This window comes from Christiangramia crocea, from assembly GCF_022410465.1.
GTDB classification, from domain to species: Bacteria; Bacteroidota; Bacteroidia; order Flavobacteriales; family Flavobacteriaceae; genus Christiangramia; species Christiangramia crocea.
On sequence record NZ_JAJSON010000019.1, the window covers coordinates 115,344 to 165,204 of the forward strand.

General features: G+C 39.5%; 43 protein-coding genes and 1 other RNA gene (1 of these 44 running past the window's edge). 28 read left to right on the top strand and 16 right to left on the bottom strand.

What is annotated here, in order from left to right; translation table 11 throughout:
* From capB to LU635_RS08920, 3 genes are all read right to left on the bottom strand, one after another.
* A protein-coding gene (capB, locus tag LU635_RS08910) for a cysteate-C-fatty acyltransferase (protein WP_240098304.1) crosses the window boundary here: on the bottom strand, nt 1-1,035 show its 5' portion. It extends 228 nt beyond the left edge of the window; 1,035 of the gene's 1,263 nt are visible here — the first part of the coding sequence; it begins with the start codon at nt 1,033-1,035; its stop codon lies beyond the left edge, outside the window.
* 142 nt (nt 1,036-1,177) lie between these two features.
* Entirely contained in the window at nt 1,178-2,218 is a 1,041-nt protein-coding gene (gene capA, locus LU635_RS08915; RefSeq protein ID WP_240098306.1) for a cysteate synthase, read from the bottom strand.
* 75 nt (nt 2,219-2,293) lie between these two features.
* Nucleotides 2,294-4,423 (bottom strand): S9 family peptidase, encoded by a 2,130-nt coding sequence (locus LU635_RS08920; RefSeq protein WP_240098308.1) that lies wholly within the window; start codon nt 4,421-4,423, stop codon nt 2,294-2,296.
* 63 nt (nt 4,424-4,486) lie between these two features.
* On the opposite strand from LU635_RS08920, the gene LU635_RS08925 reads away from it, so the two are divergent.
* Entirely contained in the window at nt 4,487-4,813 is a 327-nt protein-coding gene (locus tag LU635_RS08925; RefSeq protein ID WP_240098384.1) for a YbaB/EbfC family nucleoid-associated protein, read from the top strand.
* Between the two features lie 125 nt (nt 4,814-4,938).
* Here the strand turns inward: LU635_RS08925 and LU635_RS08930 are convergent, their stop codons facing one another.
* Entirely contained in the window at nt 4,939-5,454 is a 516-nt protein-coding gene (locus tag LU635_RS08930) for a redoxin domain-containing protein (RefSeq protein ID WP_240098310.1), read from the bottom strand.
* Nucleotides 5,455-5,540: 86 nt separating this feature from the next.
* Nucleotides 5,541-6,569, bottom strand: coding sequence for a threonine aldolase family protein (locus tag LU635_RS08935; RefSeq protein WP_240098312.1), 1,029 nt, complete (start codon nt 6,567-6,569; stop codon nt 5,541-5,543).
* Between the two features lie 200 nt (nt 6,570-6,769).
* On the opposite strand from LU635_RS08935, the gene LU635_RS08940 reads away from it, so the two are divergent.
* From LU635_RS08940 to LU635_RS08950, 3 genes are read left to right on the top strand one after another with little or no spacing between them, the layout of a single operon-like run.
* Entirely contained in the window at nt 6,770-8,239 is a 1,470-nt protein-coding gene (locus LU635_RS08940; protein ID WP_240098313.1) for a circularly permuted type 2 ATP-grasp protein, read from the top strand.
* A 3-nt stretch (nt 8,240-8,242) separates the two neighbouring features.
* Nucleotides 8,243-9,187 carry an alpha-E domain-containing protein gene (locus LU635_RS08945; RefSeq protein ID WP_240098315.1) on the top strand — a complete coding sequence of 315 codons (945 nt, stop codon included), beginning with the start codon at nt 8,243-8,245 and terminating at the stop codon, nt 9,185-9,187.
* Between the two features lie 42 nt (nt 9,188-9,229).
* Nucleotides 9,230-10,078, top strand: a complete 849-nt coding sequence (locus LU635_RS08950; protein ID WP_240098317.1) for a transglutaminase-like domain-containing protein — start codon at nt 9,230-9,232, stop codon at nt 10,076-10,078.
* Nucleotides 10,079-10,137: 59 nt separating this feature from the next.
* On the opposite strand, the gene LU635_RS08955 is transcribed toward LU635_RS08950, so the two are convergent.
* Nucleotides 10,138-12,528, bottom strand: coding sequence for a zinc-dependent metalloprotease (locus LU635_RS08955; protein ID WP_240098319.1), 2,391 nt, complete (start codon nt 12,526-12,528; stop codon nt 10,138-10,140).
* 97 nt (nt 12,529-12,625) lie between these two features.
* Here LU635_RS08955 and prfB point away from each other — a divergent pair.
* From prfB to LU635_RS08975, 4 genes are all read left to right on the top strand, one after another.
* A protein-coding gene (prfB, locus tag LU635_RS08960) for a peptide chain release factor 2 (protein ID WP_240098321.1) occupies nt 12,626-13,724 on the top strand; the annotation gives its coding sequence in 2 pieces (ribosomal slippage) (nt 12,626-12,688 and nt 12,690-13,724; 1,098 coding nt in all).
* A 67-nt stretch (nt 13,725-13,791) separates the two neighbouring features.
* Nucleotides 13,792-14,133 carry an arsenate reductase (glutaredoxin) gene (gene arsC / locus LU635_RS08965; RefSeq protein WP_240098323.1) on the top strand — a complete coding sequence of 114 codons (342 nt, stop codon included), beginning with the start codon at nt 13,792-13,794 and terminating at the stop codon, nt 14,131-14,133.
* Between the two features lie 14 nt (nt 14,134-14,147).
* Entirely contained in the window at nt 14,148-14,516 is a 369-nt protein-coding gene (locus tag LU635_RS08970) for a hypothetical protein (protein WP_240098325.1), read from the top strand.
* Between the two features lie 112 nt (nt 14,517-14,628).
* A complete protein-coding gene (locus tag LU635_RS08975) occupies nt 14,629-17,133 on the top strand; it encodes a TonB-dependent receptor (RefSeq protein WP_423738488.1) in 2,505 nt (834 codons plus the stop codon).
* Nucleotides 17,134-17,176: 43 nt separating this feature from the next.
* Here the strand turns inward: LU635_RS08975 and LU635_RS08980 are convergent, their stop codons facing one another.
* Entirely contained in the window at nt 17,177-17,353 is a 177-nt protein-coding gene (locus LU635_RS08980; RefSeq protein ID WP_240098329.1) for a hypothetical protein, read from the bottom strand.
* A 792-nt stretch (nt 17,354-18,145) separates the two neighbouring features.
* Between LU635_RS08980 and fumC the strand changes: the two genes are divergently transcribed.
* Nucleotides 18,146-19,543: a class II fumarate hydratase gene (fumC, locus tag LU635_RS08985; RefSeq protein ID WP_240098331.1), complete on the top strand. Its 1,398-nt coding sequence runs from the start codon at nt 18,146-18,148 to the stop codon at nt 19,541-19,543.
* A gap of 106 nt (nt 19,544-19,649) precedes the next feature.
* Here the strand turns inward: fumC and LU635_RS08990 are convergent, their stop codons facing one another.
* Nucleotides 19,650-22,814 carry a cytochrome c biogenesis protein gene (locus LU635_RS08990; protein WP_240098333.1) on the bottom strand — a complete coding sequence of 1,055 codons (3,165 nt, stop codon included), beginning with the start codon at nt 22,812-22,814 and terminating at the stop codon, nt 19,650-19,652.
* Between the two features lie 129 nt (nt 22,815-22,943).
* Here LU635_RS08990 and LU635_RS08995 point away from each other — a divergent pair, with 129 nt between their 5' ends.
* The 9 genes from LU635_RS08995 to LU635_RS09035 all read left to right on the top strand — a co-directional run bounded on the left by LU635_RS08995 (nt 22,944) and on the right by LU635_RS09035 (nt 32,505).
* The gene (locus LU635_RS08995; RefSeq protein WP_240098335.1) at nt 22,944-23,705 is read left to right on the top strand and encodes a Rossmann-like and DUF2520 domain-containing protein; all 762 of its coding nucleotides are present in this window, start codon (nt 22,944-22,946) and stop codon (nt 23,703-23,705) included.
* The gene (locus tag LU635_RS09000) at nt 23,689-24,201 is read left to right on the top strand and encodes a KdsC family phosphatase (protein WP_240098337.1); all 513 of its coding nucleotides are present in this window, start codon (nt 23,689-23,691) and stop codon (nt 24,199-24,201) included. Before LU635_RS08995 ends, LU635_RS09000 begins: the two co-directional genes overlap by 17 nt.
* A gap of 3 nt (nt 24,202-24,204) precedes the next feature.
* Nucleotides 24,205-25,119: a geranylgeranylglycerol-phosphate geranylgeranyltransferase gene (locus LU635_RS09005; RefSeq protein ID WP_240098339.1), complete on the top strand. Its 915-nt coding sequence runs from the start codon at nt 24,205-24,207 to the stop codon at nt 25,117-25,119.
* Nucleotides 25,120-25,121: 2 nt separating this feature from the next.
* A complete protein-coding gene (locus LU635_RS09010; RefSeq protein WP_240098341.1) occupies nt 25,122-25,712 on the top strand; it encodes a Maf family nucleotide pyrophosphatase in 591 nt (196 codons plus the stop codon).
* Between the two features lie 24 nt (nt 25,713-25,736).
* A complete protein-coding gene (locus LU635_RS09015) occupies nt 25,737-26,624 on the top strand; it encodes a septum formation inhibitor Maf (protein ID WP_240098343.1) in 888 nt (295 codons plus the stop codon).
* The gene (locus LU635_RS09020) at nt 26,624-27,163 is read left to right on the top strand and encodes a mechanosensitive ion channel domain-containing protein (RefSeq protein ID WP_240098345.1); all 540 of its coding nucleotides are present in this window, start codon (nt 26,624-26,626) and stop codon (nt 27,161-27,163) included. Before LU635_RS09015 ends, LU635_RS09020 begins: the two co-directional genes overlap by 1 nt.
* A gap of 72 nt (nt 27,164-27,235) precedes the next feature.
* Entirely contained in the window at nt 27,236-29,725 is a 2,490-nt protein-coding gene (locus LU635_RS09025) for a PIG-L family deacetylase (RefSeq protein WP_240098347.1), read from the top strand.
* Nucleotides 29,726-29,833: 108 nt separating this feature from the next.
* Nucleotides 29,834-31,537, top strand: a complete 1,704-nt coding sequence (locus LU635_RS09030; RefSeq protein ID WP_240098349.1) for a sodium:solute symporter family protein — start codon at nt 29,834-29,836, stop codon at nt 31,535-31,537.
* Nucleotides 31,534-32,505 (top strand): Gfo/Idh/MocA family protein, encoded by a 972-nt coding sequence (locus LU635_RS09035; protein WP_240098351.1) that lies wholly within the window; start codon nt 31,534-31,536, stop codon nt 32,503-32,505. Before LU635_RS09030 ends, LU635_RS09035 begins: the two co-directional genes overlap by 4 nt.
* Before the next feature lie 119 nt (nt 32,506-32,624).
* Here LU635_RS09035 and LU635_RS09040 read toward each other — a convergent pair whose 3' ends face one another.
* Nucleotides 32,625-33,470: a DUF2911 domain-containing protein gene (locus LU635_RS09040; RefSeq protein WP_240098353.1), complete on the bottom strand. Its 846-nt coding sequence runs from the start codon at nt 33,468-33,470 to the stop codon at nt 32,625-32,627.
* Between the two features lie 148 nt (nt 33,471-33,618).
* Here LU635_RS09040 and LU635_RS09045 point away from each other — a divergent pair, with 148 nt between their 5' ends.
* Genes LU635_RS09045 through LU635_RS09055 form a run of 3 tightly spaced genes read left to right on the top strand, consistent with a single transcriptional unit; the run spans nt 33,619 to nt 36,144 of the window.
* Nucleotides 33,619-34,128: an SRPBCC family protein gene (locus LU635_RS09045; RefSeq protein ID WP_240098355.1), complete on the top strand. Its 510-nt coding sequence runs from the start codon at nt 33,619-33,621 to the stop codon at nt 34,126-34,128.
* Nucleotides 34,129-34,133: 5 nt separating this feature from the next.
* Entirely contained in the window at nt 34,134-34,832 is a 699-nt protein-coding gene (locus tag LU635_RS09050; RefSeq protein WP_240098357.1) for an SDR family NAD(P)-dependent oxidoreductase, read from the top strand.
* Between the two features lies 1 nt (nt 34,833).
* Nucleotides 34,834-36,144, top strand: coding sequence for a cryptochrome/photolyase family protein (locus LU635_RS09055; RefSeq protein WP_240098359.1), 1,311 nt, complete (start codon nt 34,834-34,836; stop codon nt 36,142-36,144).
* Here LU635_RS09055 and kdsB read toward each other — a convergent pair.
* Nucleotides 36,141-36,887, bottom strand: coding sequence for a 3-deoxy-manno-octulosonate cytidylyltransferase (gene kdsB, locus LU635_RS09060; RefSeq protein WP_240098361.1), 747 nt, complete (start codon nt 36,885-36,887; stop codon nt 36,141-36,143). The two genes, LU635_RS09055 and kdsB, sit on opposite strands and share 4 nt — an antisense overlap.
* A 24-nt stretch (nt 36,888-36,911) precedes the next feature.
* Complete coding sequence (locus tag LU635_RS09065) at nt 36,912-38,348, bottom strand: ATP-dependent DNA helicase (RefSeq protein WP_240098386.1); 1,437 nt, start codon at nt 38,346-38,348, stop codon at nt 36,912-36,914.
* 123 nt (nt 38,349-38,471) lie between these two features.
* Here LU635_RS09065 and LU635_RS09070 point away from each other — a divergent pair, with 123 nt between their 5' ends.
* Genes LU635_RS09070 through LU635_RS09085 form a run of 4 tightly spaced genes read left to right on the top strand, consistent with a single transcriptional unit; the run spans nt 38,472 to nt 40,844 of the window.
* Entirely contained in the window at nt 38,472-39,125 is a 654-nt protein-coding gene (locus LU635_RS09070) for a hypothetical protein (protein WP_240098363.1), read from the top strand.
* Nucleotides 39,109-39,927 (top strand): DUF3822 family protein, encoded by an 819-nt coding sequence (locus tag LU635_RS09075; protein ID WP_240098365.1) that lies wholly within the window; start codon nt 39,109-39,111, stop codon nt 39,925-39,927. The genes LU635_RS09070 and LU635_RS09075 overlap by 17 nt, the downstream gene beginning before the upstream one ends.
* Entirely contained in the window at nt 39,927-40,460 is a 534-nt protein-coding gene (locus LU635_RS09080; protein ID WP_240098367.1) for an RsmD family RNA methyltransferase, read from the top strand. The genes LU635_RS09075 and LU635_RS09080 overlap by 1 nt, the downstream gene beginning before the upstream one ends.
* Nucleotides 40,461-40,472: 12 nt before the next feature.
* Nucleotides 40,473-40,844, top strand: coding sequence for a hypothetical protein (locus tag LU635_RS09085; protein ID WP_240098369.1), 372 nt, complete (start codon nt 40,473-40,475; stop codon nt 40,842-40,844).
* 224 nt (nt 40,845-41,068) lie between these two features.
* Here LU635_RS09085 and rnpB read toward each other — a convergent pair.
* Nucleotides 41,069-41,402, bottom strand: an RNA gene (gene rnpB, locus LU635_RS09090) — RNase P RNA component class A.
* A gap of 113 nt (nt 41,403-41,515) precedes the next feature.
* Between rnpB and LU635_RS09095 the strand changes: the two genes are divergently transcribed.
* On the top strand, nt 41,516-43,387 hold the full coding sequence (locus LU635_RS09095; RefSeq protein ID WP_240098371.1) for a DNA polymerase III subunit gamma/tau: 1,872 nt from the start codon (nt 41,516-41,518) through the stop codon (nt 43,385-43,387).
* A gap of 2 nt (nt 43,388-43,389) precedes the next feature.
* On the top strand, nt 43,390-43,971 hold the full coding sequence (locus LU635_RS09100; protein ID WP_240098373.1) for a MiaE family protein: 582 nt from the start codon (nt 43,390-43,392) through the stop codon (nt 43,969-43,971).
* Here the strand turns inward: LU635_RS09100 and LU635_RS09105 are convergent.
* Genes LU635_RS09105 through pdxH form a run of 4 tightly spaced genes read right to left on the bottom strand, consistent with a single transcriptional unit; the run spans nt 43,968 to nt 48,112 of the window.
* Nucleotides 43,968-44,870, bottom strand: coding sequence for a Ppx/GppA phosphatase family protein (locus tag LU635_RS09105; protein WP_240098375.1), 903 nt, complete (start codon nt 44,868-44,870; stop codon nt 43,968-43,970). The genes LU635_RS09100 and LU635_RS09105 overlap by 4 nt on opposite strands.
* A complete protein-coding gene (ppk1, locus tag LU635_RS09110; protein ID WP_240098377.1) occupies nt 44,870-46,972 on the bottom strand; it encodes a polyphosphate kinase 1 in 2,103 nt (700 codons plus the stop codon). Before ppk1 ends, LU635_RS09105 begins: the two co-directional genes overlap by 1 nt.
* 6 nt (nt 46,973-46,978) lie before the next feature.
* The gene (locus LU635_RS09115; protein WP_240098378.1) at nt 46,979-47,464 is read right to left on the bottom strand and encodes a SixA phosphatase family protein; all 486 of its coding nucleotides are present in this window, start codon (nt 47,462-47,464) and stop codon (nt 46,979-46,981) included.
* 3 nt (nt 47,465-47,467) lie between these two features.
* On the bottom strand, nt 47,468-48,112 hold the full coding sequence (gene pdxH, locus LU635_RS09120) for a pyridoxamine 5'-phosphate oxidase (RefSeq protein WP_240098380.1): 645 nt from the start codon (nt 48,110-48,112) through the stop codon (nt 47,468-47,470).
* A gap of 612 nt (nt 48,113-48,724) precedes the next feature.
* Here pdxH and LU635_RS09125 point away from each other — a divergent pair.
* On the top strand, nt 48,725-49,861 hold a 1,137-nt coding region (locus tag LU635_RS09125), incomplete at its 3' end, for a PKD domain-containing protein (RefSeq protein WP_240098382.1).

Here is a 49,861-nt window from a genome sequence, read left to right on the forward strand (position 1 = left end):
CATAGCCTCAGGAATACTTCCTTTCAGGTAAACCGGAGTCACACAACTCTGAGTGGTTCCTATGTCAAATCCGCGATCCTTCAGACCGTTTTGAAGAGCATTTACATTTTCCCAAAGCTTTTCTTTAAGCTCCGGCATTGTCCTTAACATTTCCAGACGTTTCAATGCTCCCACAACCAACTGCATTTGAAGTGATTTGGCGAACATTTGTGAACGAAGATTATACTTAAGGTAATCTATAATTTCTTTATCACTGGCAATAAAAGCCCCCGTACTCGCAAGAGATTTAGCAAAAGTTGCAAAATAAACGTCTATTTCATCCTGTACTCCCTGCTCTTCTCCTGCACCGGCACCTGTTTTACCAAGGGTTCCAAAACCATGAGCATCATCTACAAACAGTCTGAAATTATATTTTTTCTTCAGCTCAACGATCTCCTTTAGCTTTCCCTGTTCTCCACGCATTCCGAAAACTCCTTCTGAAATAAGCAAAATTCCTCCACCTGTCTGCTCAGCGATCTTGGTTGCTCTCTGAAGGTTCTTCTCGATACTTTCCATATCGTTATGCTTATAGGTAAACCTTTGCCCCAAGTGGAGTCTTACTCCATCTATAATACATGCGTGCGCATCTACATCATAAACTATAACATCCTGCTTGGACACAAGGGCATCAATAGTAGAAACCATTCCCTGATATCCGAAATTAAGGAGATATGCTGACTGTTTATTAACGAAAGAAGCAAGTTCATCCTGAAGTTTTTCGTGAAGATCTGTATGACCACTCATCATTCTCGCTCCCATGGGATATGCAGATCCATATTCTGCAGCTGCCTCAGCATCTACTTTACGAACTTCGGGGTGGTTAGCCAGGCCAAGATAATCGTTGATACTCCATGTAATAACTTCCTTACCACGGAATTTCATTCTATTTGAGATGGGTCCTTCCAGTTTAGGAAAAACGAAGTATCCTTCTGCCTGTTCTGCCCATTTACCTAGCGGTCCTTTGTCTTTGTAAATTTTATCAAATAAATCCTTCATCGGTCATTTTTTAGACGAGCCGCAAAAATACTGAAATTTGGCCCAATTCTACAAAGTAAATTTTAAACATTGAAAGCTAAGAAAAACAAAAGCATCCTACAAAAAATAGGATGCTTTTGTTAATAAATGTTAATAATACCTTTTACTTGATGATTTCTATGGTTTGAGAGGACACTTCGTTCTTTGTATCGAAGAATCCCTGTTCGCTCATCCAGTCATCACTATAAATCTTGCTCATATAACGTGAACCATGATCTGGAAAGATCATGACCACTTTAGAGTTCTTATCAAATTCCCCTTCTTCATAAAACTGTTTTAATCCCTGCATTGCAGCACCACTTGTATAACCTACAAACAGTCCTTCTTTTCTTGCCAGTTCACGGGCCGTATGCGCTGCATCTTCATCACTTACTTTTATGAATTTATCTATACTATCAAAATCTGTAGCGGTAGGAATTAAGTTCTTTCCTAAACCTTCGATCCTGTATGGATAGATCTCTTCTTCATCAAATTCCCTGGTTTCATGATACTTCTTCAAAACAGATCCAAATGCATCAATACCAAGAATCCTGATATCTGGATTCTGTTCCTTCAAATATCTTGCAGTGCCCGAAATAGTTCCTCCGGTTCCGCTGCATGCTACCAAATGTGTTATTTCACCTTCAGTTTGCTTCCAGATCTCAGGACCAGTTGAATTAAAGTGGGCATCTATATTAAGTTCGTTGAAGTACTGATTTATGTAAACCGAACCTTTGATCTCCTGATGAAGTCTTTTTGCTACCTGATAATAAGAGCGAGAATCATCGGCTGCTACATTCGCAGGACACACATACACTTTGGCCCCCATCGTTTTGAGCATATCTATCTTATCTTTGGAAGATTTTGAGCTCACCGCCAGGATACAGTCATAACCTTTTATGATACTCACCATCGCAATACTGAATCCAGTGTTTCCGGAGGTAGTTTCAATAATGGTGTTTCCAGGTTTCAGGATACCATTTCTTTCGGCTTCTTCTATGATGTAAAGGGCTATTCTGTCTTTTGTGGAATGCCCAGGATTAAAGGCTTCTACTTTAGCGAAATATTTTCCTTTATAATCACTGGTTATTTTGTTAAGGTGAATTAACGGCGTATTACCTATGAGTTGCAATACATTGTCATAAACCTGCAAGTCTTCTCTCATAAATCGAAGTTTCTATTTACAAAAGGTTCCTAACAAATTCTTAAGAACCGGTCAAATTTAAGGCAAATTTTTTAATTATTCCTTTATTCTTTCCAAATCCAGTAAAAAAGCATACTCTTCAGCCACTTCTCTTAAAGCTTCAAAACGACCTGAAGCTCCGCCATGACCAGCGTCCATATTGGTATGGAGCAGCAGAATATTATCATCGGTTTTATACTCTCTAAGTTTAGCCACCCATTTAGCAGGTTCCCAGTATTGCACCTGAGAATCATGCAATCCAGTGGTGACCAGCATGTTTGGATAATTCTGCTTTTCCACATTGTCATAAGGTGAATAAGACATCATATAGTCATAATATTCCTTATTATTAGGATTCCCCCATTCATCATACTCTCCAGTAGTAAGGGGAATACTATCATCTAACATTGTAGTTACCACATCCACAAAAGGTACGGCGGCGATTACTCCGTTATAAAGATGTGGAGCCATATTTACCACTGCTCCCATCAGCAACCCCCCTGCAGAGCCACCCATTGCATAAAGATGTTCAGAAGATGTGAACTTTTCTTCGATAAGGAATTCAGAGACATCTATAAAATCAGTAAAAGTATTCTTCTTTGTAAAAAGCTTCCCATCCTCATACCATTCACGGCCAAGGTATTCTCCTCCCCGAATATGAGCAATGGCATAAATAAAGCCTCTATCAAGTAAACTCAATCTAACAGAAGAGAAATATGGATCTATGGTAGAACCATAGGAACCATAGGCATATTGCAGTAAAGGATTACTACCGTCCAATTTCAGACCTTTCCGGTAAACCAGAGAAACAGGTATTTTGGTTCCATCCTTTGCCGTAGCCCAAAGTCTTTGGGAAGTGTAATTATCCTTATCAAAATTGCCGCCAAGCACTTCCTGTTCTTTCAGGACCTTTCGTTCGCCGGTTTTCATGTTATATTCTATAACCGAGGTTGGCGTGGTCATACTGTTATAGTTGAACCTCAGCACATCGGTCTCAAAATCGGGATTAATAGCGGTATAGGCAGTATAGGTCTCATTATCGAAAGGGATATAATATTCTTCATCGGTATCCCACCGCAAGACCTTTATTTTATTGAGCCCGTTATTCCTTTCACTCACCACCAGGTAATCCTTGAATATATCAATATCCTCAAGCAAATAATCCTTACGATGAGGAATAACATCTTCCCAGTTCGTCATCCCTGTATTATCTACAGGGGTCTTCATAAGTTTAAAATTGGTAGCACCGTCCTTATTGGTCACCACATAAAAATATCCATCAAAATGGGATATACTGTATTCCATCCCACGGATTCGCGGCTGGAAGATCCTGAATTCCTTTTCAGGAGTATTCGCCTCCAAAAAGCGATACTCGGTAGTTAAGGTACTATGAGAACCTATAATAATATATTCCCTGGATTTAGATTTATATACATAGGTATTAAAAGTATCATCAGCTTCTTCATACACCAGTTGATCGTCGGCAGGATCTGTTCCCAAAATATGTTTATAGACCTGGAAAGATCTGAGTGTCTGCGGATCTTTTTTAGTATAATAAAGAGTTTTGTTATCGTTAGCCCAGGTAGAGCCTCCGGTAGTGTTCTTGATCTCTTCATCGTAGATCTCCCCGGTTTCCAGATTCTTGATCCTTATGATATATTTTCTTCGGCTAAGAGTATCGGTTCCAAAAGCCACAAGTTTATTATCAGGACTTACATTAAGGCCTCCTAAACTATAATAATCATAGCCTTCAGCCATTTCATTCACATTGAACATGATCTCCTCTGCGGCTTCAAGCGTTCCTTTCTTTCTGGAGTATACCGGATAGTCAAAACCTTTTTCAAATCTTGTAATATACCAGTAGCCATTCAGCTTATAAGGCACCGATTCGTCATCTTCTTTTATCCTGGCCTTCATTTCTTCGAATAACTTATCCTGAAAATCCCTGGTATGAGCAGTCATTTGCTCATTATAGGAGTTTTCAGCTTCAAGATAAGCTGTCACCTCGGGATCTTCCCGCTGGTTCATCCAGAAATAATTATCGATCCGCACATCTCCATGCTTCTCGAGTTGTTTTGCAATTTTCTTTGCCCGGGGGGCTTGAATATCTTTTTTCAAATCGATCTTATTATTTTGGGCGGTTGCAAATGTAATGCATCCTAATAGAATACCTAATAGTCTTTTCATTTGGACTGATTTAATCCCCGTAATTTAGTAAATTTGAGATCATAAAATTTAAATTTGAAAAATATGTTTGGAGATATGATGGGCATGATGAACAAACTGAAGGAAGCCCAGGAAAAAGTTGAAGCGACCAAGAAAAGAATGGACAGTGTTCTTGTTGATGAGCAATCTAATGACGGCTTGCTTAATGTAACAATTACCGCCAACAGAACGATAAAGAATATATCGGTTGATGATGATTTACTAAAAGATAAAGAGCAATTAGAAGATTATCTGGTTTTGACACTGAATAAAGCCATAGAAAAGGCGACTAAAATCAATGAGGCTGAAGTTGCCGCTGCTGCCAAAGATGGGATGCCGGATATTCCCGGGATGAATGATATGCTGAAATAAGAAATGAGAAGTTAGACTTTATATCACTTTTTATTTCGTGTTATAATTTAAGTAAGAAAAAGCATGAGGTTTCTCATGCTTTTTTATTGTTTTATTTAACCTTCTTATCTCTCCCTTCTAATACTTTATGCCTCTCCCCTGGCAGGATAATCATCTTTTATAATAAAGCTTATAGTTTTTAAAAGTTCATCGAATTTTGGCCTGGCAAAAGGCATGGACTGGATACTTGCCGAATAAAGGGTGTTATCCGGTCGAACCAGAAATAAGGCCGGTTCCAGAAAAACCTGAGGTTCTGATTCCTTTATAGCTTCTGAGACAAACAATCCCCATTTTCTGCCATCTTCAACACTAAAGTCACAACCAATATGAAGTTTATCTATTTCCCATTCGTCAACCGTCTTCTCTGCGAGAACCTGTGAATTTGAACTTATACAAATAACGTTCACCCCTCTATCCCTAAAATCACTAATTTTCTCATTTAGTTCTTCCAGATATTTTTTACAAATTGGACAATGTATACCACGATAGAAAACGATCATGGTGAATGTTCCAGGATCGCTGTCTTTAATATTCCACTTCAATCCTTCGGTAGTGTTCACGATAAGCTCGGGAACTTTTTGCCCGGGTTTAAGATTTTTCATGATATAATTTTCCGAAAATTAATTCATTAACAATTTTAGGCTTATTAAACTCCTGCCAATATTTAGTTAAGGTTTTTTAATAAACTCTAGATAATAATCTTTCGAAGTGTTTCTAAAAACCTCTGATGCATTTCTTCGGTATAATCCAGATGTGTTACAATCCTTAATTTACCCTGACCCATATTACTTATACGAATATTACTGTCTGCCAGATGTTTCATAAATTCATCTTCCATCGATTCATTTTGAAGGTAGAAGATCACAATATTAGTTTCAACCGGTTCCACCTTTCCAACATAATTCTGCTCTTCTAATACTTCTGCGATCTCAGTTGCTCTTTCATGGTCCTTTGCAAGCCTTTCTACATGATGATCCAGCGCATAAACTCCCGCAGCTGCCATAAAACCTACCTGGCGCATTCCGCCACCCAGTACTTTACGTATGCGAATAGCATTTTTCATAATCCTGCTGTCACCAATTAGAACAGAACCCATAGGAGTTCCCAAACCTTTAGAAAGACATACTGAAATGGTATCGAATATTTTACCGTAGTCTTTCGGACTTTCTCCTTTCTTCACCAAAGCATTAAACAGCCTGGCACCGTCCAGATGCAATCCCAGCTCGTGCTTATTACAAACCTCTCTGATCCTTTTCATTTCCTCCAGATCGTAACAGGCCCCACCACCTTTATTGGTAGTATTTTCAAGACAGACTAATGTTGTTAGCGGACTATGATAAAAATCCGGCGGATTGATGCTCTCTTCTACCTGTTCTGCTGTTATCATCCCACGATCACCATCAACAAGTTTACAGGAAACGCCGCTATTAAATGAGACTCCTCCTCCTTCATAATTATAAACATGAGCCCATTTATCACAGATGAGCTGTTCCCCGGGTTGGGTATGAAGTTTTATTGCTGCCTGATTGGTCATGCTTCCGGTAGGAAAAAACAGGGCTTCATCTTTTCCGAACATATCAGCCAGTTTTCTCTCTAATTCATTAACCGTAGGATCTTCTTTATATACATCATCGCCAACTTCAGCAGTCATAATAGCCTGAAGCATTTCTTTTGTTGGGCGGGTGACCGTATCACTCCTTAGATCTATTTCTTTCATGTTTGAATTTTCAAAATCTGAAGCTAAAGTAGGATTTCAACAGGCTATTTCCAATAATAAAATATTGAGTAGCCCCTGTCCAAAATTCTCATTAATGAATATTTTTCAATGTTTTTATTCATTATCCACATAAACCACAAGTATTAGGTAATTTTTATAATTTTTTGATTGAAATATTCGTATTTTAAGAAAAAACATTAATGAAAGAGCATTCAAAACCCACTTTTGAATCCTATAATCGGGACCCAAAACTTTATGATGAGATCTTTGACGAGAATGACAATGTCAGGAATATCTACTCAACTCTTTTTGAGCTCTACAGTGAACATTCGGCAAAGGATTTCGCAAGGTTAAACAATAAGGCAAAGGCCTCCTTCTTTAACCAGGGTATTACCTTTCAGGTTTATGGAGATCATGAAGTTAAGGAAAAGATATTTCCATTCGATCTCTTTCCCAGGATAATCGATCCTGGGGAATGGGAAGTAATAGAAAATGGTGTTTTACAAAGAAGTAAAGCTCTTAATCATTTCCTGTGGGACCTTTATCACGACAAGAATATTATTAAGGATGGTATAGTACCTCTCGAACTTATCAGCTCTTCAGCCAACTATCTTGACCAGATGAATGGATTTGATCCACCTGGCGGGATATACAATCATATTTCGGGAACCGATCTTATCAAACATTCAGACGGCCAATATTATGTGCTGGAGGATAATATTCGATGCCCTTCAGGGGTAAGCTATGTGATTTGTAATCGTACAGCCCTGAAGAGAGCTCTTTTCGGTGTTTTCAACCATTATAAGACCCATACTGTAACCAATTACGCTGAGAATCTTTTGGATATTCTCGAAACTGTAAAACCCAAAGGAGTTGATATTCCCAATTGTGTGGTAATAACGCCCGGCATATATAATTCAGCCTATTATGAGCATTCTTACCTGGCCAAAGCAATGGGTGTTGAACTGGTTGAAGGTAGGGATCTTTTTGTAGAGAATGACTTTGTTTACATGAAGACCATTAACGGTCCGGAAAAAGTAGATGTTATCTACAGAAGGATCGATGATCAGTTCCTGGATCCTTTGGAATTCAAACCGGATTCAGCCCTTGGGGTTCCCGGACTTATGGCGGCCTATAAGCAGGGGAATGTTTGTCTTGTGAATGCTCCCGGAACCGGAGTTGCAGATGATAAGGCCGTTTATACCTATATGCCCGAGATCATAAGATATTATCTTGATGAAGAACCTATACTGAATAATGTCCCTACGTATCATTGCAGCCGTCCCGATGAACTGAAATACGTTCTGGAGAACATCAGTCAACTTGTGATCAAACCTGTTGATGAAGCCGGAGGCTATGGTATTTCAATAGGAAACCGACTTACAAAAGAAGAAATTGAAGAGGTAAAAGAAACTGTAAAAGCGAGCCCACGTAAATATATTGCCCAACCTATAATGTCCCTTTCGGTGCACCCCACCTATATAGAGGAAAATGAATCTTTTGAACCAAGACATGTAGACCTCAGAACCTTTACGCTGCTTGGTGACAATAAAGAATTCGTGCTCAAAGGCGGATTGACCCGGGTAGCATTAAGTAAAGGAAATCTAATCGTGAATTCATCTCAGGGTGGCGGTTCAAAAGACACCTGGGTATTAAAAAACAATCTATAATTTATGTTAGCAAGAGTAGCCAACAATCTATTTTGGATGGGCAGATATATAGAGAGAGCTGAACATTTAGCCAGATATCTGAATGTAAATTATTTCTCCTCTCTGGACGCACCCAATGAGCTTTCACAAACCCGTCAGTTCGTATTGCAGTCTATGCTATTTATGGCAGATGATTTCAGCAGGACTGAAAATGAACTCGATGAGCAGGAAGTATTATATGATATTGGATTGAATCCGGATAAAGCTTATTCCATAATCAATTATGTAAAACTTGCCCGGGAAAACGCCAATAGTGCACGAGACCTTATCTCAACCGAACTATATGAGTCCATTAATAAATTCTACCATTTTGTACTGAACTATTCAGTTGATAATTTTACCCAGAGAGGCTTATATGACTTCACAGTTCAGGTAACCGAAAATGTTTCGGTATTACGTGGAAAGATCAGAGGAACTCTCCTGCACGATGAGGTTTACGCGATCATAATGCTTGGGATTAACATCGAACGGGCCACCCAGATCATACGTATTATTAACTCAAAATACAAGGACGCGGTTTTAGCTCAGGGAAGTTACGGAGATACATTAAAGAACAGTTATGAATGGACGACCTTGCTGAAGTGTGCAGAATCTTACGACATGATGCGAAGGTTTTACAGAAAAACGCCTACCAGCTTCACTACTCTTGAATTCCTTATCCTCAACCCGGATTGTCCGCGCTCGGTAATTAACAGCCTCAACCAGGTATGTGAACATATTAAAGTTTTAAGCCATGAGAAATATCCTTCCAAGACATCTTCTGAGTTTCTTATAGGAAAGATAAGAGCGAAATATCAGTTTAAAATCATTGAAGAAATCGAGAGTGATCTGCAAACCTTCATTCAGAATATTCTGGACGATCTCAATAATATAGGGGTGAAATTAGAAAATGAATATTTTCATTATTAATTCACCAAAATCATCTTAATTTGCCTTTCTTAAATTTGAAATATGGACCTTGATTATCATATAAGGTATTCCGCTACAAACAAGTACGAAAACCAGGCTGACGGTGGGTTATGGCAATTTCTCATAATTCCTGAGAACAATGAATCACAGGAATTGATCACAGCTAGTTTTACAAATTCGCTCAAGATAAAGGTAGAAAATTCAATTAACGGATATAATTTCAAGACCTATCGCATTCGACCTACTCAGAGCTTCGAGATAGTTGAATTTAATGCTGACTTCCACCTTGTAAAAAAGGCTGAAAATATTTTTGAAAAGGTAGCCAATGTCTATGATAAAGAATATGAAGTCCTTAGATCCATAAGCTTCAAAGCTGAAAATGATATCTTCCTTAGAAACACTTTACTGACCACCTTGCAAAACCCGGTAGATTTCCAATTTGATGAATCAATATCAATTTTTGATAACCTTCAAAAACTGAATGCCTGGATACATAATGAATTCACCTTTAAAACCGATGTGACCGATATTGATACCGATCTAAACCATATTCTTGAAATTAAACAGGGAGTTTGTCAGGATTTTGCGCATCTGTTTATCGCGATCGCAAAGAACTTTGGAATTCCAACCCGTTATGTTTCTGGCTATCTACACCAGGGCAATGGTTACTTTGGGGATTCCCAGATGCATGCCTGGGTGGAATGCAATATTCCCGGTGCAGGCTGGATAGGTTTTGATCCTACCAACAACCTCCTTGCTGTTGAAAATCATATCAAGGTTGCCCACGGTAAGGATTATTCCGATTGCCCGCCAATTAAAGGAGTTGTTTATTCCTCAGGAAAGAACGAAACCGAATATACCGTACAGGTTCTGGCCCATCAACAGCAGTAATTTTTCCCTGTTACAATCCTCTGAGTGAGAACGAACAAAATGTGCTCAAAAAAGGCTAATTAATAGCTTCCAATTGGTGAACCGTCCGGAATCTTTGGAACATTAATGTCAAGCTTGAATTCTTCGGGTTCTTCTCTGAATCGCTTGATATGCCTATACATTTCTGCTGAAACCGCATCCTTTCGTGTTCTGAGCCAGTTTGCCAGTTCATCGATCTTCTGATTGGCTACAGACCTTACCAGCGGAGTGGATTTATCATTAACAGCCAGGTTCAGCAAATGTTTGAACACTACAAAATTGATGGTGTTCTGAACACTTTTCAGGTATTCATCTTTTTTATCATTTTTAATGGTCTGTGATATGGTCTCATCAAGCACATAATCCAGCCCGGGAAGTTTCCTGTCTAAAGCATGCTGCTGTACCAGCCTTTCTGCTCTTGCCGGATGAAACAATAAAGCAAGGGTCATATCGCCAGCAGTTGCAGGTGCGCCAAGCGCATCAAAGGCAACATCAGTATTACTTTTAAAAGATTCTCGGTCTCTTGAATATCCAAAGGCTCGTGGTGGAAATAACTTCAGTTTGTCTACTGGAATTGCCAGTTCTTCAGCCGATAATGTTTTCAGGATGCTTTCAAGTGCTTTTTTCTGAAGCTTCTCATCCAGGTGCTCTACTATATTCTCCCCTCCTCCTTTTACCGCATAATTGTATTCAAGCCCCCCAATCATTTTAACAGCAGCTTCGGTTTGATAGCGATGAAAGAAATACAGAGGGACAAATACATCTTCCAGGACAGAATAAGGCTCATTAGTCCTGATATTATCTTCAGAAAAATTCTCTGTCGCTTTTTTCCTGATTTTTAAAACTCTTTCAAGTTCATCGGCTGCATCCCTTCCATTATCCCAAAGATGGGCAAAAGCATGGGCTCCTCCGGTTGCTCTGGCATCGGAATCTGTAATAAATTTAAGGCCTTCTAGCTGCGCATCCTCAAGAACCGAATTAAGGTATTCTCTTTCCTCCATTCCTTCAGGCACATCACTATAACTGTATTTCACGGTCACCTTATCCCACTCTCCTATACCTGTGTCATAGGCATTCGCAAATTCAATTTCGCTATTATTAAGTTCGAATTGAGGATGCGGATAATCCATCACAGAAGCTCTGTCATTAGTACTGGCTGCGAAATTATGAGTAAAGCCAATTGTATGACCTACTTCGTGAGCAGAAAGCTGGCGGATCCTGGCCAGGGCCAGCTCCATCATGGGATCGTGGTTATCATCGCTGTTTCCGAAAGGTTTGTTCATCATCGCCTGGGCGATCATAAAATCCTGTCTTATCCTTAAACTCCCCAGGCTTACATGGCCCTTAATGATCTCTCCTGTTCTTGGGTCAACCACACTGGCACCATAGCTCCAACCCCGGGTAGATCTGTGTACCCATTGTATCACATTGTATCTTACGTCCAGTGGATCAGCACCTTCAGGCAGCATTTTCACCTGAAAAGCATCTTTGTATCCAATCTCCTCATAGGCCTCATTCCACCATCTGGCTCCTTCCAAAAGGGCTGAGCGTACCGGCTCAGGTGTTCCCGGATCAAGGTAATAGATAATCGGCTCCACAGCTTCGCTTATTTCAGCATCAGGATCCTTCTTCTCAAGCCGGTGCCTAATAGCGTAACGCTTTTTGATAGGCTCGTAGACCGGAGATGCGTAATCCATATATGAAATGAAAATTGCCCCGCTCCTGGGGTCAAAAATTCTCTTTTTATAATTATCATCAGGAAGCTTTACAAAGGAATGATGCTGAACCACACTAATATTTTTTGCATCCGGCACCACTGAATTAACCGTCCGGCTTTTCGGTTCTCCTTCAAAAGTAAGTAAGGCCTCGAATTCCACGTTTTCGGGAAAGGCCTTAGTTCTTTCTAACGACAGCGCACTTTTTGATTTGTCAAGTTTATAGTTCCCGTAATCGCCTTTTTTCAGTTTATCGGTCACCCCATGGGTGTCCTGCATTAAAAAAGGAGTAAAATCAATGATATACTTACCATCCTTTTCTTCCTTGATCTCAAAACCAAAAATGACAGATTTAGCAAAGGCTTCAGCCACACTTTGCTTTTCGGCTTCATTATCAGTAATAGCCCTGTAATTCTGATTCGGCTGAACCAGTAATAATTTATTCCCGGCTTTCTGAAATTTAACTACTCTTTCGCCACCCAGCTGGCCACGGTCCAGGCCAATATCATTGGAGCCCACACCAGAAGTGAGAAAATGAGTATAAAGGAATTCGGTATTCAGGGTATCCACTTCAAGATATATCTCATCTTCTTTCTCGTTATAGTGGAAATTGAAGTATCCTTCATAAGTTTTTAGATTTTCTTTTTTCTCGAGGAATTGAGCCTTCATAGCGAATGAAATACTGAAGGCCAGAACAATACAGGTAATTCTATACATTAGAGGTTTTTTTAAAGCTCTCTAAAACTATAAAATTATCGTTAAATACTTTTCGGAAACTTCCCTAAATTCTATTTTTACCATAAATCAATCATGAATGATAACTACAGAAAACATTAAAGATCTTAAGGAGCGCCTGGTTGCGTTAAGGAGGTATCTTTGACATTGATGCCAAAAAGATCAAAATAACCAATATGGAAGAAAAGACCTTTGCACCAGACTTCTGGGACGATCCCAAAAAAGCTGAACAGATCATGCGGGAGGTCAATTCTGAAAAAAGCTGGGTGGAAGACTATGAAAAAGCTGAAACCCTTGTAGATGACCTTGATGTTATCTATGAATTTTATAAAGAGGAAGAAGCATCAGCTCAGGATGTTGAAGAGCGACATGAAAAAGCTGTGGATCTTATAGAAGATCTTGAGTTCAAGAACATGCTTTCTGAAGAAGGGGACAATATGAGTGCCGTGCTTCAGATAACAGCTGGTGCGGGAGGGACTGAAAGCTGTGACTGGGCAGAAATGCTTATGCGTATGTACCTTATGTGGGCTGAAAAACGAAAATACAAGATACGTGAACTCAATTACCAGGGAGGTGATGTGGCAGGTATAAAAACAGTGACCCTGGAAATTGAAGGCGAGTATGCATTCGGCTGGCTAAAAGGTGAGAACGGCGTACACAGACTGGTGCGAATTTCACCTTTCGATTCCAATGCAAAACGGCATACTTCATTTGCCTCGGTATATGTGTATCCGTTGGTGGATGAGAGTATTGAAATAGACATCAACCCGGTCGAGATAAGCTGGGAGACCATGAGGGCATCGGGAGCAGGTGGCCAGAATGTGAATAAAGTAGAGACGGCAGTTAGGCTGCGTCACGCACCTACCGGAATAGTTATAGAAAATTCTGAAACCCGTTCTCAGCTTGAAAATAAAAATAAGGCCATGCAGCTTTTAAAGAGTCAGTTGTTTGAAATAGAACTTCAGAAGAGACAGGCTCAACGCAGGGAGATTGAAGATTCTAAAATGAAGATAGAATGGGGATCACAGATAAGAAATTATGTAATGCACCCTTATAAACTGGTAAAAGATGTAAGGACTGGTGAAGAAACAGGAAATGTGGATGATGTAATGGATGGTGAAATTGATAGTTTTCTCAAATCATTTCTTATGATGATGGGCCAGAAAAATGAAGATTGATAAGAATCTTGAATAACTTTTAAAATTTGAATTAATTGATTATTTTAAAAAGGAAAATTTCAAAAAAATGCTAAAGATCTATCATAACGCAAGATGTAAAAAATCCAGAGAAGGTCTGGAAATTCTGAAGAATTCTGATAAAGAATTTGAAATAAAGGAATATCTTAAAGAACCATTAAGTGAAGAGGAGCTCGAGTCCCTTATCAATAAGCTTGATATCGCGCCAATCCAACTGGTTCGAAAAAATGAAAAGATCTGGAAAGAAGAATATAAGGACAAAGATCTTAGTGACAGGGAACTTATCACCGTGATGACCAAGCATCCTAAACTAATTGAAAGACCTATAGTAGAAGATGATAAAAAAGCGGTTATTGGAAGACCGCCGTCTGAAATAGAGAAACTTCTGTAAAAAAAGAATTGAAAATGAAACTTCAGCACCGCATAGCCTTAATTAGTGTAGCAGCCGCAGCAGTGGCCGGTTTCGTTTATTCTCAGATCTACATTCATGAAAGAAACCGGAGAGAGATCAAGGAAATAGCTGCTGAACTGGCCTTAACCTGGAAAGACCAGCTAAACCTCACCGAAGAACAAACCCTTCTGCTGGAGGACTCCATAATTGAGTATACTATTAAAAAGAATGAAATTATCAATTCAAGCCTAAGCACCAATTATCAAATTGATAAGTTAAAGGCAATTCAGAAGAATGAACATAAGAACCTGAAGAAATTCCTCGAAGAAGATCAGTTTGAAAATTATATTTTTTTGAACAAACAGCTTACCAGAAAATCCTGATTAGTAAAATATTAGATACTGTTGCAAGATTTTTTATTTTGGTTTAACAAAATATTAACCGATATGAATTAAACCAAAGCGCTTTTGAATGGTCATAAAAGAAAAATTGACAATGACCAACAAAAGGATTTTCTTCCTAGGCCTAATTATTAGCCTTTTCAACATTTTTTTATTTCAAAGTTTTGCTCAGGGACCATCAGCCGATCCAAGGCAGTTTACCATTACAGGTAAAGTAATAGATAATGAGCTTGAAGTACCACTTGAATATGCTACCATCTCTATAGTCAATGTAAGTGACCCAAAAGATCTAACCGGAGGGGTCACCAATGCAAACGGGGAATTCTCCATAGACGTAAAGAAGGGTACTTACAATATTATAGTGGAATTCATCTCTTATGAAAGCAAAACCTATAACAACAGGGTCATTGACAGCGATTTGGACCTGGGTACCATCAAGCTTGGCTTAGGATCAGAAAATCTTGATGAGGTAGTGGTTCGCGCCGAAACCACACAGGTGGATGTTCGCCTTGATAAAAAAATATACAATATAGGTAAGGACCTTACAACTGCCGGCGGAACCGTTAGCGACGCGCTTAATAATGTTCCATCGGTCACGGTAGATATAGATGGTGGCATTAGCCTTAGAGGGAACGAGAATGTAAGAATACTTATAAACGGGAAGCCTTCAGCCATGGCAGGATTTGGAGATACAAACGTTCTTAACCAGTTACCTGCTGATGCTATTGAAAGGGTTGAAGTTATAACCTCCCCTTCCGCGCGGTATGATGCCGAAGGAACGGCAGGGATCCTTAATATTATTCTCAGGCAAAAGGAAACCCTTGGCTTTAACGGTTCATTGAACTTAAATGCAGGAACTCCGGCAAATGCAGGTGTTACTGCCAACCTGAATTACCGTACTGAGAATTTCAATCTGTTTACTACTACGGGCGTACGCTATTTTGATGCTCCAGGGGGAGGTTATTTCGATACAAGATATTTTGAAGATAGTGAGACCAATTATTCCAGGATCTATGAAGACAGGGATATAGAGCGGCTCAACAGGAATTTCAACAGCAACTTCGGAATGGAATATTTCATCAATCAAAAGTCTTCCATTACCGGTTCTATTTTTTACCGTGGCGGTGAAGATGTGGATATTACCACGAATAATTCCGACTATTTCATGAGAGATGAAGGCCTTGCACTTGAAACCACCCGTAGGGAAAGACAAAGTGAGAATGATAAAAGCTGGCAGTTTTCACTTAATTACATCAATAACTTTAATAATGAAGGACATAAATTAACTGCAGATTTTCAATATGAAAACGATAGTGAAACCCAGTTTACTACTATTGGGGAAAACATCCTTTCCAATCCAGGAGAAATAGATTTTGCCCTTCGTGATGAAAATATAAATACCACGGAAGATCAGAAGGAATATCTTTTACAGGCAGATTATGTATTGCCATTCAATGAGGATTCCCAGTTTGAAGCCGGTTATCGTGGAAATTTCGAAAATGAGATCACCAATTACACTCTCTTTCAAGAAGATGAACAAACAGGAGAACTGGTTTTCAATGATACCCTATCCAATAATTTTGATTATACCGAAAATGTCAATGCCCTGTATACTCAATATGGAACAAAGCTCGGCAACCTCTCTTTCCTTTTAGGACTCCGACTTGAAAACACTCAGCTGAAAGGAAAAATAGAAAGTGAACTCTCTGATGATGAGCTGGAAGAAGCCTTCGGGATCCCAATAGACACCGATTTTGACAATAATTACCTTGGGCTCTTCCCAACCGTTAACCTTATATACGAAATTGCTGAGGAAGAAAATATAACCTTAGGTTACAACAGGCGAATTAACCGCCCCAGAGGATGGTTTATTAATCCATTTCCTTCCAGGAGCAGTACGAACAATGTGTTTCAGGGGAATCCAAACCTGAGACCTGCATTTTCAAACGCCTTTGATCTTGGATATTTGAAAAGATGGGAAAAACTTACACTTACTTCTTCGGTTTATTATCAGCATGAGACAGATAGTTTTGAAAGAATTGAAGATAATATCGCTGGTACAAACGTAGTCAGGACGATTCCAGTGAACCTTTCAAGCAATGATCGTACTGGTGCAGAACTGGGTATTCTATATAATCCAGCGGACTGGCTTAGACTGAACAGTAGCTTCAACTTCTTCAAATTTAAAACTGAAGGCGAATACAACGGAAGAAATTACGATGCTGAAAATACGAGCTGGTTTGCCCGTTTCAGCTCCAAGGTAAGTTTGCCTGCAAAGATAGATTGGCAGACAAATGCTTTTTACCGGGGCGCCTCAGAAGAAGTTCAGGGAACCAGGGATGGCTTCCTTTCAATCGACCTTGCATTTAGTAAGGATATTTTCAATGATAATGCCACCCTATCACTGAACGTTCGTGATCTTTTGAATTCCAGAAAAAGACAGTCTTATACTATTACAGATACTTACGAAAGAGAAAGTGAATTCCAGTGGAGACAGGGACAAAATTTCACAGTATCTCTAATTTACAGGTTTAATCAACAAAAGAGACGCCAGGAAAGAAGAGGTAGTGAAGATGATTTTGAAGAAGGAGAATTCTAAATACTAACCTAATAAAAAAAGGGACTTTTTCAAGTCCCTTTTTTTATGCTTTTTCCGCTTTAGCTTTTTTACGTGCTTCGCGTTTTTCCTTGATTAGCTCTCCCACAGAACCTCCAATCCAGTAAGGAACAAAGGCCATTAAGAAGATCATAAGCCAGAAACCCATCGTAAGAATCACCAAAAATGCTAAGAAACCAAGATATTGATCGAATTCGAACATAACAGTTAGGTTTGATTTGAATCTGGTCAAAGATATGAAGTCTGGCCGGGTTATCACAAGAAATACTTAATTTTTTAATCAGGTTTCGGCACGCACCTTTATTCCCTTTATGCACGCACGCGCTCCTTTGGCCATATATCTTTGACTTTTTCGGTTTAACTATAAGTAACCAGATTTAACTTTCCACTGCTTAAAATATTGGAAATCCGCAAATTGGGAAGAATGTTAACCACAAGAAGTTTAAATTTTTTCAGTAAGTATCGGGTAATAAGTTAAATTTTAATTTAATTTTGTTTAACAATATATAGTTCTATATTTTTATGAAATCTTAAACTTTCTATTAGGTCATAGATTTCCCCCAAAATTTTTGATCTCATAGAAATTTATCAAATTTCAATATTACAGTCATACTTAGACTGAGTTGGAGAAAAGGAATTTTAACGCTGTTAAAATTCCTTTTCTATTGCGATCTGTTTAATTGCAACAGATCATCAAAAAGGCTCCATTTCTACACCAAATTGTCGCAATTCATATTTTCCCATCCTAATATTTGAGATCGTTTACTTTAAACAGTTGTTAAAATAAAATGATCTCATAGTTCCGATATTCTTAGTCGACCTATCAACCGGAAAAAACCAATCCAAAATCCTATCCCCTGGCCTATCCAATGATTTGACATTATCAATAAAAACCTGTACTTCTAAACAAAATTTAATGATCTAATTTTAAAGCTTTTTTTGAGTTTAAAAATCTTCGAAACATTAACTTTGCTAAACAACCAATTTTAACATTATGGATTATAGAATAGAGAAAGATACCATGGGGGAAGTTAAAGTTCCCTCCGATAAATTATGGGGTGCTCAGACTGAGCGTTCAAGGAATAATTTTAAGATCGGCCCTGCAGCTTCTATGCCCCTGGATATTATATACGGATTTGCCTATCTGAAAAAGGCTGCTGCTTATACCAATTGTGAATTGGGAGTACTCCCCGTGGATAAAAGAGACCTTATCGCAAAGGTTTGTGATGAGATCCTTGAAGGAAAGCACGACGATCAGTTTCCGCTGGTGATCTGGCAAACCGGTAGCGGTACCCAAAGCAATATGAATGTGAATGAAGTAATCGCAAACCGTGCACATCAGCTTGCCGGAAACAAAATTGGGGAAGGTGAAAAGACACTTCAACCCAATGACGATGTAAACAAATCACAATCTTCAAATGATACTTTTCCCACAGGAATGCATATTGCCGCCTACCAAAAGGTGACCAAAGTGACTTTGCCCGGACTTAAAAAATTAAGGGATACTCTTAAGAAAAAATCGGAGGAGTTCAGGAATACTGTAAAAATAGGACGTACACATTTTATGGATGCCACTCCCCTAACTCTTGGCCAGGAATTCAGCGGATATGTTGCACAGCTTGATCATGGCATCAGAGCCCTTGAAAATACACTCCCTCACCTGGCAGAACTTGCACTTGGAGGTACCGCTGTGGGAACAGGATTGAATACCCCAAAGGGTTACTCTAAAAGAGTAGCCGAATTTATTGCAAAATTCACTGAAATGCCTTTTGTTTCTGCCGGAAACAAGTTTGAAGCTCTTGCTGCTCATGATGCTTTTGTTGAAACTCATGGAGCATTGAAGCAACTGGCTGTTTCCCTTAATAAAATAGGAAACGATATAAGAATGCTTGCTTCCGGTCCAAGAAGCGGGATTGGGGAGATCAATATCCCTGCAAATGAACCTGGTTCTTCGATCATGCCAGGTAAAGTAAATCCTACCCAGTGTGAGGCACTTACAATGGTTTGCGCCCAGGTTATCGGAAATGACACTACCATGAGTGTTGGAGGAATGCAGGGGCAGTTTGAACTGAACGTTTTCAAACCTGTTATGGCGAATGCATTGCTTCAAAGCGCACAATTACTTGGAGATGCCTGTGTATCTTTTGAGGAACACTGTGCAAATGGTATCGAAGCCAATACACAACGAATCAAAGAACATTTGAATAATTCCTTAATGCTGGTGACCGCTCTGAACACCAAAATTGGTTATTACAAAGCCGCAGAGATCGCAAACACAGCACATAAAAATGGTACCACCCTGAAGGAAGAAGCTGTAAAACTCGGTTATGTTACCGAAGAGCAATTTGATGAATGGGTAGACCCTAAAGACATGGTAGGGAATATGAAATAAGTATTCCTGAACTAATAATTATTAAAGTCATTATGTGCAAAACGAAGCAGTCTTTAAGATTACTTCGTTTTGCTCGTAGTGACTTTTCTTATTAAGAAAAACTATATTATTTCTTCGAAAAATGCTTACGGAATTTCCAGTAAGAGACTGCCCCAAGTACTGCTACCGCAGCGACTGAATAATAAACAAAACTTGGTGTGATCACTTTATCTCCACTAGCATAGGAATGAAGTCCCGCAAGATAAAAGTTTACACCAAAATAGGTCATCATAATACTTGCGAACGCTATCACAGCCATAAGATTAAAGAACCAGCGGCTTCTAAGCCCAGGCACCAGCCTCATATGGATCACAAAGGCATAGACCATGATACTAATCAGAGCCCAGGTCTCTTTTGGATCCCAGCCCCAGTACCTTCCCCAGCTTTCATTGGCCCATTGTCCTCCAAGGAAATTTCCAATGGTAAGCATTACCAGTCCAACAGTAAGAGCCATCTCTGTGATCACCGTGATCTCATGGATATTAATCTCCATTTTTTTCTTATTCTTCTCAGTAGTCAGGATCATTAAGATCAAAGCTACCACTCCCAGGATCATTCCAAGGGTAAAGGGACCATAACTTCCCACAATTACCGAAACATGTATCATTAACCAGTAAGAATTCAATACTGGCTGTAGATTGGCGATCGCAGGGTCCATCCAGTTCCAGTGAGCGATCATTAAGATCATCGCTGTAACAAAGGCAGTAGATGCTATTGTAAGATTTGATTTTCTTCCGAAGGCAAGACCAAAGAACATGGTAGCCCAGGCAACATAGATCATTGATTCATATGCATCACTCCAGGGAGCATGTCCTGAAATATACCATCTGGCGGCAAGACCGGCAGTATGCAACACGAACAGAAGGATTATTGTCCCGACACTTACATAAATAAGCCCTCTAATTAATTTACTGTCATTAAATATCCGGACGATCACAAATAATAACATTAACGATCCTGCCAGCATATACATCCAGAAAAGACTTCTGAAAACATCATATTCGTTATAAAGCAATTCTGCTTTCACCTTCTCTTTGGAAGGCATTACTTCACCACCAAATTTCTGCTGGTAGCTGTGTATGCTTTCCAGGTATTGATCGGCTTTTTCATAATCACCGGTCTTACGGGCAGTTCGCAGGGCATTCATATATAATGGAAGGATCTGTTTGGTATAGACCGAATCCATTCCCTTAAGGTTTGCCTCATCCACTTCAGGATAAGACACCCATTCATTGTTCTCATCACCTGGTACTGGGAATATTTTCAAAACTTTTCCCTGCAAGGCCTGATAAAGCAGGTTCACCTTCTTATCGGTCTCAATGAAATCTTTCTCAAATTTATTAGGTACTGCAGCCCGGTAGGCCTCTTCCAGATAAGGAGAGAGTTTATAGGCACCGGTCTCATCAAAGAAATCGGTGAGTGATAAATATTTTTTACCTTCCTGTACCCCAAGAATATGGTGTAAACTGTCATTTTTCTTCTGCACAAAAATAAGCGGTGCCTGATACCAGAACACAGGGTTTTCGGTCATGGAAACCAGAACCTGATCTGAATTCAATCCGGCATATTCATCACTTTTGCTAAGTTTTCTAAGCAGTTCTGATGAATAGGTATTGGCTGGTTTCATTCTCCCTCCAGCATCCTGAATGATAAGTCTCCCGAATTTTTCGGCATGTTCCGGTTTAACAGCATTTTCTTGTATAATACTGTCTATCTCAATGGTACTGGTTTCCGTATGATCGTGAGCTTCCTCCTGGGCATTCATCCCAAAAGAGCAGCTTACCAAAATAAGCAGACTGGCCAATGTTTTTTTCTTTTCCTTAATCTTGTCCAGCATCTTTTCAAGATGTCCAAATCTTGAATTTTTATCAAAGAGTATCCACATCAGTCCGAAATAGAGAAGGAAATAACCAATATAAGTGATCCAGGTTCCCCAGAAATCATGGTTTACCGAAAGTATAGTACCCTTTTCATCCGGGTGGAAACTCGATTGGAAAAAGCGGAAGCCTTTATGATCCAGTACATGATTCATATAGATATCGTATGGTTTTGCTGGTTTCCCTTCTTCTATGATCTCTACTTTACTTTTGAATGAAGCATAGCCTGGTGTTTCCCTGTCGGCTGTTCCGGGATACTTTTCAGCAATAAAGTCATTGAGCTTTAATGCAAAAGGAAGTTCCTTTTGAATAGACCCGTAATTCAGGAATATCTCTAGCCCTGCCAGATTTATCCGGGTAGGATCGGCTACTGTTCCCTGTCCACCTAAAAGAGTTAAGGTTTTGGATTCATCTTCAGATGAAATTTTCAAACTCACTGCGTCAAGGTCCTGGTCGGTCTTCGGGTTGGTGGGAACTACATCATACTCGCCCTTAATGGCCGGCTCGGGTATCACGAATTGCATGTTTCCTATATTGTAAAGAGACCTTAACATCAGGGTCTGAGTTGAATCCTGAACCAGGTCTCCCTGCTGTTGATCGGCCATCCTCATATAGGTGCCCTCAAAAGGAGAGTCTATCAGATATTTCCCGTCTTCAGTCAGTTCTATATTAATTGCCCCTTCCTGCGGATTGTTCAATGTAAAAAGTACATTATGGATATTGCTTACCTCCCCTTCTTTCAAATAGTGATCATGCCTCTGGCCATCACCTGCTTCAACTATCTTGAGGTAAGTTTCCCCGTCTTCAGTAGGAACAAGGGTTTCTTCAGCTCCGTGAATGAAGTTGGTCACCTCAAAACTTACCGGCTGACCATTAAAATCAGTATTCAGAACATAATCATTATCTACTTCTGGCCCAAAAAGAACTTCTTCCTGAAGAACCCGGCGTCTTGGTTCACCATCGATCTCCCCATCAATAAAAAAAGTAAGATAGGTCTCATGGGTAAGGATTTTACTGGTTGTTTCTCCTTCCCTTATCGGCATTATGCCTTCATAACTGATATAGCGTGTTACAAAAGCACCTATAAGGATTAAGATAAAGGAAAGGTGAAGCACAAGGGCGCTCCATTTTTCCTTTTTATATAACTGATAACGACCAATATTTCCCAGGAAATTTATTAAAAGGAAAACCATTATTCCTTCAAACCACCAGGTATTGTAAATCAATATACGGGCGGTTTCTATACTGTACCAACTTTCTATGAATGTGCCCATGGCCATGGCAATTGCAAAAACGATAAATAAGACGGCCATTATTCGGGTAGAAAAAAGGATAGAGGCTATTTTTTTCTGCATGGAAGAACTGTCAATTTTAACGGCTGCAAATTTAACGATTTATTGTGAGTTTTTAAGCCTAATACCAATTCAATATCAACTCGACGAGTGTTAATTTCCCCTGCATGAAAATTTTGGTATTTTAGCCGCATGATAAAAGTGATTATTATTGGAGCAGGAAATGTGGCAACTCACCTCTACCAGACCTTTTTAAAAGAAAAGGAACTGGAGGTGATCCAGGTATATAATCGTAATGAAAAGCATCTGCATTTTGTAAAGGATCCGGATTTGAGGACCTCAAATATTAAAAATCTTAAAAAGGCCGATCTCTATCTTCTGGCAGTACGGGATGAAGTGATTGGTGAGATGGCTGAAAAAATAAAGGATAATAAGGCAGTTTTTGTACACTGTTCCGGAAGTGAACCCATGGATCGGCTTTCGAAATTTGAGAATCACGGGGTATTTTATCCATTACAGACTTTTTCCAAGGACAAGCCCGTCAATTTTAAGGAAGTTCCTTTATGCCTTGAAGCAAATTCGGCCGAAACCCTGAAGCATTTGAGAGAGATCGCCTCCATGCTCAGCGATAATATTTTTGAGGTGAACTCTGAGCAACGCAGGGCCTTGCATCTTTGCGCTGTTTTTGTAAATAATTTTACCAATCATTTATACACACTGGCTGCTGAATATTGCAAAAGGAACGAATTGCCTTTTAAGATTCTGCAACCACTTATAAAGGAAACAGCCGCGAAGATAGAAACCTTGCCGCCGTATTCGGCCCAAACGGGGCCAGCCCTTCGCAATGATCAGAATACCATTACTGCACACCTCAAAATGCTTGATGAAGACCAAAAGAAGATATATACTATTTTAACCGACTCTATTCAGAAATTGCATGGAAAAAAGCTATAAAGAACACCTCAACCAGATCAATACCTTCGTTTTTGATGTAGACGGAGTCCTTACTGATGGAACCATCCAGATTTCCACAAAAGGGGACTTGTTAAGAACGATGAACACAAAAGATGGTTATGCCATGAAAATGGCTCAAAAGGCCGGATTCACTGTTTGCATTATTAGTGGAGGAAAAAATGAAGGGGTGAGAAAGCGTCTTCGCGACCTGGGAATTACAGACATCTATCTTGGGATAGATGATAAGGTGGAACAGATGGATGAATTCTTTGATATATACCAGATAAAACCAGATGAAGTTCTTTATATGGGAGACGATATTCCAGACTATTACCCCATGAAACTCGTTGGTTTACCTTGCTGCCCTCAGGATGCCGCACCGGAAGTTAAAGAAATCTCTTTATACGTTTCCCATAAAAAAGGAGGTGAAGGCTGTGTGCGCGATGTGATAGAACAGGTAATGAAGGTTCAGGGTAAATGGATTGAAAAACCTTAACTCATGCTGAGTTTCCTGAAACTTATTAGGGCCGGTAATCTGGTTTTTATCGCGCTAACGATGTACCTTATCAAATATGGTCTTTTTGAACCGTTTGGTGTGGCAGTGACCCTGAATTTACTGGGTTTTTCATTACTGGTGCTTGCAGTGGAGTGCATAGCTGCTTCAGGCTATGTAATCAATGATATTTTTGATATCAAAGCCGATCTGAAGAATAAACCGGAACGTACAATCATCAACAGTAAAATTTCAGAAAAAACGGCCTATCGCCTGTTCTTTATCCTGAACATCGTTGGCGTAGGGCTCGGATTTTACCTTTCTAACATGATAGGCAGGCCTGGGTTTTCAGCATTTTTCATATTTGGTTCAGCCATATTATACCTTTATAACTCACAGTTCCAGCAGACTATTCTCGTCGGTAATATCCTTGTAAGTATCATAGTAGGACTAATTCCTGTTGGCGTTGGCCTTTACGATCTTTTACCTGCAATAACAGATCAGAATCAGCAAACCCAGTCGGTAATATTTTCTATCCTTATCGATTATTCGGTATTCGCTTTTCTGATAAACCTGTTAAGGGAGATCGTAAAAGATCAGGAAGATATTGACGGGGATTATAATGCAGGATATAAAACACTGCCTATTGTACTTGGTAAAAAAAGGACCAATCGCGTGTTGTTTGCTATAGGCCTTATCCCTTTAGGCTTTCTGATATTTTATATCTATAAATATCTATTTGATAATATTCAGGCAGTAATTTATACTTTACTCTTATTAGTAGGACCACTCCTTTTTTTCCTGATCAACATATGGACAGCTGAAAAGAAATCTGAATATTCCAGGCTAAGTCTGGTTCTTAAAGCCATCCTATTCTTCGGACTGATATCCATCGGATTGTTACAATTTATATTAATTTGACCATGCTAAAAGATTTGCTTATAGATCATGAAATAATTCTTGCTTCGGGTTCTCCAAGACGGCAGAAATTCTTTGAAGAACTTGAAATACCCGTGACCATCGCGGTAAGACCGGTGGAAGAGGTATACCCGGAAAACCTTAAAGAAGAAGAGATCACCGATTATCTTGCTGCTCTCAAGGCTGAAGCATTTAAAAATGACCTGAAGCAAAATCAAATTTTAATCACTAGTGATACTATCGTTTACAATAATGAAACTGCACTCGGTAAACCGGCAGATCATGAGGAAGCAGTACAAATGATCAGCTCTCTTTCGGGGAAAGAGCATGATGTAATTACTTCGGTTTGCTTTACGAGCACAAGTTCCCGGAAAATCCTTAATCATAAAACCCGGGTCTTTTTTTCTGAATTGAGTCAGGATGAGATCGAATATTATGTAAGCAACTATAAGCCTTTTGACAAGGCTGGCGGTTATGCCATACAGGAATGGATTGGCCTGATTGGTATTGAAAAGATCGAAGGAAGTTATTTTAATGTGGTAGGCCTGCCAACCTATGAAGTATATAAGACCCTGAAAGAAATGCTGAAAGTCTGAAATTTGTAACTTTAATAAAAAAATATGTTTCGACATTCTGTTTATTTGCTCTTTCTTTTGCTTTCCTTTTCCTGCGGGAATGAGCAGTACGGTGATCAGGACTTTGAACTTTCAGAAGAGTTTAAGAACTACTGGTATTCCGGAAAGGCAGAGATTACTTCCTATGACCTGGAGCAGGCCAGATATGGCGAAATAAGGAACGGCGAAGCCGTTCTTATTTACGTTACTGAAGATTTCCTTCCTAAAGAACAGGTAAAGGCTAATTCTCAGAATGATGAGAACATTTCAGTTTTGAAATTAAATTCTACCAAACAGTTTACAACGGGCATTTATCCTTACAGTATCATGCAAAGCTGTTTCTACCCTTTAAACGGTGAGCAACACGCACTGAAAGTAAGCGCTTCAGTTCAGGAATGGTGCGGCCAGGTTTATATGCAGCTTAATAACAGAGGTGATTATGTAATCAAAAGTCACTCCTATTTTCAGGGTGAGGCCGACCAGGAGATTAATATGAAAGAGAGAAACCTTGAAAATGAGATCTGGACCCGACTCAGGCTTGACGATGAGAATTTACCGGTGGGAGAATTTCAGATGATCCCATCTTTCGAATATCTCCGGCTAAGTCATAAAGCCATCAAATACTATTCTGCGTATGCCGAATATTATACCGATGGAGACCTTAACATTTACAGCCTGGAATATCCGGAATTGAAAAGGAGTCTGAAAATATATTTCAGCAGAACGTTCCCGTTCACTATTGAAAAATGGGAAGAATCCTACCCCTCAGGTTTTGGAGAAAATCCTGAAATACTAACGACAAAGGCGGTAAAAAAACAACGTATAAAGACCGACTACTGGACCAAAAATTCGAATAATAATCTACCTTTACGGGAAAAACTTGAATTAAATTAATGTACGAGATCCTATTCACATATCGTAATGAACTGATATATACAGTTGCTGTTCTAATATTACTGATGATCATACAGGTCCTGCTCAAGAAAGCAGCGAATAAGGTGGGGAAGAAAAGTGAGATCAACATTACCAGAACAAGGTTAATGTTCAAGTATATCAATATGCTAATTTTACTGATTGCGGCATTTTTACTTGCGCTGGCCTGGGGTGTTGGATTCACCGAGCTTTCTCTGGTTTTCTCTTCAGTATTTGCAGTGATAGGGGTGGCTTTGTTCGCAATCTGGTCCATTCTTAGCAATATTACATCAGGTATCATCATGTTCTTCTCTTTTCCTTATAAGATTGGAGACACTATAAAGATCCATGATAAGGACCTGCCGGTGGAAGCCAGGATAGAAGATATAAAGGCATTCCATTTACATTTAAGGACCCATGATGGTGAACTTATCACTTATCCTAATAACCTGATTTTACAGAAGGCCGTCTCTTTGATCGAGCATAATCGCCGACACGAAGAAGGTAAAGAGGCCCTTTAAAAATTAAAAGAAGCCGAAATTATTCGCACCTGCGAATAGAAAGTTTTTATATTTGGTAAAATACCTTATTACATGCGGAAGCTAATTTTTGTTTTTTTTCTTCTCAGTTTCTCGATAAATCATGCTCAGGCTCCGGAAAAATGGAGTTCTTCTGAAATTTATCACCACATCAAAAAACTGAACTTCTTAGGTTCGGTTCTTTACATTGCGGCACATCCCGATGATGAGAACACTAGACTTATATCTTACTTTTCAAATGAAAAGAATGCCCGAACTGCCTATCTATCATTAACTCGTGGAGATGGCGGACAGAATCTGATTGGTCCGGAACTAAGGGAACAACTTGGTGTTATTAGAACCCAGGAGCTTTTGGCTGCCAGGCGTATTGACGGAGGACAGCAATTCTTCACCAGAGCAAATGATTTTGGTTATTCCAAAAACCCTTCAGAAACCCTTGAGATCTGGAATAAAGAAGAGGTGCTGGGTGATGTTGTATGGATCATTCGAAAATTCAGACCCGATGTAGTAATAAACCGATTTGATCACCGTACCCCCGGAAGCACTCATGGCCATCATACCTCTTCGGCTATCTTAAGTGTGGAGGCATTTGATCTGGCAGGAAATGAAACTGCCTATGAGAACCAATTGGAATATGTTGATGCATATCAGCCAGAAAGGTTATTTTTCAACACTTCCCCCTGGTTCTATGGCGGAGATGAAGCCTTCAGGGAAGCCGACAAATCAAATTTTGTAAGCTTTGATACTGGCGTATATTTTCCGCTGAAAGGACTTTCCAATCCGGAGATCGCTTCCTTAAGCCGCAGTCAGCATCGTTCGCAGGGATTTGGAAGTACCGGAAGCCGTGGAAAACAAATGGAGTATCTCGAAATATTGAAGGGCAAATCGCTTTCCAGTGCATCCAATGTGTTTGATGGAATAAATACTACCTGGGATCGGATTAAAGGAGGAAAGGAAATTGGAGAAATTCTTTATGCGGTGGAAGAAAACTTCAATTTTGAAGATCCCTCGAAAAATCTACCAGAACTTATAAAAGCGTATAATCTTATCCAGCAACTGGATGACGGCCACTGGAAAAAGATAAAAACAAAGGAGATAAAAGATATTATCTATGCTACTTCAGGCCTGTATCTTGAAGCTGTTGCGGAAAAATCCTCCACTACTCCATCTGAAGAATTACAGGTGCGTCTGGAAGCTATTAAACGTAGCGACGCGGAAATTTCATTGACCTCAGTGGAACTGACTCCTAACAATTCCAGGATAGATCCACAGGTAGATCTCAAAAATAATGAAGGCTGGGACGGAAATATGGCCTTTAAAATTCCTTCAGATGCCAGTTACACTTCTCCCTACTGGCTTGAAGAAAAAGGCAGCATGGGTATGTACACGGTAAAAGGCCAGGAGTTTCGGGGATTACCTGAAACACCACTGAATACAACTGCTACCTTCAATATTTCTATCAATGGAACTCAGCTTGGTTTTCAAAGACCCGTAGTATATAAATTCAATGATGAGGTGTATGGAGAAACCTACAGAAATTTTGAGATAGTACCCCCTGTAGACATAAAATTTCAGGACGAGGTACTCATTTTCAGTAATACACAACCTAAAGAAATTGTTATCCAGGTAACGGCCAACAAATCTAATATTCAGGGAAAATTGAATCTGGAAGCTGGAAAAGGATGGAAAATTGAGCCACTGGAAACCAATTTCTCTATTGCCCAGACCGGAGGAACTGCCAATCTGCTTTTTAAAATAACCCCTCCCGAAGGTCAAAATGAGACCCAACTTCTTCCTACTGCCACAATCAATGGAAAAAGCTATAATATGGAACTCATTGAAATTGATTATGAACATTTCCCCAATCAAAACCTGGTACTTCCGGCAAGTTTAAAGCTTGTTAAACTGGACATCAGTAAAAAAGGACAGAATATAGCTTATATAGAGGGAGCCGGAGATGTGGTTCCTGAAAGCCTCGAACAAATAGGTTATAATGTGACAAAAATCTCCCCTTCCGTGATATCGGAGTCGTATTTACAGGAATTCGATGCTGTTGTACTGGGAATAAGAGCTTATAATACCGTTGAAGAATTAAAATACAAGCAGCAGGTCTTATTCAATTACGTAAAACAGGGAGGTACCATGATCGTACAGTATAATACCAGTCGGGGATTGTTGGTTGATGACCTTTCTCCATATAGTATGAGTCTTTCAAGAGACAGGGTTACCGATGAGAATGCTGAAGTCACTTTTCTTGCCCCCGGACATCCGGTACTTAACAGCCCGAATAAACTTACAAAAGAAGATTTTGATGGCTGGGTACAGGAGCGCGGATTATATTTCCCTGGAAGCTGGGATGAAAATTTCACCCCTGTCCTGAGTATGCATGATGAGAATGAGACTCCAAAATCAGGGAGTTTGCTGGTAGCCAAGTACGGAGAAGGATATTATATATATACTGGAATTAGTTTTTTTAGACAGTTTCCAGAGGCTGTCCCCGGTGCATTTCGCCTTTTTGCTAACTTAATCTCTATAGGCAAATAATGGAAAATTCCGAAAACTATCACTGGAAAAAAAGTTATACCGTAGTACTTATTGCCAATGCCATCTATATCCTGGCGTTTTATTTAATAATGATTTATTTCGCCTGATATGCAACTTATAGACTGGATAGTACTTGTAGGAACGATCGTTTTTATTGTATGGTATGGAGTTTACAAATCCCGCGGCAGCAGGAATGTGAAAGACTATATAGGTGGTGGAAGGAATGCAAAATGGTGGACTGTTGGTCTTTCGGTAATGGCTACCCAGGCAAGTGCGATCACCTTTCTCTCTACTCCCGGCCAGGCCTATCATGACGGAATGGGCTTCGTACAATTTTATTTTGGGCTACCCATTGCAATGGTCATTATATGTATGGTATTTATTCCCATATACCACAGACTTAACGTATATACGGCTTACGAATATCTTGAATCTCGTTTTGATCGCAAGACGCGAACATTAACTGCAATACTTTTCCTTATACAACGCGGACTGGCTGCCGGAATCACAATTTTCGCACCTGCCATTGTGCTTTCGGCCGTGCTGGGTTGGAACCTTACCTATTTAACGGTAATAATTGGAGTTCTGGTAATTATTTATACTGTTTCAGGAGGGACCAAGGCGGTAAGTGTAACTCACAAGCAACAGATGGCTGTTATTCTTACGGGGATGTTCGTAGCCTTTTTCATTATTATGAGCTATTTACCGGAATCGGTAGGCTTTATGAATGCCCTGGAAATTGCCGGTACCGGTGGCAAAATGAATATTCTGGATTATTCGTTCGATCTAGAAAACAGGTATACTCTATGGAGCGGGCTCATAGGCGGGAGTTTCCTCGCCCTCTCCTACTTTGGTACTGATCAAAGCCAGGTTCAGCGTTATCTCACCGGTGGCTCAGTAAGGGAAAGCCAGATGGGAATGCTTTTTAACGGATTGCTGAAAGTACCGCTGCAGTTCTTTATCTTACTGGTTGGGGTCATGGTATTTGTATTCTATCAGTTCAACACCGCTCCACTTAATTTTAACCCGGCTGCAACTGAAACCGTTCTGAACTCAGATTATGCAAACCAGTACGAAGACCTCATTTTTGAACATGAGGAGATTCAGAAGAAAAAGCAGGAAATCAGCCTACATTATGCTCAGAATAAGAACGATTTTAATACCGAGCAGATCAACAATTTTGAAAAAAGATATGCTGAACTGGATAAGGAACAAAAAGAAGTACGCAAAGAAGCCAGAATGTTCATCGATGCTGCAGATGTAGAGGCTGAAAGCAATGATAAGGATTATGTCTTTATTCATTTCATTCTTCACAATCTCCCTCGTGGCTTTATAGGCCTGTTGCTGGCGGTAATTCTTTCGGCGGCAATGTCTTCTACAGCTTCAGAGCTCAATGCTCTGGCTTCTACCACGGTAATAGATCTGTATAAAAGGCATCATAAGGAAGATAAAAGTGAAACGCATTATCTGGCTGCGTCAAAATGGTTTACCCTTATGTGGGGTGTAATAGCCATCGCTTTTGCCAGCCTGGCAGACCTTTTTGATAATCTTATCCAGCTTGTGAATATTATCGGCAGCCTTTTCTACGGAAATGTTCTTGGAATATTCCTGCTGGCATTCTTTATAAAAATGGTGAAAAGTAACGCGGTTTTTATTGCGGCCATCATAACACAGGCCATTGTGCTCCTGGTATTTGAACTGGAAATTATGCCATATCTATGGCTGAATGTTTTAGGATGTGCACTGGTAATTACCATAGCCTTCATAATCCAGTTGATGAACGGCAGAAACCTTGAAAATGAAACAACATGAAAAAACAGATAAACTGGGGAATTATAGGATTGGGAAAGATCGCAAACAAATTTGCAACGGCACTCGCTTCGGTTGAAAACACTAAACTGTATGCTGTAGCCAGCCGGGATCGGGAAAAGGCAGTTGTTTTTTCAGAAATGCATAATGCTGAAGTTTCCTATGGAGTTTATAAACAATTGATGGAAGATGAAAAGGTAGATGTTATATATATTGCTACTCCACATTCACTTCATTACGATTTAACGATGGAGTGCATCAAAAATGGAAAAGCTGTTCTTTGCGAAAAACCATTTGCGATGAATATAGAGGAAGCACGGGAAATGGTAAGTCTTGCCAGATCCAAAAAGGTCTTCCTAATGGAAGCTCTGTGGACAATGTTCCTGCCACATTACCAGTATTTGCTTGATATCATAAGATCGGGCGAATATGGAAAGGTTAGATCCATAAAAGCTGATTTCGGATTTGAGGCAGAATTTGACAGAAACAAACGCATGTTTAATAAATCTCTTGGAGGTGGAAGTCTTCTGGATATTGGCATCTATCCGATTTTTCTCGCATATACCATACTGGGGAAACCAGAAAGAATTGAAGCAAGTGCTGAATTTGCTGAAACCGGAGTGGATGCGGAATGTGAGATGAAATTCTTATATCCCGAAGGGGTTCAGGCCAACTTACATTCATCCTTCAGAAAAAAAACGCCTACTATAGCAGAAATTGAGCTGGAAAAAGCTGTTATCAATCTTCATTCAAGGTTTCACGAACCCACTCTGGTAAGCATTATTGCTAAAGGAAATGAGAAAACCAAAGATTTTGAGGTAGAGACCAATGGGTATAATTTTGAAGCCGCCCATGTCAATGAGATGCTGCTTGAAGGCAAAATGGAAAGCAACAAATGGAGTCTCGACAACACATTGGACCTAATGGGGCTGCTGGACGAGGTAAGACAGGAAATTGGATTGGAATATTAAAAGGTTTCCCTGACCAGCCGTCATCCTGAACTAGTTTCAGGATCTGAAGAGAAGCCAAAATAAATTCAGCTTGACAAATTTGGTCTGGAAAACCTTTCATTTTATAGAGAAAGTGAGATCTAGTTACTTCCCTCCCACTCGGCAATAGATTCCTTGTTCATCTTCACATAATCAGCATTATTGGCTTTCTGAGCAGAGGCTAATGATCTTTTGGCAGTTGCGATTGCTTCTTGTTTTTTACCCATATCGGCTTCGATAAGGGATTTTTCCCTTAATATCCAGAAGGCCTGGTCACCGGCCATTTCAACAGCCTTAGAGATCCACTTATGAGCCTGTTCAAGATCTTTTCCTTCGGCATGATAATAAGCAGCAGCAGCAAAATAGTCATTTGCCGTAGGACCGTTCATAACCCTTTCAATACTTGCCATAGCTTTAGAATCTGTAGGCACACTAAAAGGAAGACTCGCCACGGTATCATCCCAGATAAACTGGATCACAGCAGAATCATTGGTGATATCATTGATGGAAATAGTGAAGGTTTCCATTTCAAAAGGCCAGTCTCCAACATCGGCAGTTGCCTTTAATGCCACTTTGCTATCATCCCACTCCTGGGGTAAACCGGGATTATCGGTGGAAGTATAGAACATCACTTCCCAGGAATCCTCATTTGGAATAGTATAGATCGCATAGGATCCTTTCTTTAATTCTTTTCCATCAATCGTCACATCATCGCTAAATGTGATAGTGGTATTCATATTAGCACCTGTTCTCCACATCTTTCCGTAAGGAACAAGATCTCCATAGATCTCCCGGCCTTTCATTCCGGGTCTGGAGTATTCGATAGTCACATCAGTAAGTCCTACTTTTTGTTCGATCTTTCCCAGGGGACTTGGTGCGGGAGACTGAATTTGCGCCGACAAAAATGCACAGCAAAAAAATAATAAGCCTGATAAAATTGTTTTCATTATGGTAATGGTTTAGTTAAAATAATTGTGTTTCGGTAAATATAAGAAGAAGTTCACTACCTCTCGACGATTTAGTTTTATATTTTGTTTAACTATATTTATTTTATTTTAAACAAAACGAAAGTTATTTTTACTATAAATAATAAACATGAAGCTATATACCCTGCGGCGTCTTCAAAAATTACCAATCAGCATACAAGAAGCCTGGAACTTTTTATCAGACCCGAAAAATCTTAAGACCATAACCCCGGATTATATGGGTTTTGAAATTATCTCTGGTGGAGACAGGCCAATGTACCCGGGACAGATTATTCAATACCTGGTAACCCCAGTTGCGGGGATCAAGACAAAATGGATCACCGAGATCACACATATGTGTGAAGGAGAGTATTTTGTTGATGAACAACGCTTTGGACCTTATAGACTGTGGCATCATAAACATTTTATCAAGCCGGTTAGCGGGGGAGTGGAAATGGAAGACATTATAGATTATAAATTACCTTTTGGTATGCTGGGTAACCTGGTTCATCCCTACCTTGTAAAGCCAAAGCTGGAAGAGATCTTTGAGTACCGTCACAAAAAGCTTATAGAATTGTACGGAGAATATAAAGAAGAGAAAAGTGAGGAAATCACCCTTAAGCAGGATATTCTAAATTGAGAATTATGAAAAAAAATATTTTACTCATTGGTGGCTCTACGGGTATAGGTAAAGAGATTGCCGAAAGAATGGCCAGTAATAATAAGGTAATTATTGCTTCCCGTAATAAGATCCAAACGGATACCGAGAATATACGGCATATAAAATTCGATGTACTCGAAGATGATATCAACGCATTGGAATTACCAGATACTTTACACTCTTTCGTCTACTGTCCTGGAAGTATTAATCTAAAACCATTCAAAATGCTAAAAACTGAGCATTTTGAAAAAGAAATGAACCTTAATTTCTTTGGCCTTGTAAGAACTCTACACGGCGTTCTGGATAAACTTAAAAAGGCTGATCAGGCCAGCCTGATATTCTTCAGCACTGTAGCAGTAAAAACGGGTATGCCCTTTCATACCAGTGTAGCCGCAACCAAGGGAGCAATCGAAGGATTTGCCAAATCACTCGCAGCCGAATATGCTCCTTCCTTCAGAGTAAATATAATTGCTCCCTCCCTAACCGATACGCCCCTTGCTGAGAAACTTCTGGCCAGTGAGGATAAGAAAAAGAAAATGGGTGCCCGGCATCCGCTGAAAAGAACCGGCACTCCTAAAGATATTGCCGGTCTTGCCACTTATTTAATCAGCGAAGAAAGCAGCTGGATGACTGGCCAGGTACTTGGAATGGATGGCGGTCTTTCAACCTTAAACATTAATTAATATGAATAATAATGAAGTAAATATCTTCTGGTTTAGAAGGGATTTGCGACTGGACAATAATGCTGGTTTTCTAGCAGCTCTTAAGGATGACCTCCCTGTGCTGCCTGTTTTCATTTTTGATGAAGAGATCCTTGAGCATCTTCCTGAAGATGATGCCAGAGTAACGTTTATTTTTGACAGGATTCAGACAATGCGTAAAATCCTGCAGGATGAGGATAACAGTTCAATCGCAATGTTCTATGGCAAACCTGAAAAAGTCTTCAGAAATATACTGAAAAGGTATGATTTCAGAAAGGTATTCACCAACAGGGATTATGAACCTTATGCCAAAGAAAGAGATGAAGAGGTCCAGAAGTTATTAGAAAGGAATAATATTGAATTTCTGGATTTTAAGGATCAGGTGATCTTCGAAAAGGACGAGATTACTAAACAGGATGGTACTCCCTATGTGGTTTATACTCCCTACAAAAACAAATGGAAAGAAAAGTTCAGAAATACCAATATTAAATTTCATTATACTTCTCGCTACAGGGACAATCTGATAAAGAACACCAGGTTACCAAATCTTAACCTGAGTGACATCGGCTTTAAAAGATCATCATTGAAAGTGCCAGATTATAAGCTCACTCCCGGTCTCATAAAAGACTACGAAAAGACCAGGAATTACCCTGCTAAGGAAGGTACTTCTCGTTTGGGACCACACCTTCGCTTCGGTACGGTGAGTATTAGACAAATGGTTCGGGAAGCGGATAAACAGAAAAACAAGACCTTCCTGGAAGAATTGATCTGGAGGGAGTTCTTTATGCAGATCCTTCATCATTTTCCTGCAACCGGGACCGATGCATTCAAAAAAAAATACGATCGTATAAAATGGCGTAATAATGAAGAGGAGTTCAAGAAATGGAAAGAAGGTAAAACCGGATTTCCACTTGTCGATGCCGGGATGCGGCAGTTAAATGAATCAGGCTTTATGCATAACAGGATACGAATGCTGGCAGGTTCTTTTTTATGCAAACACCTTTTGATCGACTGGCGATGGGGAGAAGCTTATTTCGCCGAAAAGTTACTGGATTATGAAATGTCTTCAAATGTAGGGAACTGGCAATGGGTTGCCGGCAGTGGCGTGGATGCGGCTCCATATTTCAGAATATTCAATCCTACCACCCAGATCGAGAAGTTTGATAAAAATGAGGAATATATCAAAGAATGGGTTCCCGAATACGGCACCGACGGATATCCTCAAGAAATGGTAGATCATAAGGAGGCTCGTGAAAGAGCCCTGAAAACTTATAAAGAAGCTGTGAGCAATTAACTAAAAAGCTTACGGGCTTTTTCAAGATCTTCAGGCGTATCTATCCCAATACTCTTCACATTGGTTTCCACCATTTTGATCTTTTTCCCATATTCCAGGTATCTAATGCATTCTATCTTTTCCGCAGCTTCAAGGGGCAGCATGGGAAGTCTGTAAAAGTCCATTAATGCTGATTTCCTGAAGGCATATATCCCTATATGCTTGTAATAGGTAATATGAACCGAAGTATCCCGGGGATAAGGTATCGGAAACCTTGAAAAGTACAGGGCAAAATCATAGTTATCGGTAATCACTTTTACATTATTTGGATTGGTGATATCATCGCTATCCTTTAATGGAGTTCTAAGACTCGCAAGGTCTATCTCCTCCGCCCCATCCTGCTCAAAAACATCCAGCAGTTTAGCAAGGCTGCTCTTATCTATGAAAGGCTCATCGCCCTGAACGTTCAGCACTATATCGACATCCATATCTTCTACCGCTTCAGCAATACGGTCACTTCCACACTCATGTTCCTTTTGACTTCTTATCACCTGCCCGCCAGCATTTAAAACCCTATCAAATATCTTATCGCTGTCTGTCACCACATACACTTCATCAAAAAGACCTGTATTTACTGCTGCTTCATAAGTCCGGAGGATCACGGGCTTTCCATTTAAGTCTTTCAGTAATTTACCCGGGAATCTTGAAGCTTCATAACGAGCCGGTATCATTGCAACAACACGGTTTTTCGATGGTATTTTCATAAAATTTTTGAGTAAAAATAAGAATTAGTTAGGTGCGAAAAAATCATCACTAAAACCAATAAGGTATAATTTGTCTTTTGCCCTCGTTACCGCTGTATACAACCAGCGTAAATATTCCTTGCCTACTCCATCAGGTAAATAAGGCTGCTCAATAAAAACAGTATTCCACTGGCCACCCTGAGATTTATGACAGGTAATTGCATATGAGAACTTTATCTGGAGTGCATTGAAGTATTTATTATTCTTGACCTTAAGGAACTGCTTATATTTTGAACGCTCACCGGCATAATCCTTCTTTACCTCTTCATAGAGTTTATTGGACTCCTCATAAGTAAGTGAAGGTGTGTTACTCGTAAGGGTGTCCAGCATAATCACGGTTTCAAAAGGTCGCATTTTTGGATAATCAACCATTTGCACCTTTACTTCTGCAAATCGGAAACCATAGAGTTCTTTAAACCCATATATCTCAAGCACCTTGACGATATCACCGTTTGCAATAAAACCCGCTTCACTGCTTGGCTTGACCCAGAAATAATTGTTTTTCACAACCATAAGATAATCCCCTGCCGAGAGCTCTTCTTCCTGAAAAAGAATCCGCGAACGTATCTGCTGGTTATACATGTTCGCCCGCTTATTGGAACGAACAATAATACAGGTATCCTCATGCCCCAGCGAACTATACGAATCCTGAATGGCATCCATAATCTCATAACCGTCAACAAGCCTAACCACATCTGCATTTCCGGAAAGTTCAAACTGGAAACTCTCGTAAAATTCTTCCTGAAGACTCTCCCTTATAAGAGTGGCATTATGCAGAATATCACTTTCTTCACTCTGTCTTACCACCTCGTCAAGTTCAATAAAGGATACTTCTTTATTGTAGTTCAGACCAAGCTTCTGTTCTTCCAGAGCTGGACTCAAATCCATCTTCACTGGTGGCAACTGTGCCGTATCTCCAATAAGGATTAGCAGGCAGTGATGCCCGGAATATACGAACTGGATAAGGTCGTCCAGCAAAGAACCGTTTTCGAATAGTTTGGAATTACCACCATCATCAGAGATCATTGAGGCTTCATCTACTATAAAAATACTGTTCTTATGCTTATTTGGCTGAAGAGTGAACTGAATTCCACCCGTACCTGATTTTTTCGGAAAATATATCTTTTTGTGTATTGTAAATGCTTCCTTTCCTGAATAATTGGAAATCACCTTGGCTGCTCGTCCGGTTGGAGCCAGCAATACGCCAGACTTTCTTATCTTCCAGAGGTTCTTAACAAGTGTACTTATAATGGTGGTTTTCCCGGTACCGGCGAAACCCTTTAACAGGAAAAGTCTGTCATCACCTCCATTCACTACAAATTCAGACAGCATTTGCAGGGCTATATCCTGTTTGCTTGTGGGAGGAAATCCTAGATCTGTCACAAGGAGTTTAAAGAAGGAATCCGGAGTGGGTTTTTCCATAGAAAGGGCATAAAATCTCAAAGATAAGAATGGATTTTTATGACAGAAACTTTTCCGAATAAAAAAAAGTTGTAGATTTGTCCAGTAACCTTAACCTTCAAATTAAAACATAAACTTAGAAAAATGAGATTTGTAATACAGATACTTCTTTGGGCAGTAATTATCTTCCTGGCATATCTTACCTTCAATGCGGTTTACGAGCCAATTCAATTCAACAAAGTAAAAGAGAAGAGATACGCCAAAGTTATTGAGAATCTTAAGGACATTAGAGCAGCAGAACTGGCTCATAGAGAAGTGATCGGTGAATTTCAGGGCAACTGGGACGATCTGGTAAAATTCCTGGATACAGCTGAATTTGCTATTACACAGCGTCGTGACACTACTTACCTAGATGAAGAATACAAAAAGACTTATGGGGTAGACCAGTATATAGAAAGTGTTGTAGTGGACACCCTTGGGTTCGTTTCTGTAAAAGACTCGCTTTTTAAAGGTAATACAGAAAGATATCAAAATATGATGAACGTACCGGTTGAAGGTGTGGATGCGCAATTTGACCTTGAAGCGGGAACCATCAAAAAGGGAGAAAATAATATTCCTGTTTTTGAAGCAAAGATTGCCAAGGCTAAAGTCTTGTATGATCAGGACAGAACCCTTATTCTACAGGAGAATGAGATCCAGTCGGTTGATGATGTAAATGGTAGATATATCAGCGTAGGATCTATGACCGAGGTCAATACCAGCGGTAACTGGCCAAAAGTTTATGGTGACAACGACTAAAGAAAAAAAATTATATAAGAAACTGTCCATTCAGGTAAGCTTGAATGGACTTTCTTTTTGTATCCTGAATCAAGAGGATAATAAAATTACTTATCTTAAAAAGATCGAATTTGAAAAACAACTCGATCCTATAAAAGTGCTTTCCCAAATAGAACTGACCTACGAAAAAGAGGAAGCTCTGAATCAGCCGGTAGATGAAGTTCTTCTTTTGTATACCAATTCCCTGTTTAGCCTGGTACCAGAAAATCTGTTTGATGAAGATAATGCCTCAAATTATCTTAAATTCAATACCAAGATTTTAAAGACAGATTTTATAGCATTTGATAACATTCAAGGTGGTATTGTAAATGTCTATATCCCTTACACGAATATCACTAATTACTTCTTTGATAAATATGGCGAATTTGAGTATCGTCATAGCCTGAGTGTTTTGATAGAGGGGCTGCTCGACCTGCCGGATGCTGCGGAAGGAACGAAAGTTTACCTCCATTCTCACCTGTCTTCTTATGAACTTGTTATCCTTGAAAATGGCAAATTGCTCTTTGCTAACAGCTTTGAATATGAAACCAGGGAAGATTTTCTGTATTATCTGTTATTCACAGCTGAGCAATTAAAGCTGGATCCCGACAAGTTTGAACTGATATTGCTGGGAGATATCAACAGGACCTCCGAAGAATATAAAATGGCCTGGGATTATATCAGGAATATCTCATTTTTAGGTCCTTTTCATTCATTTAGTTTTGAGACCGACCACAAACCAGAAGAGGAACTTTCAGAATATCTTCTGCTAAAATCATTATAATGCGTATTATTTCCGGAAAACATAAGGGAAGAAGATTGATCGCGCCTGCGAAATTACCTGTAAGACCCACCACCGATGTTGCCAAGGAAGCCTTATTCAATATCCTTAATAATTATTACCATATATCTGATCTGAAGATATTAGACCTTTTTTCTGGCACGGGAAATATATCCTACGAGTTTGCCGCTCGTGGAGCTCAAAACATTACTGCTGTTGATGCCAATTTCGATTGTGTAAAATTCATCAGAAAAACGGCTGCCGAACTTGAATTTCCAATTACTACTATAAAGAGCGATGTATACAAATATCTAGAAAAAGCTCCGGTAAAAGCTGATATTATATTTGCCGACCCTCCATATGACATTGAAAAAGATGATTTTGCCAGAATTGCCAAACTTGTTTTTGAGAATGTTCTCTTAGAGGAAGATGGCCTGCTCATAATTGAGCATTCCAAACACATCGACCTATCAGATCTGGAAAGGTTTAGGGAAAGCCGCAAGTACGGCAGCAGTGTTTTTAGCTTTTTCGAATAAATATTGAAAACTATGGCTGTCATTCAAAAACGAGTAGAACTGGATTTTGTTAATCTTTCATTCTATAAGGACCATGTAATTTCAATTATAAAAGAAGGAGCGGTTGTGGAACTTGAAGAAATTAATGCTCTTTTAAATGAATGCAAACTATTCTTTGTAGATAGACCACACATATATATTTCCATTAGGGAGAATAATTACAACGTAAATCCTCTTATGTATTCTTACCTGGATGATTACCAAGCTCTAAAGGGAATTGCAATTGTAACCGGAAAACCTCAGACGTTATCTACCGCCAAATTCGAAAGTAAGTTCGCTCATTTACCCTTTAAAGTTTTTGTAAACATTGAAGAGGCAAAAATATGGGTAAGGAATTCGCTTTAAGCACTACTTTCCTCAATTTCTTTTACTTTTTCTAAACCTGATTAATACTGGTTATGAGAATTTTTCTGGGCGATATCTTAACGTCTTTCAATATTGAGGAAGCAGAAACCTATTCAGAAAAACCTTTTATCATATAAATAATCTTGCCCCTGGAGAAACCGGGCAGGAGTTAATGATCCCGGGATATTTCCTTATAAATTCTCAATTGACTATTTTAAGGTTGAAAAAAAAGCAGGCCTGTAAGCCGGATTCTGTACCCCGATAACTGATCGGGGTCCTTATCATTTATCTGAGATTAATGTTACCATCAACCTTTAGCTGCCTACCCTCCGGCAACGGACGGGTAACCCTTAAATGCCGGTATACATGGCATTTCACCGCATAGAGTTTACCTGATTTCACTACAGCTTAACCTGTACATTCTTTCTGTTGCACTGGTCCTGTCCGCCAGAGGCGGACGGTGGGTGTTACCCACTATGCTACCCTATGGTGTCCGGACTTTCCTCCCCGATCCCGATAATAACCGGTAAATGTCGGAGCGATAAGGCGGCCTGCTCACCACAAATGTAATGTAATTTATGTTGATTTCTTCCGGGATTTGTTCATAAATAAGCCCGGCTGAACTGGACTTTAGGTTTGTGATTTTTATATTTGTAGTTCAATACTTTTTGATGGAGCATTTTGTAGTATCAGCAAGAAAATACCGGCCACAAACTTTTAAGGATGTGGTAGGCCAGCAGGCCATTACCAATACTCTGGCAAATGCCATTAAGAACAACCACCTGGCCCAGGCTTTACTGTTCACCGGTCCGCGAGGAGTTGGTAAAACCACCTGTGCCCGTATCCTTGCCAAAATGATCAATCAAAAGGAAACTCCGGATCCCGATGAAGATTTCGCTTTCAATATTTTTGAACTTGATGCGGCCTCAAATAACGGCGTAGACCAGATTCGGGAGTTAATAGACCAGGTTAGAATCCCACCACAAGTGGGAAGTTACAAGGTATATATTATCGATGAGGTTCATATGCTGTCGCAGGCTGCTTTCAATGCTTTTCTTAAAACACTTGAAGAGCCTCCAAAACATGCCATCTTTATACTTGCAACCACCGAAAAGCATAAGATCATACCTACGATTCTTTCTCGTTGCCAGATATTTGACTTTAAGAGGATCACAGTAACCGACACCAGGAATTACCTGGCTAACATAGCCCAACAGGAAGGTGTGAATGCTGAAGATGATGCCTTGCATATAATTGCGCAAAAAGCTGATGGTGCCATGAGGGATGCCCTATCTATCTATGATCGTGTAGTAAGCTTCAGCGGAAATGATCTAACAAGAAAGGCGGTCACCGAAAACCTAAATGTTCTTGATTATGACACCTACATGCAGGTGACCGATCTTATACTTGAAAACAATATCCCGCAACTGCTTGTAAAGTTCAACGATATTCTTTCCAGTGGATTTGACGGGCATCATTTCATTGCAGGACTTGCATCTCATTTCAGGGATCTTCTGGTTTGTAAGGATCAAAAAACCATTAACCTTCTGGAAGTTGGCGAACAGACCAAGGCAAAATATTTTGAGCAGTCTCAAAAAACTTCCCACCGGTTCCTAATGGAGGCAATAGATCTCGCGAATTCCTGTGATCTGAAATACAAAACCAGTCATAACCAGCGACTGCTTGTAGAGCTATGCCTTATGCAGCTGGCTTCTATTGGTTTTGATTTCGAAAAAAAAAAGCCTGAACCAAAAATAATCCCGGCTTCAAACTTTGAGAAGGAAGCCGTTAGTATCTCTTCAGAAAAGAAAGAGATCGTAAGGGAAAACGAACATGATACCTCCTCCCCATCGGAAGAGGCCGAACTCCCCGAAAATGACATCGCCACTGAAACCTGTGCAAAGGAAGAGGAGGAAGACTACTATTCTGAAGAAAGTCCGGCTACTACTGACAAAAGCATGGAGGTTGAAGAAAACATTGAAGCTAATTCCGAAGAAAACCAGAGAAACCCTGCACCTGAACCAGAATCAGAATCTCAACCAGTTACGAAATCTCCTACTAAGCAAAGCCTTCCGGAGATTAAAAGGGAAAAGGTTTCCGGCCTTTCTTTAAAGAGCATCACTAAGAAAAAAGAACTCGCTGAGAAACAAAGGGCAATGATGCCCGCAGAAGAAGTGATGGATGAAAGCTTCAATGAAGAGGAAATGGTGACAGAATGGAAGAATTATACCGAAAAACTGAAGAAAAAAGGGGAAAAAATCCTGGCCTCTATTCTTGAATCCCAGACTCCTGTATTAAAAGGCAAAGATATCCATCTCACTTTCCCGAATGAGACCATGAAACTTGATCTTGAACGGGAAGAGAATAAACTGATGAACTACCTGAACAAGAAGCTGAGGAACACTCATATTTCGCTTAAGATTAAGGTAGATGAAGCTACTTCCAGAAAATATGCCTTTACTCCCCAGGAAAAATATGAAAAATTAAAGGAAGCTAATCCTTTGATTGATAAACTAAGAGCAACTTTTGATTTAGACGTATAGTTATGTTAGGACTCAAGTTACCAACAGACCCCAGATGGGCAGATATAGCAAAGAAAAATATTGAGGATATCCTGGTAGATCATGCCTACTGCGAACAAAAAGCAGCCTCCACCGCAATTTCCCTTATCGTAACCTATCCAGAATACTCTGAACTTGTTACAGCCATGACCGCACTGGCAAGAGAGGAAATGGGGCATTTTAAAATGGTTCATGAAAAGCTCCTTGAGAGAGGATATAAAATGGGATGGGATCGTAAAGACGAATATGTGATAAAGCTAAGGGAATTCTTTCCTAAAGGAGGTAGCCGTGCTACACAGCTGGTTCACAGGCTGCTTATTGCAGGCCTTATAGAAGCCAGAAGCTGCGAACGTTTCCGCTTACTTTCCGAAGAACTGGAAGATGAAGAGCTTTCAAAATTCTACAGGGATCTTATGGTAAGCGAAGCTAATCACTACACCATGTTCCTGAAATTTGCCAGGAAATATGGAGATCGTGAAGAGGTAGACCAGAAGTGGCAGGACCTACTGGACTATGAAGCCGAGATCATGAAAGGCTTTAGTAAGAAAGAAAGCATCCACGGTTAGGATGATCTTCTTTTTGAACTATTGTATAATGATTTGATGATGCCATCGGCCAGACCGATCTTAGGTACAAAAATTCGATGAGCCCTTGCCCATTTCATTGAATTCACATAGATCTTTGATGCAGGTATGATCACATCAGCCCTGTCGTTCTTTAAACCAAGTTCAGTTATCCTTTCTTCATAGGTGTAAGAGTTCAACTTCTCATTATAATCCTTGAGATATTTAAGGCTCAAAGGTTTTCCTTCCTTTTTACCACTGGTCTTAAAAATATTGTTGATGTTTCCGCCCGAACCAATCAGGTCTATTTCATCATAATCCCTGGTAGTTTCTTTTACCCAATCCTGCATCTCTTCCCAGGTTCTATGCTCCACAAGGTCTTCCATCATTCGCACAGTCCCCACTTTAAAAGATCTGGAGGCAACGGTCTTCCCGTTACTATATAAGGTGTACTCTGTGCTACCACCACCAACATCAACATAGAGGTAATTGCAATCGTTCTGGATAAGGGCATGAAGATCGGTCGCTGCAATTATTGATGCTTCATGGTTCCCATCGATGATCTCTATTTCTACGCCTGTTTTTTCCTTTATCAGATCTTTCACTTCTTCCCCATTTTTGGCCTCTCTCATAGCCGAGGTCGCACAAGCCTTGTATTTTTCAACACCATGGGATTTCATTAATAAATTAAAGGCCTGCATGGTATCTATCATTCTTTGTATGTTCTTATCTGAAACTTTTTGTTTTAGAAAAACATCGGAACCAAGCCGGATTGGCACCCTTACGAGTGAAGTTTTTCTGAAATCGGTTTCCATCCCTTCCTTTTCTGTAATGGTAGAAACCAAAAGTCTCACGGCGTTAGAACCGATATCTATTGCGGCGTAGGTTTTTTGTTTTATCATTACTCGTTTATTTCAATTTTGTTTAAATAATAATCGTAAAGTGCAAACTGGGATCTTATCTTTGGCCCCTCGCTTGGCCGGTATGGATTCTCCATGCCCTTACAGTGATTCCGTGCCTTTACATTGTCACTCCAACTAATATCGAATGTCTCAATAAGTTCTTTTTTAATGTCTTCATCGTAAATAGGACAGGAAACTTCTACCCGCAGATCCAGGTTTCTCGTCATAAAATCTGCCGAAGAAATATATACCTTCGGATCACCCCCATTTTCGAAAATAAACACGCGGGGGTGTTCAAGAAATTTATCCACTATACTAATGGCTTCGATATTTTCGCTTAAACCTTCAATTCCAGGTACAAGACAACAGATACCCCGAACAAGAAGTTTGACCTTCACCCCGGCTTTACTCGCCATATATAGCTTGTCGATCACTCCGTTATCAGATATACTGTTCAACTTTAACTTTATTCCTGCAGGCTTTCCAGTTTTCACATTATCTATCTCATTCTGGATAAGCTTATAGATAGCACTTCTGGTATAATGTGGAGAGACGATAAGGTGTTTGTATTTATTCACCTTATAATTGATCTCAAAAAAGTCAAATACCTTATTCACTTCCTTAAGGATCGCAGGGTCTGCAGTAAAAAGAGTGTAATCTGTATAGACCCGGGAAGTGTTTTCATTGAAGTTACCGGTACTTATGAAGCCGTACCTTTTGAGTTTACCTTCCTCTTCCCTCTCTATCACACAGGTTTTACAATGTACTTTAAGTCCCGGAACTCCAAAAATCAGCTTCACACCTTCTTCCTGCATTTGCTTTGCATAACGAATATTGGCCACCTCGTCAAAACGTGCTCGTAACTCTATTTGAACGGTCACTTTTTTCCCATTCTTTACAGCATTGATAAGTGAACTGGCAATATGTGAGATTTTAGCCAGCCTGTAGATAGTGATTTTAATTGTCTTCACCTTTGGATCTAAGGCAGCCTCACGAAGGAATTTCACCACATAGGCAAAACTTTGATAAGGTGCATATAACAGGTAATCCTTATCTGCTATCCCCCGCAACAAGCTGGTTTGTAGAATAAGGCCCGGGATAGGCAAGGGTTCCCTTACCTCATATTGAAGGTCATCCCTTCCCAGACTCGGGAAATCCATATAATCACGACGGTTATGATAGCGCCCTCCGGGAATGATACTATCTGTTGAGTCTATCCCCATTTTATCCATCAAATAGGTAAGGGTTTCCTGGTCTATAGTCTTATCGTAAACAAAACGGACAGGATCACCTTTTATCCGGTCTTTAACGCTATCTGATATCTTTTCAATAAAGCTTTTACTCAGGTCACTATCCAGGTCAAGTTCAGCATCCCTGGTTATTTTGATCATATGAGCCGAGAGACTTTCATAATTGAAAATATTGAAAATGGTATGCAGGTTATAACGAATAAGATCATCCAGCAGAATGATATATTGCTTTCCATTTTCTTCTGGAAGCACTACAAAACGCTCTATATTCCTGGGAATCTCAATGAGAACATACCTTTTTTCCTTTACTGAACGATTCACGATCTTGGATATTCCTTTATTCGGAACAGTTTCCTCAGCCATTACCATCTTCACTGCCAGATATGCAGCACTGTCTTTCAAGGATGGGATTTCCGGCAGATCGTTTAGAATTATAGTTACCAATGCAGGGCTTACCTTGCTAATGAAGAAATTCCTGATAAAGTCCTGCTGATTCCTGGTTACTTCGTCTTCCTTAATAATATGTATATCATGCTTTCGCAGTTTGGTTTGAATATCCTCAAGGATCTTTAAACTTTCGGCCTGCTGATCTATAACAATCTTTGTGATCTCCTCCAGAAGCTTGTTCGCCTTTATACCGCCTAAAACACTTTTTCCGGATTTTCCAGCCAGGTCAATACGCTTAACCGTGGCATAACGCACCTTAAAAAACTCATCAAGGTTATTTGAAAATATTCCAAGGAATCTTAATCGTTCAATCAAAGGCACTGTTTCATCTGCCGCTTCCTGTAAGACCCTGGCATTGAAAGACAGCCAGCTTAACTCTCTGTTTGTATAGCGTTTTTCCAGCATGTAGGTTTATCGGAGATTTTTAGGCAATAAATTTAAGATCGTTTTTCCCTTTTGAATATCCTTCCAGGAATCCACATCGAAATCGATGACACAAAGGCCGGTGGTGGGAAGATTGTCCATTTTCTTATCACCAAGAGAATTCACCAGAATGGTCATTCCCGGATTATGCCCAAATACGAAAAGTTTATTTATATCATCAGGACAGGAACGGATCACAGATAAGAGTTCATTCTGATTAAAGGTGTACAGGTCATCTATAACTTTAAAGTCTTTATCGTCCACTTTCAGCCTTTTCTTGAACATTTTTGCTGTTTCAAGGGCTCTAACTGCATGACTGCTCCAGAACATAGCTGGCGGCTCATAGAAATGTTCAAAAGTATTTAATACAAGTTCAGCATCATTATAAGCTCTTTTCTTGAGAGGCCGTTTATGATCTGGAAGGTCATTCTTCCACGAGGATTTGCCATGTCTAACTAATACTAATCTCTTCATAACTTAAGGCGCTAGTCTTTCAAATTTCCAGTTAGTTTCTTCCAGTGAATAGAGGATCCTGTCGTGAAGACGGTTTCTTCTGCCCTGCCAGAACTCGATAGTTAATGGCTTAACCAGGTAACCACCCCAATAGGATGGTAAAGGAACATCTTTATTCTCAAATTTTCTTTCAAGACCGGCTAACTTCTCTTCAAGGAAGTGCCTGGAAGGAATTACAGTACTTTGATTAGAGGCATGGGCTCCAAGCTGACTTCCCCTGGGTCTCGAGTGAAAATAGCTCTCTGATTCCTCTTTGGCGATCTTAGATACTTCTCCCTGGATAATTACCTGCTTCTCCAACGCCGGCCAGAAGAAAGAGAGGCAGCATTTTGGATTTTCTTCGAGATCCTTTCCTTTGTCGGATTCATAGTTTGTGAAAAACACAAACCCTTCTCTGTCAAATGACTTCATCAGGACGATCCGCGTCTTCGGCATCATATCTTTTCCTACAGTAGAAAGACTCATGGCATAGGCTTCCTCCACCAGAGTGGAATCATGAGCCAGCCCGAACCATGATTGAAATAATATTAAAGGGTCTTTGGGAATATCGTCTTCCAGCAATCTCCCTTTTTCATATGATCTTCGGTACTTTGTAAGGTCGTTTTGCATTTTTAATGGTAAGTTTCATGCAATTTACAAGTTTATTGAACAAGGCTAAAATGTTTTTATTCAATTAATGAAAGAATTAGGTTCCCAAAAAGGAAAGTAATCCTCATTTCATAATATTTACTTAAACACATTACAGAATTAACTCTCAGAATATCAATTAAGTACTACAAATTAATAGTACGATTTCGTGTAAGATTAAGGGAATTAAATCCTACTTTTCCTGACCATTTTTTAGGGTTTTCCTGTATTTATTGACTTAAATTCTTACAAAGATCTCACAAATTTTAAAGGTAAATCGTTCATTTTCACCTGATAAATAATATCAAATCATGTAGTTGAACGAGTATATTTTACATTATATCTAATAGTTTGGTCATTATTCCTTTAACAGGTTTTTATGTGATAATTTTACCTCAGAATAACACCAGAATAGAGTCACCCCCACACTTCTATAGGTAATCCCCTCAACATTACCCGGTGTTTATACCCTTAAGATTTTTGAAAACTGAGTCCCCCAAATCAGACGAAGCTGACTTTCTCTGAAAGTCTATCTATTGAAATGATATTGCCCGGAAGGGATAAAAAGAATTGATAATTCTAAACATTATTGATATGATTTGGAAAACTACTAACTCATTTAAGGAAACTTCAAAAAGATTAAATCCTTTAAGGTTTCTTTTGTTTCTGGCCTTCTTCAGCATTGGTTTATCCAATGGTTTAAATGCCCAGTGCAACAGCCAGAATGTTACACTTACCAATTTTTACTTTGGTGATGCCAATGGAAATGAACTTGATCCATATGATGATCAATATCAGATAGGTGACATAGTAAATGGCTATATATACGGAACATTTGGTGGAACATCTACAAATGGGTATTCTGTGTTTCTGGAATATAATCTTATTACTACTGATGAAAATGGAGTTGAAACTTCAGAATCAGTTACAGGATGTTTAGATTTTGATAAGGATAATGACAATGTAAATGATTATGATCCTAATCTTGAGGCTAACCAGATTCCTCAGGGAGTACCGATTCAATTATCAAATTTTAGCTGGGTTTATGGAAGAAAATTAGAAATTAGAAATTTCTATATGAGTTGGAAAACCAACCCAGGAAGTATTTGTGAAAGAGGTACAAGAAACTCCCAGTGTTATAGTAGTCCATTTGGTTACACGGTAAGAACTCCATTAGTAGCACAATACACTTATACACAAAATTGCGATAATTACGTAGTTTCTTTTACTGATGTTACAACAGGAGGAGATCCGGCTACTTATGAGTACGATTGGGATTTTGGCTCTTTTGGAATTTCTACTGAACCAAATCCGGTGATTGATTTTTTATCTGCAGGAGATTATGAAGTTTCCCTAAAAGTAACTTACTATGATACTCAAATTGAAGATTATATAGACAATACTTATACTGAAACAATTTCTGTTTTTGATCCCGGTGTAGCTTCAATATCTTATGATTCACCCCTTTGTTCAATTGAAGGTTCTGCTTCTGTAACACACACTGGTATTACCGGTGGATATTTTGAGGCATCCTCGACAGACCTGGTAATTAATTCTGACACTGGTACGGTTGACCTTTCTAACAGTATTGCCGGAACATATACCATTACCTATAATTACAGTGCTAATGGATGTGATTATTCTACAGATACTTCTATTACTATAAATGATCCGGCTGCTCCTACCGGAGATGCTTTGCAGTCTTTCTGTGCCATCGATACACCTACTGTA

Coding starts and splice junctions, on each gene's coding strand:
- capA (WP_240098306.1), bottom strand. CDS start 2,218: ATGAGAGAAGACTTGCAGGTTTATGACAATGTATTGCAACTCATAGGT.
- LU635_RS08920 (WP_240098308.1), bottom strand. CDS start 4,423: ATGAAAAGACTATTAGGTATTCTATTAGGATGCATTACATTTGCAACC.
- LU635_RS08925 (WP_240098384.1), top strand. CDS start 4,487: ATGTTTGGAGATATGATGGGCATGATGAACAAACTGAAGGAAGCCCAG.
- LU635_RS08930 (WP_240098310.1), bottom strand. CDS start 5,454: ATGAAAAATCTTAAACCCGGGCAAAAAGTTCCCGAGCTTATCGTGAAC.
- LU635_RS08935 (WP_240098312.1), bottom strand. CDS start 6,569: ATGAAAGAAATAGATCTAAGGAGTGATACGGTCACCCGCCCAACAAAA.
- LU635_RS08940 (WP_240098313.1), top strand. CDS start 6,770: ATGAAAGAGCATTCAAAACCCACTTTTGAATCCTATAATCGGGACCCA.
- LU635_RS08945 (WP_240098315.1), top strand. CDS start 8,243: ATGTTAGCAAGAGTAGCCAACAATCTATTTTGGATGGGCAGATATATA.
- LU635_RS08950 (WP_240098317.1), top strand. CDS start 9,230: ATGGACCTTGATTATCATATAAGGTATTCCGCTACAAACAAGTACGAA.
- LU635_RS08955 (WP_240098319.1), bottom strand. CDS start 12,528: ATGTATAGAATTACCTGTATTGTTCTGGCCTTCAGTATTTCATTCGCT.
- arsC (WP_240098323.1), top strand. CDS start 13,792: ATGCTAAAGATCTATCATAACGCAAGATGTAAAAAATCCAGAGAAGGT.
- LU635_RS08970 (WP_240098325.1), top strand. CDS start 14,148: ATGAAACTTCAGCACCGCATAGCCTTAATTAGTGTAGCAGCCGCAGCA.
- LU635_RS08975 (WP_423738488.1), top strand. CDS start 14,629: ATGACCAACAAAAGGATTTTCTTCCTAGGCCTAATTATTAGCCTTTTC.
- LU635_RS08980 (WP_240098329.1), bottom strand. CDS start 17,353: ATGTTCGAATTCGATCAATATCTTGGTTTCTTAGCATTTTTGGTGATT.
- fumC (WP_240098331.1), top strand. CDS start 18,146: ATGGATTATAGAATAGAGAAAGATACCATGGGGGAAGTTAAAGTTCCC.
- LU635_RS08990 (WP_240098333.1), bottom strand. CDS start 22,814: ATGCAGAAAAAAATAGCCTCTATCCTTTTTTCTACCCGAATAATGGCC.
- LU635_RS08995 (WP_240098335.1), top strand. CDS start 22,944: ATGATAAAAGTGATTATTATTGGAGCAGGAAATGTGGCAACTCACCTC.
- LU635_RS09000 (WP_240098337.1), top strand. CDS start 23,689: ATGGAAAAAAGCTATAAAGAACACCTCAACCAGATCAATACCTTCGTT.
- LU635_RS09005 (WP_240098339.1), top strand. CDS start 24,205: ATGCTGAGTTTCCTGAAACTTATTAGGGCCGGTAATCTGGTTTTTATC.
- LU635_RS09010 (WP_240098341.1), top strand. CDS start 25,122: ATGCTAAAAGATTTGCTTATAGATCATGAAATAATTCTTGCTTCGGGT.
- LU635_RS09015 (WP_240098343.1), top strand. CDS start 25,737: ATGTTTCGACATTCTGTTTATTTGCTCTTTCTTTTGCTTTCCTTTTCC.
- LU635_RS09020 (WP_240098345.1), top strand. CDS start 26,624: ATGTACGAGATCCTATTCACATATCGTAATGAACTGATATATACAGTT.
- LU635_RS09025 (WP_240098347.1), top strand. CDS start 27,236: ATGCGGAAGCTAATTTTTGTTTTTTTTCTTCTCAGTTTCTCGATAAAT.
- LU635_RS09030 (WP_240098349.1), top strand. CDS start 29,834: ATGCAACTTATAGACTGGATAGTACTTGTAGGAACGATCGTTTTTATT.
- LU635_RS09035 (WP_240098351.1), top strand. CDS start 31,534: ATGAAAAAACAGATAAACTGGGGAATTATAGGATTGGGAAAGATCGCA.
- LU635_RS09040 (WP_240098353.1), bottom strand. CDS start 33,470: ATGAAAACAATTTTATCAGGCTTATTATTTTTTTGCTGTGCATTTTTG.
- LU635_RS09045 (WP_240098355.1), top strand. CDS start 33,619: ATGAAGCTATATACCCTGCGGCGTCTTCAAAAATTACCAATCAGCATA.
- LU635_RS09050 (WP_240098357.1), top strand. CDS start 34,134: ATGAAAAAAAATATTTTACTCATTGGTGGCTCTACGGGTATAGGTAAA.
- LU635_RS09055 (WP_240098359.1), top strand. CDS start 34,834: ATGAATAATAATGAAGTAAATATCTTCTGGTTTAGAAGGGATTTGCGA.
- kdsB (WP_240098361.1), bottom strand. CDS start 36,887: ATGAAAATACCATCGAAAAACCGTGTTGTTGCAATGATACCGGCTCGT.
- LU635_RS09065 (WP_240098386.1), bottom strand. CDS start 38,348: ATGGAAAAACCCACTCCGGATTCCTTCTTTAAACTCCTTGTGACAGAT.
- LU635_RS09070 (WP_240098363.1), top strand. CDS start 38,472: ATGAGATTTGTAATACAGATACTTCTTTGGGCAGTAATTATCTTCCTG.
- LU635_RS09075 (WP_240098365.1), top strand. CDS start 39,109: ATGGTGACAACGACTAAAGAAAAAAAATTATATAAGAAACTGTCCATT.
- LU635_RS09080 (WP_240098367.1), top strand. CDS start 39,927: ATGCGTATTATTTCCGGAAAACATAAGGGAAGAAGATTGATCGCGCCT.
- LU635_RS09085 (WP_240098369.1), top strand. CDS start 40,473: ATGGCTGTCATTCAAAAACGAGTAGAACTGGATTTTGTTAATCTTTCA.
- LU635_RS09095 (WP_240098371.1), top strand. CDS start 41,516: ATGGAGCATTTTGTAGTATCAGCAAGAAAATACCGGCCACAAACTTTT.
- LU635_RS09100 (WP_240098373.1), top strand. CDS start 43,390: ATGTTAGGACTCAAGTTACCAACAGACCCCAGATGGGCAGATATAGCA.
- LU635_RS09105 (WP_240098375.1), bottom strand. CDS start 44,870: ATGATAAAACAAAAAACCTACGCCGCAATAGATATCGGTTCTAACGCC.
- ppk1 (WP_240098377.1), bottom strand. CDS start 46,972: ATGCTGGAAAAACGCTATACAAACAGAGAGTTAAGCTGGCTGTCTTTC.
- LU635_RS09115 (WP_240098378.1), bottom strand. CDS start 47,464: ATGAAGAGATTAGTATTAGTTAGACATGGCAAATCCTCGTGGAAGAAT.
- pdxH (WP_240098380.1), bottom strand. CDS start 48,112: ATGCAAAACGACCTTACAAAGTACCGAAGATCATATGAAAAAGGGAGA.